Annotated in this window: 50 protein-coding genes and 1 tRNA gene (2 of these 51 only partly in view); 15 read left to right on the top strand and 36 right to left on the bottom strand. The window is 52.7% G+C overall.

Going from position 1 to position 57,671, the window contains the following annotated elements:
- Nucleotides 1–3,851, bottom strand: the 5' portion of a protein-coding gene (gene purL, locus GALF_RS02650) for a phosphoribosylformylglycinamidine synthase (protein WP_013292510.1). It extends 4 nt beyond the left edge of the window; the window shows 3,851 of its 3,855 coding nt (coding positions 1–3,851); it begins with the start codon at nucleotides 3,849–3,851; the stop codon falls past the left edge of the window.
- 79 nt (nucleotides 3,852–3,930) lie between these two features.
- Between purL and GALF_RS02645 the strand changes: the two genes are divergently transcribed.
- Nucleotides 3,931–4,767 carry an NAD(P)H-hydrate dehydratase gene (locus GALF_RS02645; RefSeq protein WP_013292509.1) on the top strand — a complete coding sequence of 279 codons (837 nt, stop codon included), beginning with the start codon at nucleotides 3,931–3,933 and terminating at the stop codon, nucleotides 4,765–4,767.
- A 14-nt stretch (nucleotides 4,768–4,781) separates the two neighbouring features.
- Nucleotides 4,782–5,537: a fused MFS/spermidine synthase gene (locus GALF_RS02640; protein ID WP_013292508.1), complete on the top strand. Its 756-nt coding sequence runs from the start codon at nucleotides 4,782–4,784 to the stop codon at nucleotides 5,535–5,537.
- Between the two features lie 474 nt (nucleotides 5,538–6,011).
- Here the strand turns inward: GALF_RS02640 and GALF_RS02635 are convergent, their stop codons facing one another.
- The 3 genes from GALF_RS02635 to GALF_RS02625 are packed head-to-tail and all read right to left on the bottom strand — an operon-like array spanning nucleotide 6,012 to nucleotide 8,949.
- Entirely contained in the window at nucleotides 6,012–6,887 is an 876-nt protein-coding gene (locus GALF_RS02635; protein ID WP_013292507.1) for a response regulator, read from the bottom strand.
- A 22-nt stretch (nucleotides 6,888–6,909) separates the two neighbouring features.
- Nucleotides 6,910–7,809 carry a response regulator gene (locus GALF_RS02630; RefSeq protein ID WP_013292506.1) on the bottom strand — a complete coding sequence of 300 codons (900 nt, stop codon included), beginning with the start codon at nucleotides 7,807–7,809 and terminating at the stop codon, nucleotides 6,910–6,912.
- Nucleotides 7,810–7,824: 15 nt separating this feature from the next.
- Nucleotides 7,825–8,949, bottom strand: a complete 1,125-nt coding sequence (locus GALF_RS02625) for a response regulator transcription factor (protein ID WP_013292505.1) — start codon at nucleotides 8,947–8,949, stop codon at nucleotides 7,825–7,827.
- Nucleotides 8,950–9,119: 170 nt separating this feature from the next.
- On the opposite strand from GALF_RS02625, the gene GALF_RS14770 reads away from it, so the two are divergent.
- Nucleotides 9,120–9,725 carry a response regulator gene (locus GALF_RS14770; protein ID WP_013292504.1) on the top strand — a complete coding sequence of 202 codons (606 nt, stop codon included), beginning with the start codon at nucleotides 9,120–9,122 and terminating at the stop codon, nucleotides 9,723–9,725.
- A gap of 47 nt (nucleotides 9,726–9,772) precedes the next feature.
- Here GALF_RS14770 and GALF_RS02615 read toward each other — a convergent pair whose 3' ends face one another.
- Nucleotides 9,773–10,297, bottom strand: coding sequence for a cytochrome b (locus tag GALF_RS02615; protein WP_013292503.1), 525 nt, complete (start codon nucleotides 10,295–10,297; stop codon nucleotides 9,773–9,775).
- A gap of 281 nt (nucleotides 10,298–10,578) precedes the next feature.
- Between GALF_RS02615 and GALF_RS02610 the strand changes: the two genes are divergently transcribed.
- The 5 genes from GALF_RS02610 (at nucleotide 10,579) to GALF_RS02590 (ending at nucleotide 15,590) form a co-directional block, all read left to right on the top strand.
- Nucleotides 10,579–11,499 (top strand): branched-chain amino acid transaminase, encoded by a 921-nt coding sequence (locus GALF_RS02610; RefSeq protein WP_013292502.1) that lies wholly within the window; start codon nucleotides 10,579–10,581, stop codon nucleotides 11,497–11,499.
- An 11-nt stretch (nucleotides 11,500–11,510) separates the two neighbouring features.
- The gene (locus tag GALF_RS15200) at nucleotides 11,511–11,705 is read left to right on the top strand and encodes a zinc-finger domain-containing protein (RefSeq protein ID WP_013292501.1); all 195 of its coding nucleotides are present in this window, start codon (nucleotides 11,511–11,513) and stop codon (nucleotides 11,703–11,705) included.
- A 43-nt stretch (nucleotides 11,706–11,748) separates the two neighbouring features.
- A complete protein-coding gene (gene waaF, locus GALF_RS02600) occupies nucleotides 11,749–12,756 on the top strand; it encodes a lipopolysaccharide heptosyltransferase II (RefSeq protein ID WP_013292500.1) in 1,008 nt (335 codons plus the stop codon).
- 77 nt (nucleotides 12,757–12,833) lie between these two features.
- Nucleotides 12,834–14,183 (top strand): diguanylate cyclase domain-containing protein, encoded by a 1,350-nt coding sequence (locus tag GALF_RS02595; RefSeq protein WP_013292499.1) that lies wholly within the window; start codon nucleotides 12,834–12,836, stop codon nucleotides 14,181–14,183.
- Between the two features lie 30 nt (nucleotides 14,184–14,213).
- Entirely contained in the window at nucleotides 14,214–15,590 is a 1,377-nt protein-coding gene (locus GALF_RS02590) for a phosphomannomutase/phosphoglucomutase (RefSeq protein WP_013292498.1), read from the top strand.
- Between the two features lie 223 nt (nucleotides 15,591–15,813).
- Here the strand turns inward: GALF_RS02590 and alaS are convergent, their stop codons facing one another.
- The 23 genes from alaS to GALF_RS02475 all read right to left on the bottom strand — a co-directional run bounded on the left by alaS (nucleotide 15,814) and on the right by GALF_RS02475 (nucleotide 41,745).
- Complete coding sequence (gene alaS / locus GALF_RS02585) at nucleotides 15,814–18,435, bottom strand: alanine--tRNA ligase (protein ID WP_013292497.1); 2,622 nt, start codon at nucleotides 18,433–18,435, stop codon at nucleotides 15,814–15,816.
- Between the two features lie 202 nt (nucleotides 18,436–18,637).
- Nucleotides 18,638–19,117: a recombination regulator RecX gene (gene recX / locus GALF_RS02580; protein ID WP_013292496.1), complete on the bottom strand. Its 480-nt coding sequence runs from the start codon at nucleotides 19,115–19,117 to the stop codon at nucleotides 18,638–18,640.
- Complete coding sequence (gene recA, locus GALF_RS02575; RefSeq protein ID WP_013292495.1) at nucleotides 19,101–20,177, bottom strand: recombinase RecA; 1,077 nt, start codon at nucleotides 20,175–20,177, stop codon at nucleotides 19,101–19,103. Before recA ends, recX begins: the two co-directional genes overlap by 17 nt.
- A gap of 80 nt (nucleotides 20,178–20,257) precedes the next feature.
- On the bottom strand, nucleotides 20,258–20,749 hold the full coding sequence (pncC, locus tag GALF_RS02570) for a nicotinamide-nucleotide amidase (protein WP_013292494.1): 492 nt from the start codon (nucleotides 20,747–20,749) through the stop codon (nucleotides 20,258–20,260).
- Nucleotides 20,749–21,924, bottom strand: coding sequence for an O-succinylhomoserine sulfhydrylase (locus GALF_RS02565; protein ID WP_013292493.1), 1,176 nt, complete (start codon nucleotides 21,922–21,924; stop codon nucleotides 20,749–20,751). Before GALF_RS02565 ends, pncC begins: the two co-directional genes overlap by 1 nt.
- Before the next feature lie 56 nt (nucleotides 21,925–21,980).
- Complete coding sequence (gene purF / locus GALF_RS02560; RefSeq protein WP_013292492.1) at nucleotides 21,981–23,507, bottom strand: amidophosphoribosyltransferase; 1,527 nt, start codon at nucleotides 23,505–23,507, stop codon at nucleotides 21,981–21,983.
- 12 nt (nucleotides 23,508–23,519) lie between these two features.
- Nucleotides 23,520–24,014, bottom strand: a complete 495-nt coding sequence (locus GALF_RS02555; protein ID WP_013292491.1) for a CvpA family protein — start codon at nucleotides 24,012–24,014, stop codon at nucleotides 23,520–23,522.
- A complete protein-coding gene (locus GALF_RS02550) occupies nucleotides 24,011–24,694 on the bottom strand; it encodes an SPOR domain-containing protein (protein WP_013292490.1) in 684 nt (227 codons plus the stop codon). The genes GALF_RS02555 and GALF_RS02550 overlap by 4 nt, the downstream gene beginning before the upstream one ends.
- A gap of 58 nt (nucleotides 24,695–24,752) precedes the next feature.
- Nucleotides 24,753–26,021 carry a bifunctional tetrahydrofolate synthase/dihydrofolate synthase gene (gene folC / locus GALF_RS02545; protein ID WP_013292489.1) on the bottom strand — a complete coding sequence of 423 codons (1,269 nt, stop codon included), beginning with the start codon at nucleotides 26,019–26,021 and terminating at the stop codon, nucleotides 24,753–24,755.
- A 12-nt stretch (nucleotides 26,022–26,033) separates the two neighbouring features.
- Nucleotides 26,034–26,915 (bottom strand): acetyl-CoA carboxylase, carboxyltransferase subunit beta, encoded by an 882-nt coding sequence (gene accD, locus GALF_RS02540; RefSeq protein ID WP_013292488.1) that lies wholly within the window; start codon nucleotides 26,913–26,915, stop codon nucleotides 26,034–26,036.
- Nucleotides 26,916–26,925: 10 nt separating this feature from the next.
- Nucleotides 26,926–27,726: a tryptophan synthase subunit alpha gene (trpA, locus tag GALF_RS02535; RefSeq protein ID WP_013292487.1), complete on the bottom strand. Its 801-nt coding sequence runs from the start codon at nucleotides 27,724–27,726 to the stop codon at nucleotides 26,926–26,928.
- The gene (gene trpB / locus GALF_RS02530; RefSeq protein WP_013292486.1) at nucleotides 27,723–28,919 is read right to left on the bottom strand and encodes a tryptophan synthase subunit beta; all 1,197 of its coding nucleotides are present in this window, start codon (nucleotides 28,917–28,919) and stop codon (nucleotides 27,723–27,725) included. Before trpB ends, trpA begins: the two co-directional genes overlap by 4 nt.
- Complete coding sequence (locus GALF_RS02525; RefSeq protein ID WP_013292485.1) at nucleotides 28,903–29,544, bottom strand: phosphoribosylanthranilate isomerase; 642 nt, start codon at nucleotides 29,542–29,544, stop codon at nucleotides 28,903–28,905. Before GALF_RS02525 ends, trpB begins: the two co-directional genes overlap by 17 nt.
- Nucleotides 29,541–30,308 carry a tRNA pseudouridine(38-40) synthase TruA gene (gene truA, locus GALF_RS02520; RefSeq protein ID WP_013292484.1) on the bottom strand — a complete coding sequence of 256 codons (768 nt, stop codon included), beginning with the start codon at nucleotides 30,306–30,308 and terminating at the stop codon, nucleotides 29,541–29,543. Before truA ends, GALF_RS02525 begins: the two co-directional genes overlap by 4 nt.
- Nucleotides 30,305–30,871, bottom strand: a complete 567-nt coding sequence (locus GALF_RS14765; protein WP_150102555.1) for a hypothetical protein — start codon at nucleotides 30,869–30,871, stop codon at nucleotides 30,305–30,307. Before GALF_RS14765 ends, truA begins: the two co-directional genes overlap by 4 nt.
- Nucleotides 30,872–30,984: 113 nt before the next feature.
- Entirely contained in the window at nucleotides 30,985–33,504 is a 2,520-nt protein-coding gene (locus tag GALF_RS02510; RefSeq protein WP_041937941.1) for a FimV/HubP family polar landmark protein, read from the bottom strand.
- 186 nt (nucleotides 33,505–33,690) lie between these two features.
- Nucleotides 33,691–34,713 (bottom strand): aspartate-semialdehyde dehydrogenase, encoded by a 1,023-nt coding sequence (locus tag GALF_RS02505; protein ID WP_013292481.1) that lies wholly within the window; start codon nucleotides 34,711–34,713, stop codon nucleotides 33,691–33,693.
- A 53-nt stretch (nucleotides 34,714–34,766) separates the two neighbouring features.
- A complete protein-coding gene (gene leuB, locus GALF_RS02500) occupies nucleotides 34,767–35,831 on the bottom strand; it encodes a 3-isopropylmalate dehydrogenase (RefSeq protein WP_013292480.1) in 1,065 nt (354 codons plus the stop codon).
- Between the two features lie 123 nt (nucleotides 35,832–35,954).
- Complete coding sequence (gene leuD, locus GALF_RS02495; protein WP_013292479.1) at nucleotides 35,955–36,587, bottom strand: 3-isopropylmalate dehydratase small subunit; 633 nt, start codon at nucleotides 36,585–36,587, stop codon at nucleotides 35,955–35,957.
- The gene (locus tag GALF_RS02490) at nucleotides 36,588–36,704 is read right to left on the bottom strand and encodes an entericidin A/B family lipoprotein (RefSeq protein ID WP_013292478.1); all 117 of its coding nucleotides are present in this window, start codon (nucleotides 36,702–36,704) and stop codon (nucleotides 36,588–36,590) included.
- 10 nt (nucleotides 36,705–36,714) lie between these two features.
- Nucleotides 36,715–38,115 carry a 3-isopropylmalate dehydratase large subunit gene (leuC, locus tag GALF_RS02485; RefSeq protein WP_013292477.1) on the bottom strand — a complete coding sequence of 467 codons (1,401 nt, stop codon included), beginning with the start codon at nucleotides 38,113–38,115 and terminating at the stop codon, nucleotides 36,715–36,717.
- Between the two features lie 241 nt (nucleotides 38,116–38,356).
- Nucleotides 38,357–40,486: a cellulose biosynthesis protein BcsG gene (bcsG, locus tag GALF_RS02480; protein WP_013292476.1), complete on the bottom strand. Its 2,130-nt coding sequence runs from the start codon at nucleotides 40,484–40,486 to the stop codon at nucleotides 38,357–38,359.
- 95 nt (nucleotides 40,487–40,581) lie between these two features.
- Nucleotides 40,582–41,745, bottom strand: coding sequence for an MFS transporter (locus GALF_RS02475; RefSeq protein WP_013292475.1), 1,164 nt, complete (start codon nucleotides 41,743–41,745; stop codon nucleotides 40,582–40,584).
- A gap of 311 nt (nucleotides 41,746–42,056) precedes the next feature.
- On the opposite strand from GALF_RS02475, the gene GALF_RS02470 reads away from it, so the two are divergent.
- The 7 genes from GALF_RS02470 (at nucleotide 42,057) to GALF_RS02440 (ending at nucleotide 52,205) form a co-directional block, all read left to right on the top strand.
- Nucleotides 42,057–42,767, top strand: coding sequence for an alginate O-acetyltransferase AlgF (locus GALF_RS02470; RefSeq protein WP_190274092.1), 711 nt, complete (start codon nucleotides 42,057–42,059; stop codon nucleotides 42,765–42,767).
- A 7-nt stretch (nucleotides 42,768–42,774) separates the two neighbouring features.
- Nucleotides 42,775–44,193 (top strand): alginate O-acetyltransferase AlgX-related protein, encoded by a 1,419-nt coding sequence (locus GALF_RS02465; protein WP_013292473.1) that lies wholly within the window; start codon nucleotides 42,775–42,777, stop codon nucleotides 44,191–44,193.
- 153 nt (nucleotides 44,194–44,346) lie between these two features.
- Nucleotides 44,347–45,063, top strand: a complete 717-nt coding sequence (locus tag GALF_RS02460) for an SGNH/GDSL hydrolase family protein (protein ID WP_013292472.1) — start codon at nucleotides 44,347–44,349, stop codon at nucleotides 45,061–45,063.
- A 351-nt stretch (nucleotides 45,064–45,414) separates the two neighbouring features.
- On the top strand, nucleotides 45,415–46,569 hold the full coding sequence (gene bcsZ / locus GALF_RS02455) for a cellulose synthase complex periplasmic endoglucanase BcsZ (RefSeq protein WP_013292471.1): 1,155 nt from the start codon (nucleotides 45,415–45,417) through the stop codon (nucleotides 46,567–46,569).
- The gene (locus tag GALF_RS02450) at nucleotides 46,560–50,270 is read left to right on the top strand and encodes a cellulose biosynthesis protein BcsC (RefSeq protein WP_013292470.1); all 3,711 of its coding nucleotides are present in this window, start codon (nucleotides 46,560–46,562) and stop codon (nucleotides 50,268–50,270) included. The genes bcsZ and GALF_RS02450 overlap by 10 nt, the downstream gene beginning before the upstream one ends.
- Nucleotides 50,271–50,333: 63 nt before the next feature.
- Complete coding sequence (locus GALF_RS02445) at nucleotides 50,334–51,563, top strand: MBOAT family O-acyltransferase (RefSeq protein WP_013292469.1); 1,230 nt, start codon at nucleotides 50,334–50,336, stop codon at nucleotides 51,561–51,563.
- Nucleotides 51,564–51,635: 72 nt separating this feature from the next.
- Nucleotides 51,636–52,205 carry an SGNH/GDSL hydrolase family protein gene (locus GALF_RS02440; RefSeq protein ID WP_150102554.1) on the top strand — a complete coding sequence of 190 codons (570 nt, stop codon included), beginning with the start codon at nucleotides 51,636–51,638 and terminating at the stop codon, nucleotides 52,203–52,205.
- A 159-nt stretch (nucleotides 52,206–52,364) separates the two neighbouring features.
- Here the strand turns inward: GALF_RS02440 and GALF_RS02435 are convergent, their stop codons facing one another.
- From GALF_RS02435 to GALF_RS02400, 8 genes are all read right to left on the bottom strand, one after another.
- Entirely contained in the window at nucleotides 52,365–53,054 is a 690-nt protein-coding gene (locus GALF_RS02435) for an SGNH/GDSL hydrolase family protein (RefSeq protein ID WP_013292467.1), read from the bottom strand.
- A 103-nt stretch (nucleotides 53,055–53,157) separates the two neighbouring features.
- Entirely contained in the window at nucleotides 53,158–53,736 is a 579-nt protein-coding gene (gene pth / locus GALF_RS02430; protein WP_013292466.1) for an aminoacyl-tRNA hydrolase, read from the bottom strand.
- A 77-nt stretch (nucleotides 53,737–53,813) separates the two neighbouring features.
- Entirely contained in the window at nucleotides 53,814–54,422 is a 609-nt protein-coding gene (locus GALF_RS02425; RefSeq protein WP_013292465.1) for a 50S ribosomal protein L25/general stress protein Ctc, read from the bottom strand.
- Between the two features lie 99 nt (nucleotides 54,423–54,521).
- Nucleotides 54,522–55,472 (bottom strand): ribose-phosphate diphosphokinase, encoded by a 951-nt coding sequence (locus tag GALF_RS02420; RefSeq protein WP_013292464.1) that lies wholly within the window; start codon nucleotides 55,470–55,472, stop codon nucleotides 54,522–54,524.
- Nucleotides 55,473–55,523: 51 nt separating this feature from the next.
- Nucleotides 55,524–55,598, bottom strand: a tRNA-Gln gene (locus tag GALF_RS02415).
- A 9-nt stretch (nucleotides 55,599–55,607) separates the two neighbouring features.
- The gene (ispE, locus tag GALF_RS02410; RefSeq protein ID WP_013292463.1) at nucleotides 55,608–56,441 is read right to left on the bottom strand and encodes a 4-(cytidine 5'-diphospho)-2-C-methyl-D-erythritol kinase; all 834 of its coding nucleotides are present in this window, start codon (nucleotides 56,439–56,441) and stop codon (nucleotides 55,608–55,610) included.
- A complete protein-coding gene (gene lolB / locus GALF_RS02405; protein WP_083777065.1) occupies nucleotides 56,438–56,989 on the bottom strand; it encodes a lipoprotein insertase outer membrane protein LolB in 552 nt (183 codons plus the stop codon). The genes ispE and lolB overlap by 4 nt, the downstream gene beginning before the upstream one ends.
- Nucleotides 56,986–57,671, bottom strand: the end of a protein-coding gene (locus tag GALF_RS02400) for a tetratricopeptide repeat protein (RefSeq protein WP_050752427.1). 1,042 nt of this gene lie beyond the right edge of the window; 686 of the gene's 1,728 nt are visible here — the last part of the coding sequence; its start codon lies off the right edge, out of view; its stop codon occupies nucleotides 56,986–56,988. The genes lolB and GALF_RS02400 overlap by 4 nt, the downstream gene beginning before the upstream one ends.

Below are 57,671 nucleotides of genomic sequence, written 5' to 3'. Positions count from 1 at the left end.
CCGACCCAACGTCTGGCGTTCTGGAACATCTTCAGCCAAGCGCCGTTTTCCTGCCAATCGTCTGGATACCATGAGTTTTGCACGGCACGGAATACCCGTTCAGGATGGGGCATCATGATCGAGAAACGTCCGTCCGCTGTGGTCAATCCGGTAATTCCCTGCGGCGAGCCGTTGGGATTCAAAGGATAGGTTTCAGTCGCAACGCCGCGATTATCTACATAACGCAGCGTCACCTGCGCGGCATTCATTTTTGCCTCGCTGCCAAAATCGGCATACCCTTCGCCGTGTGCAACCACGATAGGCATGCGACTGCCGGCCATGCCATCGAAGAAGATCGACGGGGATTCCTGCACTTCCACCATCACGAAACGCGCCTCGAACTGCTCGGACTGATTGCGGGAAAAATGCGCCCAGTTTTGCGCCCCTGGGATAATTTCATGCAGATTGCTCATCATCTGGCAACCGTTGCAGACGCCCAGCGCCAGCGTATCGTTCCGGTTAAAAAACGCCTCAAACTCATCGCGCGCGCGGCTGTTTAACAGGATGGATTTCGCCCAGCCCTCACCCGCACCCAACACATCGCCATAAGAGAAGCCGCCGCAAGCCGCAACGCCCTTAAAGTCGCTCAAATTCACGCGACCGCTGATGATATCGCTCATGTGTACATCGACAGACGCAAAGCCTGCGCGGTCGAATGCTGCCGCCATTTCCACCTGACCGTTCACCCCCTGCTCACGCAGGATGGCCATTTTAGGACGGCTCTTCAAGATTGCCGGTGCAGATTCGAGATCAAAGGTCAGCTTCGCATGCAACCCGGGATTAGCCGCATCCAGCAGCCCGTCAAATTCCGCCTGCGCGCAGTCCGGATTGTCGCGCAGCTTCTGCATCTGATAAGTCAGTTCGGACCAGATACGCTGCAGGTTAACCCGCGTATCGGAAAACAGCGTATCGCGACCGCGCGACACTAGAATCTGGCCGCTCTGGTTTGTGGTTGCAACCGGATACGCCGCAAGACCAGCACCGCGCACAGATTGCAGAACACCGGCCAACTCGCTGTTTTTAACCTGAACGACTGCGCCCAACTCTTCGTTGAACAGCGCGCTCAAGGTATCGCCCGGCAATTCGTCCAGCTGGATAGCAAGACCCAGATGCGATGCAAACGACATTTCGCACAAACTGACAAACGCACCGCCATCCGAGCGATCATGATAGGCAAGCAGTTTTCCGGCCGAGTTAAGCGATTGAATTAATTCGAAGAATGACTTCAAGCGAGCTGCGGAATCCACATCGGGTGCGATGCTGCCCACCTGTTTATAGACTTGTGCCAGGGCCGAGCCGCCCATGCGGTTCTGACCATTTCCCAGATCGATCAGCAGCAGCGTGCTATCGGCGTCTTCTGCCAGTTGCGGCGTCAGGGTGTCGCGCGTATCGGTACAGGGCGCGAACGCAGTCACGATCAGCGACAACGGTGACGTCACGGATTTATTCTCGTCGCCGTCAGTCCAAGTGGACTTCATCGACATGGAATCCTTACCGACCGGAATGCCGATCCCCAGCGCCGGACACAGTTCCATCCCCACCGCATGAACGGTATCAAACAGCGCAGCGTCTTCGCCGTGGTGTCCTGCGGCCGCCATCCAGTTAGCCGACAACTTGATGTCGCCTATCTTAGCAATGCGTGCTGCCGCGATGTTAGTCAGCGCCTCGCCTACCGCCATCCGCCCCGAGGCGGCTGCATTCACAAGTGCCAGCGGCGTGCGTTCGCCCAAGGCATAGGCTTCACCCAGATGGGTATTAAAACCCATCAAGGTCACGGCCACATCCGCTACCGGCACCTGCCACGGGCCGACCATTTGATCGCGCGCGGTCATGCCGCCCACGGTACGGTCGCCGATACTGATCAGGAAAGTCTTGTTGGCCACGGCAGGCAAACGCAATACGCGCTCGATAGATTCTTTTAAATCCAGCGATGAGGTATCGAAAGCCGCCAGTTTTGGCGTTTCACGCACCACATTACGCGTCATCTTGGGCGGTTTGCCGAGCAACACCGATAAGGACATATTGACCGGATCGTTGTTAAATTCGGTGTCGTGCACGATCAACTGATCGTCTTCCACCGCCACACCCACGACCGCAAACGGACAACGTTCACGTTCACAGAAAGCGCGGAACTCGGCAAGACGTTCAGGTGCTATCGCCAGCACATAGCGCTCTTGCGACTCATTGCACCAGATCTGTCTTGGCGACATGCCGGTTTCATCCAGCGGAATCTTACGCAATTCAAACGTTGCACCGCGACCGCCGCCATGCACCAGTTCAGGCAGCGCATTGGACATTCCGCCCGCACCCACGTCGTGTATCGACAGAATCGGATTGTTCTCGCCCAGCTGCCAGCAACGATCAATCACCTCTTGCGCCCGGCGCTGCATCTCAGGATTGCCGCGCTGCACCGAATCGAAATCCAGATTTTCCGCATTGCTGCCGGTATCCATACTGGATGCCGCACCGCCGCCTAAGCCGATCAGCATGCCCGGCCCGCCCAGATGCACCACCAAAGCGCCTACCGGCAGGTCGTGTTTATGCGTGTGAATCGCAGAAATACTGCCCACGCCGCCTGCCAGCATGATGGGCTTGTGATAGCCACGCATCTCGCCGTCCACCTGCTCTTCGAAGGTACGAAAATAACCGGTCAGATTAGGTCGGCCGAATTCGTTGTTAAACGCAGCACCGCCCAACGGGCCCTCCAGCATGATCTGCAAGGCGGTGACGATACGCGACGGTTTGCCGTAATCGGCTTCCCAGGGCTGCTCAAAACCCGGAATATTCAAATTTGACACAGAGAATCCGGTCAGTCCGGCTTTAGGCCGCGAACCGATACCGGTCGCACCCTCGTCGCGAATCTCGCCGCCCGATCCGGTCGCAGCCCCTGCAAAGGGCGCAATCGCGGTCGGATGGTTATGCGTTTCCACCTTCATCAAGGTGTGCGTCAGCTCCTCAGAAAATTCATACGCACCGCCCTCGCGCGGATAAAAACGCGCAACAGATGCGCCTTCGATCACGGATGAATTGTCGGAATACGCAACCACAGTACCTGCCGGGCTGACCTTATGCGTGTTGCGTATCATGCCGAACAGCGACATATCTTGCACCACACCGTCGATGACCCAGTCGGCATTGAAAATCTTATGTCGGCAATGCTCGGAATTGGCCTGAGCGAACATCATCAGTTCAACGTCGGTCGGATTGCGATTGAGCTTTTTGAAATTTTCCACCAGATAGTCGATTTCATCGACAGACAGCGCCAGCCCCATCTCGCGGTTGGCCGCAGCCAATGCCTCAGCGCCACCCTGTAAAATATCCACGCTCGCCAGCGGTTGAGGCTCACCGTGCCTGAATATTTTTTCTGCCGCATCCTCCACCGATGCCAGCACCGATTCGGTCATGCGATCATGCAACAGCGGCAACGCAAGGGCTTTTTGAGCATCGGTGAGTTGCGCGCCGTTTTTTGCCGACAGATAATAAATCACGCCGCGCTCGATCCGTACCACGCCCGTCAGGCCGCAATGCTGTGCGATGTCGGTAGCCTTGGTCGACCAGGGCGAGATCGTGCCCAGACGCGGCACGACCAGTACAGGTGCGCCTTCAGGCACTTGTTCCTGTCCTGTCAGCCCCAGCACTTTATCCAGCACAGCCGCTTGCGCAGCATCGAGTGCGGCGCCTTGCAGGGCGCTGAAATAACAGTGGCGCGTATCGGCAACCACGACATCGGGCGCTGCCGTAATTAGGGCGGCACGCAATTTTTCCAAACGAAAGGCGGACAAGGCAGAACTGCCGACAGAGACTTTAAACATAGCGGTGGCGGTGAGAATAAAATTCGGGACGCGATTATACTATGCACTGCCGCTTACCTGAGCATTTAACGAACACAGCATGAATCCACAACACATTGATGAAAAACGGCTCGTAAAACGACTGCCGGCACGACCTTTGGACAGCCACAAGGGTTTATTCGGGAAGGTTGTGGTCATCGGTGGCGCCTCCGGCATGGCTGGCGCAGCTCTGCTGACGGCACGGGCGGCGCTAAAATCAGGTGCCGGCAGCGTGCATGTCGTCCTGCTGGCCGGCAATCCGCCCGCCGTTGATTTTTTACAACCGGAACTCATGCTGCATGATGCAGAATCCCCCCTGCCCCCCGCTACCGTAAGGGTTATCGGTTGCGGCATGGGCTGCGATGCGGTCGCACGAAACCTTTTGCAAGACTCGCTGCAAAGCCAGATCGCGCTGGTGCTCGATGCCGATGCGCTGAATTTAATCGCGTTGCATGCCGAATTGCGCGAATTACTTGCGCAGCGCAGTGCCCCCAGCGTGCTAACCCCGCACCCCGGGGAAGCCGCCCGACTGTTAGCCTGCAGCACGGCAGATATCCAGAGCAACCGCATGGCTTCCGTGCAGGAACTGGCTAAAATTTTCGCCTGCACCGTGCTTTTAAAAGGGGCCGGCAGCCTGTGTGCAACACAAGATGGCGTGTTCATCAATACAACCGGCAATCCGGGCATGAGCGGCCCCGGTATGGGCGATGTGCTCTCAGGCATCATCGCCGCCTTCATCGCCCAAGGGCTGAACACCGACGACGCGACATTACTGGCGGTATCCCTACACGGCGCTGCGGGCGATGCATTAGCAAAACAGCGCATTGCAATCGGCATGACCGCCTCAGAACTTACCGACCAGACGCGCCGACTGCTCAATCAGTGGCGTTCAATTTAATCACATCACTCACTATGACTACCCCTATCGACATCTCCGAAAAAGACGGCATCCGTTATCTGCACTTTGGTTCAAGCTGGGTACAAGGCGCCATGCGCATCAATCGTCCGTGGAATCTGGAACTGGAATACACCCAAGAAATGATGGCCTCTCTGCTGCTGCGCAACGAAGCTCGCTGGCCGCGCAAAATTCTACTGATCGGCCTGGGTGCCGCTTCCTTAACGAAATTCCTGTATCGCTATCGCCCCGATGCGCACCTGACCATCGTGGAAATAGAACCTGACGTTGTCGCCACCGCACGGCATTTTTTCAAGCTGCCGGAAGATGACAAGCGTATCCACATGATCATCGGCGATGGCGCGGAATTTGTGCTCGGCACCAACAAAAAATTCGACCTGATTCTGGTCGATGGCTTCAACGAACACGCGCACCCGGGTCAACTCAACAGTCTGCCGTTTTATCAGGCCTGCAGGAGCTGCCTGTCGGATCAGGGGGTCATGGCGGTCAATCTCTTGGGACTGTGTAAAGGCGTGCTGGGCGGCTTCGCACACATCCTTACCGCCTTCAATGAACGCGCGCTGTTATTCCCGTCCTGCCCGAGCGGCAACACCATCGCCTTCGCGACAGAAGGCGAACTGATCAATATCGATCTGGAGGATTTAAAAACGGCAGCGATCGCCTTGAAAGAAGATAGCGGACTGAATCTGCTGCCGACGCTGTCCCGGCTCGAAAAGGCCAAGATATGCAAAGATAACACCTTGACTATATAGAAAACATACAAGGTACACTGCTGCATGCAACTGCCAAACAGCGCATGCAAATTCAACGGCTGGTAGTAAAAGTCTACTGATAAGGCCACAAAACAGGCAGCCTGATAAAAACCCTTACCAAATAACAGGTTACCTTATCAACCCACACAGGCGTCCACAATGTTATCCACATAATATGTGGGTAACTATTAACGATTGATTTCGAATCAGGCACTTTAAGCGGCCGGCACCCAATCCTTCACCAGAAATCGTCCATCAACGCAAAAATTCTCCGCTGACAATTCGTAACAAGTTGATTAATAATCAAATATTTTTAACTAAAAAATTAAGCACACCGTTAAAAATCCTTTCCTGCCAACAGCTTAGCTACCCAATCCACACAACCACCCACAACCTTATCCACAGTTTTTGTGGGTAACTATTCAATCTCCTTCGCCACGAAGCTTAGCCGTCGCGTTAAATCAGACACCCCGACTACGATTGCAGCACCGCCTTGATATTACACTCGGCCGCAGCAAAGGCCACACTCACCTCACCGGGCATCGCCACACCATCCTCCATTGCCTGACACAACTCGCCCAAGCGCAGCGCCCCAACCGTACGCGCAGCGGACTTCAGCGCATGAGCCGCATGAACTGCCAACTCGCGATCCTCCCCGACATTGAGCATTTCATCTATGCGCATGCGCCCCTTGACCAGAAACTTTTCGAGCAAACGCCGACGCAGATCCGGCTTATCACCAATTAACCTGCTCAATGTTCCACCATCCCATACCGGATAATCAGCAACCCTTACAGGCAGTGGCATCCATTTGATCAACATGCGGCCTAACTCATCCAGAAGCAACGGTTTCGACAGATAGTCGTCCATACCCTGCGCAATACAGCGTTCAGACACGCCTTGCATGGCGTCCGCCGTCACAGCGATGATAGGCAATCGGATACCGGCAGGCTCTTCACGACGAATCGCAGCGGTCAGTTCAAAACCGTCCGTATTGGGCATATGACAATCAGTAAGCAACAGGGCATAACGTTCGCTGCGCCACATTGCGAGCGCAGTTGCACCGTCACAAGCCGCTTCAGTCACATAACCCAACAGTTCGAGCTGCGCTTGCAGCATATCAAGATTAATTTCATCGTCTTCCGCGATTAAAATCAGATGCCTTCCCGCCAGTGCAACCGGCACACATTCAGAATTTTTGAGATTTTTAAAATCAGGTTCATCCCCCCTTATATTAGAAGGATGAGCCGATATCCGAACATCAGACTCAGCGGAAGTCTGTATGCAAATAGCCTGTGCCAGATTTACATCATCAGCCTGATGCAACTTGAAAAAAGGAGGCTTCATCATCGGGTTAATTTTCTCATTCAGATTAACTGCTACGCTGGCTGCCTGCAAAAAACACGCTGGCAACCACACAATTACCGCACCCTAAATATTCAAGTCGATCGAAACTGGTCGCCTTCGATAGGGCAATTCCACGCCCGTTCAAGTCAAATATGCGCTCATCACTAAATTCCAGATAGGATTGCCAGTTAAACCCGGCTCCCTGATCCGTGATGGTCACAACAACGGCCGTGTCGGTTTTGGCTAGCGCTACCTGCACCCGGCGTGCCGCGTAGGGGGCTCGCGAAAGTCGGGCATCAATTTCCTCGCACCAGCAGTCTTCGCGCAACAGGTGATTTTTCTCAGCATAGGTAATACCGAGATTGCCGTGTTCGACCGCATTAACCAGCAATTCAGAATACCCCCTCAAAGTACGCCCGGGATCACCGCTCGCCTTCGCTAACTGTAACGCGAGCACGCGGGCTTCACTGAGCGTGCGGTAACTAAAATTCTGCTGATCCGTTTGATTGTCTTTTTGATCCATCAGCGCATACAACTCGCGGCCAGCACGGGATTCTTCCAGCGCAGTTTTAACAACCAGATTTAGCACATCTTCGCTGACAGGCTTGCTTAAATAATAACTGGCACCCGTCGCAAGGCCCTCTAAGAAATCCTGCTGAGCATCTTCAGCCGTGAGCATAATGACAGGCAATTTTTCGAATCGGGAATCCGACCGCATTCGCTGCAACAAACCCATCCCGTCAAGCCGAGGCATGTTCCTATCAAGCAGAATCAGATCATACAATGCCGGATTTTCATCTACTTTCTCCCAGGCGACTAAACCATCTTTGGCCGTATCGACCGTAAAATCGAACCTGGCCAGCACATCCCCAGTCAAAGACAGCAGGAATTCATCGTCATCCACAATGAGTATATTTGCAATCAATCGCCGCCTCACAGATTAATTGCGCGCCTTATCAAGTTGCTCAAGGATGCACTCCATATGCTCATCAATTTCCAACCCTTCGTCGTACAGCGCTTTTGCCTGCAAGATCGCGGTCTCGAGCATGCTAGCCAATTCTTCCTCCTGCGACTGAGTAATTCCTATCGTTAACATCGCCTGATCGAATTTCTTTTGCAGCTCCAGAAATATCCTGCTGCTTCTAATCTCCTGATTGCGATGGCGTTGATCAATGCGCTGCAGTGCCTGATGTGTACGTTCCAGCAACATTTTATTAGCGGCATGCTGCCTAACAACTTCAGCGCTGCTCTCAATAGAGTCGACCCGCGCATTAGCACCTTCCGCCAACCAGGCTAGATTGTCCTTCATGCGTCCATGTCGCTCAGGATCATCGCGAGAGTTGCTCTTCACGATAATGGTAATGTGCTCATAACTGCATGACGTACGGGAACCGAACTCAAACAGTCGCGCCTGAAGCGACATATTAGTCAACACCGACTCCTCCAGCGGCGAACAAGGTCCGTTAGACGACAGGGCAACAGAACCCTGCCGCCCGTGAATTTTAACGCTAGCCTCAAAACCGTAAGCACACAGCGTATTCAAGACTTCGCGGCACAGGCTCTCATAATCCGGACAGCTAAAACTATTGCGCATAAATTGCAGTACCGCCCCCATCTCCGCAGAACTCGACATCGCCGTCATCGCCGTGGAAAAAGCACTTGAAAGATCCGTCTTAAGACGCTGACGCGCAGTACGATGGGCCAGCGCCAGTTTAATTTTTGAGCGCAACTCATCAACTGATACCGGCTTAGTCAGATAATCATCGCCACCTGCCTCGTAGCCTGCCAAACGGTCTTCATCGCTGAGCCTGCCCGAGAGAAAAATAATCGGCAACTCGCCTATCGCATGATCTTCACGCAAGGTGCGACAAACTTCGTAGCCTGACATTCCTGGCATCTCGACGTCGAGCAACAACAAACAAGGTTCTGCCTTAACAATTGTCTCCAACGCCGCGGCACCACTCTCAACATGCCGTATATCGTATTCTGAAGCCAACATTTCCACCGTCACAAGTGCTGAAAATTCATCATCATCAATTAGGAGTATGTAAGGTTTGTCGTTCATGATTAATCCTTTATGTGACACATTAGAACCTCCAGATGGACGCTCAGTAATTTAACGCCCAAATTAACCCCAATAATAAAAGTTCTTTTCACCTATGCCTATTAGCCATATGGCTACTAGTTCGCAAATTTATATGGCAAAATAAGGCGTGATGACAATGCGTAAAATGTATGACTATTTTTGAAACGATGCGTCCGCACTTTGAATCGCTCACCCAGCGCCAAAGAGAGATCGCCCGTCTGCTGGTGAGCGGCATGACTAATCTCGAAGTTGCCGGGCAACTTTGCATATCAGTCCACACCATCAAGGCGCACCGCGCCGAAATCATGAGCCGGATGCAGGTGAATTCATTTGCCGAACTGGTTAATCAGTTCAACAGACTCACACCACCGCTGCCGCTCACGACCCCGTTACATGTCATCGTGGTTGAAGATGACGAGTGGTACCGGGATTATTTAACAGACAATCTGAACGAACGCGGCTACAGCAGCATCGGCGTCGTCGATGGGGAAGGTCTGCGCGCAGCCTGGGCTCAAAAGCCAGCCGATGTCGTCATTTTGGATATCGAACTCGGACAGGGCAAGGAAAATGGACTGGCGCTTGCCACGCGCATCCTGTCCAATTGTCCGTGCGGCATCATCATGGTGACCGCCAAGGGCGCGCAGGATGAACGGCTCGAAGGCTTAAGCACCGGAGCGGATGCCTATTTCGCTAAACCGGTCAACATCGACGAACTGTCCATTACCATCACCAACTTAGCTCGCAGACTGCGTTAATAAAAAAGGACACCGAAGTGTCCTTTTTTATTAACGTGCAATACGGGCTACTTGCGACGCGGCAACATGCGTTCCATCAACCCGTCTTTCGCGATGAACTGATGCTTGATCGCACCCAGCACATGCACAATCGCCAACAAAATCAGCGTTGTGACCAGCACTTCATGTACCTCATGTGCAAAGACATGCTCATAACCACCATCCACAGGCAACAGACTCGCATCGCCAGACAACAGGGCTTTACCCGCATCGCTGCTGGCAATCGTGATCATGCCGCTTACCGGCAACAGGAACAGCACGGTATACAGCGTATGGTGGATACCTTTGGCCAGTTTATCCATCGCCGTATCGCCCATGGCAGGCGGCGTGCCGTCCTGACGGCGAAAAAGTAGACGCAGAACGGTCAGCAGCAACACCGAACCACCCACGATACCGTGAACCAGATACCCCGCGATGGTGGCCTGACTTTCATCTGTCGCTTCTGCTAACTCTTCCCCCAAAAACCACGCAGCGACAAGCAATGCCAGCGTCAGCCAGTGTACGAGTATCATGCGATTACTATATTGCGTCATACCATTCCCCCTTAAATTTGACAGAACCTCTCTGACTAATACCTAAGCAGATAAGTTCCCTGTTTGTGACCGGTGCGAAATTTACCTTAAATGAACACTGCGAACAACTACGAGTTAACTTTAGCCCCCCACCGAAAGGAACAGCCGTTTAATCAAAGATACGCTTCCGCCCGCGTATAACCGAAAAAACAGTTTTCCGTCCGGCTTCGCAGGCATGCAAAAAGTCCGCGAGGCTGCTAGAATCCAACCTTTGCAACCGACCCATCTTAAGGAATACGAATATGTCCATGTCCGACCGCGACGGTTTTATCTGGCACGACGGCAAACTTGTGCCCTGGCGCGATGCTACCACCCATGTACTGACCCATACCCTGCACTACGGCATGGGGGTATTCGAAGGGGTACGCGCCTATAAGGCTGCGGAAGGCACGGCGATTTTCAGACTGCGCGAGCATACCGAACGCCTGTTCAATTCGGCACATATCTTTCAGATGAAGATGCCGTATGACAAAGAAACAATCATGGAAGCACACCGCGAAGTCGTGCGCTCCAACAAACTCGAATCCTGCTATATCCGTCCGATTTGCTTCTATGGATCCGAAGCGATGGGCATTGCTGCAACCACCCTATCCACTCACGTGGCCATTGCCGCCTGGCCGTGGGGCGCCTATCTGGGTGACGAAGGCATGCAAAAGGGTATACGTGTCAAGACATCCAGTTTCACCCGTCACCATGTCAACGTCAACATGTGCCGCGCAAAGTCGGTGACAACCTACGCCAATTCGATTCTCGCGCATCAGGAAGTCGCCAACGACGGTTACGACGAAGCGCTGTTACTGGATGTGGACGGCTATGTGGCTGAAGGCGCGGGCGAAAACCTGTTCATCGTGAAAAAGGGCCGCCTCTATACGCCGGATTTAACGTCCTGCTTAGAAGGAATTACCCGCGACTCCGTCATCACGCTGGCCAAAGAAATGGGCATCGAAGTGATTGAAAAGCGTATCACGCGCGATGAAATTTATTGTGCAGAAGAAGCCTTCTTTACCGGCACGGCAGCGGAAGTGACCCCGATCCGCGAACTGGATCAACGCCAGATTGGTGCGGGTTCACGCGGCCCGATTACCACTTTGCTGCAGCAGGCATTCTTCGATTGCGTGGCAGGAAGACACCCGAACCATACCGACTGGCTGGACTACGTTTAAGGAGAAATAGCGTGAGCACAATCACCCATCGTCAAATCGACGTCACCGCGCACGACCTGCCACTGACCTGCCCGATGCCCTCTGCCAAGCTGTGGAACGCGCATCCCAGAGTGGCGTTGGCACTCGATGGTGAGGGCGAGGCGCACTGCCCGTATTGCGGCACCCTGTATAAGTTTAAAGGCGAACGCCCCAAGTCTCACCACTAGCAGGTTCTGCCGTGCAATCGGCAACACTCGGGAATACATCAGCATGCATAAAATTTTAGTCATCGGGCCCAGCTGGGTAGGCGATTGCATGCTGATGCAGCCGATGCTGATGCGACTGAAACAACGCCATCCGGGGTGCCTGATCGATGTACTGGCCCCGGCCTGGACGGCGGGATTACTGCACGCGTTACCCGAAGTCAATCAGGCCATCGTCAATCCCTTCGGTCACGGCGCGTTAAATATCAAAGAACGCTACCGGCTGGGCGTTGAGCTGCGAGCCGGCCAATACGATCAGGCTATCGTACTACCTAATTCGCTCAAATCCGCACTGATACCTTTTTTCGCCAACATTCCGCTACGCACCGGTTTCGTTGGTGAGCTGCGCTACGGCCTGCTCAACGATGCCCGTCCACTCAACAAACACCATCTGCCGCTAATGGTAGAGCGTTTCGCCGAACTGGCTGAAGATCGCTTCGGCATCATACCGCGCCCGCTGGCGAATCCGAAGTTGAGCGTATCCGCAGCACAGCGCGATACCACTCTCACTAAGCTCGGTCTCACGCTCGAAAAACCCGTTGCTGTATTTTGTCCTGGGGCAGAATACGGCCCCGCCAAACGCTGGCCGATCGCTTATTTTGCCGAAATCGCCCAGCGCCTGCACGCGCAAGGGTATGCAGTCTGGTTAGTCGGCTCGAATAAAGATCGTGAAGTGGCAGAAAAAATAGTCGCCCTCGGCAACCCTGACACCCGCAATCTTTGTGGCAGCACCGATTTGAGCGATGCCATCGCGCTGCTCTCGGTGGCAACACTCGTGATCAGCAACGACTCCGGCCTGATGCATCTAGCCGCCGCGCTCGATCGGACACTGATCGCCCTGTTTGGCTCGAGCAGCCCGGAGTTCACCCCGCCGCTGTCCAATTCCGCGCAAGTCGTCAAACTGGACATCAAATGCAGCCCTTGTTTTAAGCGCGAATGTCCGCTGGGGCATTTCAACTGCATGAATCACCTCACCCCCGATCTAGTGTGGCAAAAAATACATCCTGTGCTGTAAGCTAAACCTGTCAGTTGGCCCTGACCTGAAGATACGACAACCCCATTTGTAACTCATCACAGTAATGAAAGTTGAGCATGAGTGACAACTCCGTCTTGAGTGTAAAAATTCTCGCCGTTGAAGACGATACCGGTGACTATGGATTGATACGGGTCTACCTGCGCATGGCAGGTTATATCCAGAATATCGTTCCTGATCCGGTGACCTGGGTGACGACCTTAGCACAGGCTGAACAGCAGGTCGTGCTCGACCGGCCCGATATCATCCTGCTCGATCTGAGTCTGCCCGATTCATTCGGCATCAGCACGGTTAAACGCATGCGCATGCTGTTGCCCACCGTGCCTATCATCGTACTGTCCGGTAATAACGACAACGATATTGCGCTTGCCGCCTTAGAAGAAGGGGCACAGGACTATGTCATTAAGGGACAATACGAACACAATGCCCTCGGCAAGGCCATTTCACACGCACTGATACGCGCAAAACTGGAAGCCAAACTGATTGAAAGTGAATTTCGCTGGAAATTCGCCATTGAAGGTTCAGGGGACGGCCTGTGGGATTGGGACGTCGCACAAAACATCGTATTCTATTCCGAACGCTGGAAACAGATGCTAGGCTACGCCGAAAACGAAGTTGGCAACGGTCTGGATGAATGGGAGATGCGTATCCACCCCGATGACAAAGCTGGCACCCTCGCATCCGTTCAAGCCTATCTCACAGGAAAATCCTCCAGCTATCTGAGCGAGCACCGCGTACTCAGTAAAGATGGCGATTATAAATGGATACTGGATCGCGGCATGGTAGTCGCACGTGACGCGGAGGGGCATCCGATACGACTGATCGGCACGCACACCGACATTACCGAACGCAAACGAATGGAAGATCAGGTCAGACAATTGGCCTTCTACGACCCGCTGACCCAGCTTCCCAACCGTCGTCTGCTCAATGACAGACTCAGCCGGGCCATGTCGGCCGGAAAACGCAGCGGCGGCTATGGCGCGTTAATGTTCCTCGACTTGGATAATTTCAAGCCCATCAACGACACCCATGATCACATACTGACAATAGAAGCCGCAAACCGTTTGCGGGCCTGTGTGCGGGAAATAGATACGGTGGCCCGTTTCTGTGGCGATGAGTTTGTCGTCATGCTCAGCGAACTGGATACGAACGAACAGGCCTCGACTATCGAAGCGACCCGCGTTGCGGAAAAAATTCTCGCCTGCCTGTCCACACCGTATCAGTTGACCGTCAAACACGAGGGGCAGCCTGACACAGAGGTAGAATATCATTGCACGACCAGTATCGGTCTGGTTCTTTTTCTAGGCCATGAAATCTGCCAAGATGACATCATCATCTGCGCCAATGCGGCGATGTATCAGGCTAGGCATGCAGGACGAAATACCATTCGCTTTTACCAAGCGGAATAACCGGCAACGATAACAACGAGCACCAAGTCGATGAACACTATACAGCGAGAAATTTTTAAAGCCTATGACATCCGCGGCATCGTCGGGAAGACACTAACCTCCTGCGTCGTTGAAGCCATAGGACACGCCATCGGTTCTGAAGCTATTGCACGCAATCAGCACACCATCGTGATTGGCCGCGACGGCCGCCTGTCCGGCCCGCAACTGAGTCAAGCACTTGCACGCGGCATCCAAAAAAGTGGCATTGACGTCATCGACATCGGCTGTGTGACAACGCCGATGGCCTATTTCGCCGCTTTCCATCTAAACACCGATTGTTGCGTGGTGCTGACCGGCAGCCACAACCCGCCCGACTACAACGGTTTAAAAATCGTACTGGCTGGCGAGACGTTATTCGGTGAGGCGATACAGGCGTTGCGCTGCCGCATCGAACAAAACGATTTAACAGCAGGCTGCGGCAGTTACAGCCTGCAAGACATCAGCGCTGCTTATCTCAGCCGCATCGCCTGTGACGTTAAACCGGCGCGACCGATGAAGCTTACCGTCGACTGCGGCAACGGTGTGGCGGGGGCGTATGCCGCCGAGCTTTACCGCCAACTGGGCTGCGAGGTCGTGGAACTGTATTGCGAAGTGGATGGCCATTTCCCCAACCACCATCCCGATCCGTCTATACCCGAAAATCTGCAAGACCTCATTGCTGCCGTCAAATCCAACGGCAGCGAACTGGGGCTTGCATTCGACGGCGATGGCGATCGCCTGGGCGTAGTCACACGGACCGGTGACATCATCTATCCAGATCGTCAGCTGATGTTGTTTGCCGCCGATATGTTAAGCCGCAATCAGGGCGCGACCGTCATCTTCGATATCAAATCGACCCGCCATCTGTTCGACTGGGTAAGATCGCACGGCGGCGTGCCTATCATCTGGAAAACCGGCCATTCGCTAATCAAGGCGAAGATGCGTGAAACCGGCGCCCAGCTTGCGGGTGAAATGACCGGTCACCTGTTCTTTCAAGAACGCTGGTATGGCTTCGATGACGGACTCTATGCGGGCGCACGACTTTTGGAAATCTTAAGCAATGGCGCAGATCCTTCCGCTGTCCTTAACGCGCTGCCCGATTCATGCAGCACGCCTGAACTGCACATCAAGACGCGGGAAGGTGAAAATCATGCACTGCTGGCTGAACTAAATAAAAACGCCCGTTTCACCGATGCGCTGGAGATCATCACGATAGACGGGCTGCGCGTCGAGTATAAAGACGGCTTCGGCTTAGCGAGAGCCTCCAATACCACACCCGCCATCGTGTTGCGCTTCGAGGCCGAAACAGAATCCGCACTGCTGCGCATTCAGCACGAATTCCGCCGCCTGCTTATTCAGGCCGCGCCCAATCTAAAATTGCCGTTCTAAATAAAAGAGGCATCCGGTTAAGGATGCCTCTTTTAAATTTCAGATGCGACAAGTTTACAGCTTGCTACGCACCCAGTCAGGTACAGACGCCAAGGCCGCCGCAAGATGCTCCGGTTGCGTGCCACCTGCTTGCGCCATTCCGGTGCGGCTGCGACACGTTACTGATGAAGCATCGCTTCATCAGCCGTTTGCGGGAGCAGCCAGCGAGGCCGGACTCGCCAATCTATAACTTGTTGCGAACCCAGTCCGTGACAGAAGCCAGCGCAGCGGCTAGATGCTCCGGTTGCGTGCCACCCGCCTGCGCCATGTCCGGCCTGCCGCCGCCTTTACCGCCGACTTTCTGTGCTGCCATATTCACCAGTTCGCCGGCTTTCACCTTGGCCGTCTGATCTGCCGTGACACCCGCAATCAACGCGACCTTACCGTCAGTCACCGACGCCAGCAAAATGACAGCCGATTTGAGCTTATCCTTCAACTTGTCCAGTGTCTCGCGCAAGATCGCCGCATCCGCCCCCGGCAATAAGGCGGCCAGTACTTTGACGCCGTTAATATCCTGTGCCTGAGCCACCAGTTCGTCACCCTGAGCCGAGGCCAGCTTGGATTTGAGCGCAGTCAATTCTTTTTCAAGCGACTTCTGGTGATCGAGCAATTGCGCAATACGGCCTGCAGCCTCATGAGGCTGCGCCTTCACCGCATCCGCAACCGCGCGCAACTGGCGCTGCTGCATCTGGATCAGATCGAGTGCCCCCTCACCGGTGACCGCCTCAATACGACGAACCCCTGCCGCAACACCGCTTTCACTGACAATCTTGAACAGCCCGATATCCCCCGTACGTGCAACGTGCGTACCGCCGCACAGCTCAATCGAGCTACCGATATTCAGCACACGCACTTCATCGCCGTATTTCTCGCCGAACAGCATCATCGCGCCGGTCTGCTGCGCATCTTCTATCCCCATTACGCGTGACTGGCTCGCCGCATTGGAGAGTATCTCCGCATTGACGATGAACTCGACCCTTAAAACTTCGCTATCCGTCACCGGCTGGCTGTGCACAAAGTCGAAGCGCGTTTTATCCGCATCGACTTGCGACCCCTTCTGCTGCACATGAGCGCCCAGCACCTCCCTTAATGCTTTATGCATCAGATGGGTCACCGAGTGATTACGCTCCGTCGCACGGCGCGCCGCCATGTTCACGCGCGCCTGAACGCCATTACCGACCAGCAGTTTTCCTGTTTTTAACACACCGTGGTGACCGAACACCGCAGCCTGAATTTTTTGCGTATCTTCCACCGCGAAGATGCCGTGCGAACCGCGCAACTCGCCCGAGTCGCCCGTCTGACCGCCTGACTCGGCGTAGAAAGGGGTGTTATCCAGCACGACGACACCGGTGTCGCCCTCATTGAGTTCGCCAACCGACACACCGTCTTTATACAGCGCCAGTACGCAGCCTGCATGTTCGAGGGTCTCATAACCATGAAACAGCGTCGCAGGCCCTTCATATTCAAGATTAGCCGCCATCTTGAATTTGCCAGCCGCACGCGCCTGTTGTTTTTGCTGCGCCATTGCGGCATCGAAGGCGGCGACATCGACGGTCACGCCGTGTTCGCGGCATACGTCTGCGGTCAAATCGACTGGAAAACCGAAGGTATCATGCAGTTTGAAAGCCGTTTCCCCGTTAAAGACGGTGTTGCCGGCCTGTTTCATCGCAAGTAAATCAGCTTCTAAGATCGCCATGCCGTTTTCGATGGTGGCAAAGAAGCGCTCTTCTTCCAGTTTCAATACGCCCTTCACGCGATCCTGAGCCGCAGTAAGTTCAGGATAGGCCACCCCCATTTGTGCAACCAGATCCGGCACCAGCTTGTAGAAAAATGCCTCGCGCGCGCCCAGCTTATAGCCGTGACGAATCGCCCGACGGATGATACGGCGCAGCACGAAACCGCGACCTTCATTGCCGGGAATCACGCCGTCTGCAATCAGGAACGAACAGGCACGGATGTGATCGGCCAGCACTTTCAGGGAAGGCGAATCCATATCGCTGCAATTCGTCTCACGCGCTGCAGCATTGATCAGTGCCTGAAACAGGTCAATTTCATAGTTAGCATGCACATGCTGCAACACCGCCGAAATACGTTCCAGCCCCATACCGGTATCGACCGACGGTTTAGGCAGCGGATGCATCACGCCCGCCTCATCGCGATTGAACTGCATAAAGACGTTATTCCAGATTTCGATGAAACGGTCACCATCTTCTTCCGGTGTACCGGGCAGCCCGCCAGAAATATGTTCGCCGTGATCGTAGAAAATCTCGGTACAAGGGCCGCAAGGGCCGGTATCGCCCATCATCCAGAAATTATCCGATGCGTAGCGCGCGCCTTTGTTGTCGCCGATACGAATGACGCGGGAAGCTTCGAGCCCCATCTCTTTGGTCCAGATATCGTAAGCCTCGTCGTCCTCGGCATACACCGTGACGTAAAGACGCTCTTTAGGCAGTTTGAATACCTCGGTGAGCAATTCCCACGCAAAAGAAATCGCATCGCGCTTGAAATAATCGCCGAAGCTAAAATTGCCCAGCATTTCGAAAAAAGTATGGTGTCGTGCGGTATAGCCGACGTTTTCCAAGTCGTTGTGCTTACCGCCTGCTCTGACGCATTTCTGGCTGGATGCCGCGCGCACATAGGGACGCTTATCAAAGCCTAAAAATACGTCTTTAAACTGGTTCATTCCCGCGTTGGTGAACAACAGGGTAGGATCATCATGCGGCACCAGCGAGCTGGAGGCGACGATCGCATGGCCTTTTGAGGCGAAAAAGTCTAAAAACTGCTGGCGGATTTCACTGCTTTTCATAATTTTCATCCATCACTGATCGTAGCTGGCATGCGCGCACACCGGACAAGGTGCGCATCATACCATCCGGCACGCTTTTCGAGCCACTGGGAAAAGTAGGTCTTAACGATCGAAGCTGTTTTCTACACCTGACGCTGTAGAGGCTCTGCTGAACTTGGGTGGTTGAAAAGAAAACGATCACCATGAATAACGACGGTCATGATCAATTCTCTTCGTCAGTCGCTTGCAATACCTTGAAAATGACATCAAAACCGAAACCGCGCGATTGCAAGAAGCGCATCTGTTTTGCTTTTTCCTTTGCATCATGAGGCAGTATGCCGAATTTTCGCTGCCAGACATCGCGGGCCGTATCAAGCTCTGACTCCTTCAAGACAGGCAACGCCTCTGCGATCAGCTCTTCACTCAAGCCCTTCTGATGCATTTCATGGGTAATACGATGAGTACCGAAACGAGGACGTCTGGCATGCAGAATCTGCGTGGCAGCGCGCTCGTCGGATAAGTAGCCGGAGTCTACCAAGCCATCTAAGACAGATTCTAGATCAACGGGTTGCACTTGCTCAAAATCATCTTCGACCTGTGCGTAGGGTCGAAGTTTTGCCGCCAGTTCGGCACGGGTGTACTCGCGACGCGCCAGATATTGCAAGGCGCGCCCGCGTAAACTAATTTCAGGCCTTTTCTTCACCTGCCAGTGCCAATTTTTCAGCCGCTTTGGCTTTGGCGGCCGCCTTCGGGGACTCGCCGGCTTCGATTAGCGCAACGCCGACAAGGGTGCGAATCTTGTTTTCAATTTCGAACGCCATTTCCGAACGCGTACGCAAAAATTCACGCACATTGTCTTTGCCCTGACCGATTTTCTCGCCGTTGTAGCTGTACCACGAACCGGATTTTTCGATCAGCTTGTGCAATACGCCCAGATCAATAATTTCGCCTTCGCGGGATGTCCCTTCACCGTACAGGATATCGAACAAGGCTTCCTTGAATGGCGGTGCCACCTTGTTCTTGACGACTTTTACACGCGTCTCGTTACCGATGACCTCATCGCCCTTCTTGATCGCACCGATGCGGCGAATATCCAGACGTACCGACGCATAAAATTTCAGCGCATTGCCGCCGGTGGTCGTTTCAGGATTGCCGAACATCACGCCGATCTTCATACGCAACTGGTTGATAAAGATCACCAGCGTGTTGGAGCGTTTGATATTAGCCGTCAGCTTACGCAGCGCTTGCGACATCAATCGTGCATGCAACCCCATCTGCGAGTCACCCATTTCGCCTTCGATTTCAGCCTTTGGGGTTAACGCTGCAACCGAGTCGATGACCACCACATCCACAGAAGCTGAACGCACCAGCATGTCGGTAATTTCCAGCGCCTGCTCGCCATTGTCCGGCTGCGAAATCAACAGATCTTCAACCTTAACACCGAGCTTTTGAGCGTATTGCGGATCGAGTGCGTGTTCCGCATCGATAAATGCCGCCGTGCCGCCCAGCTTTTGCATTTCTGCGATAACTTGCAAGGCTAGCGTCGTTTTACCCGAGGACTCAGGACCGTAGATTTCGATCACGCGGCCGCGCGGCAAGCCGCCCACACCCAGCGCAATATCCAATCCCAATGAACCGGTCGATACCACCTGTATATCCTGCGCAACTTCGTTTTCACCCAGACGCATGATCGAGCCTTTGCCGAACTGCTTTTCGATCTGACTTAAAGCCGCCATCAACGCCTTGCTTTTATTCTCATCCATGGTGTATCCCTTCAAAATTAGTTCGCAGATTATGGCACATCAATTCGCTTCTGAACAGAACGATCGTTCTTTTTATGATTTTATGCCGTCTCGGTACGTTGATTCAGCATATCGATCACCCCTTGCAGGGCGATACGCACCGCTTGTGCGCGGACTTCGCTGCGGTTACCTGCGAGTTGATACCGCTGCGTCTGCATTACTGAATTTTTTATTCCCCATGCAAACCACACGGTACCGACCGGTTTGTCAGGCGTACCGCCATCAGGCCCCGCGATACCGCTGACGGCTAAGGCCAGCTGCGCAGCACTGTACCGCAGCGCTCCTGCAACCATCTCGCGCACCACTGCGTCAGATACGGCACCGTATTGTTCAAGCGTAGCGGCTTCAACGCCGAGCATCTGCTGCTTGGATAAATTTGAATAGGTCACAAATCCGCGCTCGAACCAAGCCGAGCTGCCGGCGATTTCGGTGATCGCCTGAGCGACACCGCCGCCAGTACAGGATTCAGCTGTCGCCAGCATCACACCATGCGATTTAAGCAATCCGCCGACCTGAGCGGCTAACACATCCATCAGACGTTTAAGCCGCGCGCCAGATCGTTTTGGATGTCGACGATCGCCTCTAATCCCACCGCGATGCGTATCAGTCCATCTGATATACCCGCAGCGGCACGCGCCTCAGGACTAATGCGGGCATGGGTCGTACTGGCCGAATGACAGATGGTGGTACGGGTATCGCCCAGATTGGCGGTAATCGACAGCAGTTTGGTATTGTCGATCACGCGCCATGCCGCCTCCTTGCCTCCCGCGACCTCGAAGGCGACGATGCCGCCGCCTGTTTTCTGCTGGCGCATCGCTAATTCATGCTGAGGATGCGAAGGCAGTCCGGGATAAAAAACCCGCGACACATTGGGCTGCGCTTCGAGCCAGCTTGCCAGCTGCAAGGCGGATGCCGAATGCGCATCCATACGAATCTTGAGTGTTTCCATGCCCTTTAAGAAAACCCAGGCGTTAAACGCACTCATGGTCGGACCCGTTGTGCGCAAAAATCCGTACACCCCTTCCATGTTCTTGCGACTGCCCAGCACCGCGCCGCCCAGCACACGCCCCTGTCCGTCCAGATATTTAGTCGCTGAATGAATCACAACATCAGCGCCCAGCTCAAGCGGGCGCTGCAAGATCGGTGTACAGAAACAATTATCCACCGCCAGCAGCGCGCCGCAGCCCTTGGCCACTTGTGAAATCGCTTTGATATCGGAAATTTCCGTCAGCGGATTGGACGGCGTTTCGAGAAAGAACAACCGGGTATTCGGACGCACCGCTGCCTGCCATTCGGTCACATCGGTTGCCGAAACATAGGTCGTCTCGACGCCGAATTTTTTGATGACGTTGTTAAACAGATTGACGGTCGAGCCGAACAGGCTTCGTGAGGCGACGATGTGATCGCCGGCCTTCAACAGGCCCATCACACACGCAAGGATCGCAGACATACCAGAGGCTGTGGCAACGCACTGTTCTGCTCCCTCCAGCGCTGCCAGCCGTTCTTCGAACATGGTGACCGTCGGATTCGTGAAGCGCGCGTAAATATTGCCCGGCTCCTCGCCGATGAAACGCGCGGCGGCCTGAGCCGCGCTGTCGAATACGAAGCTGGACGTTAAAAACATTGCCTCGGAATGCTCACCAAACTGGCTGCGCACGGTTCCGGCTCTGATGGCCAGCGTTTCAGGCTGATAGTTTTCTTCGTTCATATTGTCCCTACACGGTTTTTTGTTTTAACCACTTCCCACTTACGACTTGCCGCTCATCACATCGATGAAGCACTCATCGCCAGCTCCAGCTCCATCTGATCGTCGTCCGCCGATTTATTGGCTTTGCCAGCCGAACGTCCTCGCTCGACTTTATCAAGATAAGCCGGGGTAATATCTCCCGTAATATAAATACCGTCAAAACAGGAGGCTTCAAACTCGGCGATAGCCGGATTGGCCTTGCGCACCGAGGATTTCAAATCTTCCAGATCCTGATAGATTAACGCATCGGCGCCGATCTCACGGCAGATTTCCTCATCGGTACGGCCCGTTGCAATCAGCTCCGCGCGACTGGGCATATCGATACCATAGACGTTAGGGTAGCGTACCGGTGGCGCAGCGGATGCGAAATACACCTTCAGCGCACCGGCATCGCGCGCCATCTGAACAATCTCGCGACTGGTTGTGCCGCGCACGATGGAATCGTCCACCAGCAACACATTCTTGCCCTTGAACTCCAGACCGATCGCGTTAAGCTTCTGGCGCACCGACTTCTTGCGCATCGCCTGTCCCGGCATGATAAAGGTACGGCCGATATAGCGATTCTTGACAAATCCTTCGCGGAACAGAATATTCAGGCGGTTCGCCAGTTGCAGCGCGCTAGGACGGCTCGAATCGGGAATCGGGATGACCACGTCGATTTTGACATCCGGCCAGATACGCGCCAGTTTATCCGCCAGATATTCCCCCATGTACAGGCGCGACTCATGCACTGAAATGCCGTCGATGACCGAATCCGGACGCGAAAAATACACGTATTCAAAAATACACGGGCTTAACTGTGCATTATCACTGCACTGACGCGTGTATAGACGACCCTGGAAGTCGACAAACACAGCCTCACCGGGTGCGACATCGCGCAGAAATTTAAAACCCAGCGTATCGAGCGCAACGCTCTCCGATGCGATCAAATACTCATTACCTTCGGGCGTCTCATTGACACCGATCACCAGCGGGCGAATGCCGTAAATATCGCGAAACGCCAGCAAACCATAGCCTGCGATGATGGCAACCACCGCATAGGCACCTCGACAACGTTGATGCACACCCGACACAGCGGCAAAAATACTGTCCGCATCCAGACGCAATCCCTTGGATTTTGACTGCAACTCATGTGCCAACACGTTGAGCAGCACTTCGGAGTCTGAATTGGTGTTGACGTGACGCAAATCCTGTACAAAAAGCTGCTTCTTCAACTCTTCGGCGTTAGTCAGATTTCCATTGTGTCCCAATACAATACCAAATGGGGAATTCACATAAAACGGCTGCGCCTCGTTGTGATCTACCGCAGAACCGGCTGTCGGGTATCGGACATGTGCAATGCCGGTATTTCCCTGCAGCGCCCGCATATTGCGGGTGCGGAACACATCGCGTACCAGTCCATTGCCCTTATGCAAATGGATCGTATCGCCATCCATCGTTGCAATACCGGCAGCATCCTGACCACGATGCTGCAAAACTTGCAAACCATCATACAAAAGCTGATTGGCAGGCGAATACGAAACCACTCCGAGAATGCCACACATGTTGAGTTCCTTTTAATTTCTATTTCTGTAATGGATGCGCGCGGCAATATCATCCGGCAACACCGCTTTGGAAAGCAGGGCTGCATCTTCTGCCCACTTGCTGAATTTTGCATCAAGCCAAAAACGTTGTTCGGGCAGGCTGGAGGTGCCCGCCAGCCACACCAGTATCAGTATCACCAGCATTCCGCGCAACAATCCGAACAAACTGCCCAGCAAACTATCGATCAGCCCCAGACCGACCGCCTTGATGAGCTTGGTAAATATCCACACCAGCATCGCCCATACGATCAGCACGGCAATAAACACCAGCGCATAGGCCAAGGCGACACGCGCTTCGTCTTGGCTGACCGGCAGCATGGGTGCCACGACACCGGAAAACTGGCGACTGATCAGATAGGCGAGCGGCCACCCCAGCAGGGATAATACTTCGTACACCAGACCGCGCCACAATCCCAGCGACAGCGAGACCAGCATAATTCCTATCACTGCATAATCAAAACCCGTCATTTAACGGCCGTTATCGCCGGATGCAAGTCGTGCTTTTCCAGCATTTTGCGCACTTCGTCCGCCTTACTGCGATCGACATACGGCCCTACCCGCACCCGTGTCGTACCTGCAATGACTTCTGTGTAGGCCTTAAATCCCCACCCCTTCAACTTGTCGGCTTCCTGTGCCGCCTTCTCAGCATTTGAAAAAGCGCCCACCTGAACCACATAACTGCCAGCCAGTTTTTCACTTGGCTTTTCAATGGTCTTTTCACTCGGCTTGTCACTTACCGGTTTTTTTTCGATTTTCTTGTCCTCTACAGGCCGGGTTTCAACAGACTTAGCCTCACGCACTTCAGCCTCTTTGATCGCGACCACTGGCGTCTCAACAACAGGCTTATCCTTTACTTCAGCGACCGTTATTTTTCCCGATGCTGCAGGAAGCGTCTCTGAGGCCCCCGCGACCGCTGATTCAATCTGCACGGGCGCTTCAATCACTTCCGACAACGTAACGCCCGGCACAAACTCCCCCGCTTTATCTGCTGCGGGGATGCGCAGTTCGATATCCTGACCGGTTATTTTCGGTTCACTGTCCAGCACCATCGGCAAAATCACCACAACCGCAAGCGTGAGCGCAATCGCACCGATCAGGCGACGACGCGCCCGGCTTTTAATATTCTGATCCTCAGGTTGCTTTGCCATTGATTGAAACCTTTAATTACATCAAACCTGCTCACACAGGCATTCCAAATATTTCCGCTCAAACTACGCGCAGTTTTTTTGCGGCCATCGCATCCGCTACCGTGTAGAACGATCCGAAGGCCGCGATTCTATCATTTTCACCCGCCGCATTACAGGCATGCAGGAGCGCATCGGCAATACTGGCAAATTCCAGCACCTCAGCTGTCACCCCCGCCTCGGCCAGTACCTGCGCCAGTATTGCTGAGCTGGCACCGCGCGGCACTGCGAGCCCCGCAACCAGCCAGGTATCAATGCAGGGCTTTAACGCCGCCACGACACCGGCGATATCCTTGTCTTTTAGCATCCCGAACACCGCATAAGTGTGCGGACAGGGTGGCATACTTTGCAGATTGTGTGCCAGCGAATGCGCCGCATGCGGGTTGTGTGCCACATCCAGTATCAGCTGCGGCTTGCCCGGCACGAACTGAAAACGCCCGGCCAGTTGCACTTCTGTCAAACCGCGACGTATCGCCGCCATACTCACAGGCAACCTATCTTGCAACGCATCGAGGGCGGCTAACACGGCACTGGCATTATTTAACTGAAACGCACCGCGCAAGGCAGGATGGGGCAAGGCGCTGCGCGCGCACGTCAGGCTTCGATAATCCCATTGCCCCTGATGCAATTTAAAACCGAAGTCCACACCCGCACACCAGAGCACGGCGCCAATGGCCTCTGCATGATCGGCAATCGCCCGGGGCAATTCGCTGTCGGCAAAGATGGCCACGCGATCGGGGCGAAAAATCCCCGCCTTTTCATAAGCGATCGCCTCGCGCGTCTCGCCCAGATAATCCGTGTGATCAATATCCACCGATGTCACGATCGCACAATCGGCATCGAACACATTGACCGAATCCAGACGCCCGCCCAAGCCCACTTCGAGTATGGCGACCTCAACCTTATGATCGATGAATAATTGCATTGCGGCCAGCGTGCCGAATTCAAAATAGGTGAGCGGGATATCGCCACGTACCTGTTCAATCTTCTCGAAAGAAGCGCAAAGTTCATCGTCCGATGCCGCGTGCTTTCCGATTCGCACACGTTCGTTGTAATGCATCAGGTGCGGCGAGGTATAACAGCCGACCTGATAGCCTGCCGCATACAGAACCGATTCGAGCATCGCACAAACCGACCCCTTGCCATTTGTCCCGCCCACCATGATGACCGGAAAATCAGGCGCGAGCTGCAGCCGCTGCCGGACCTCACCGACACGCTCTAATCCCAGCGCAATCGTATTGGGATGCAGCGATTCAAGATAGGTGAGCCAATCGGCTAAATTTTCAGGCATAGGGTAGATCAATCAGGCCGCGTCCAACTCCACAACAGCCGGCTGACGGGTCAGCAGCGTGATCAAAGTCGCCAGTTGATTGCGCATTTCACGCCTGTCGATGATCATGTCAACCGCACCGTGCTCGAGCAGGAATTCAGCACGCTGAAATCCCTCCGGCAGCGTTTCGCGCACCGTCTGCTGAATCACGCGCGCGCCCGCAAAGCCGATCAGTGCGCCGGGTTCAGCGATCACCACATCGCCCATGAAAGCGAAACTGGCGGATACACCACCCATCGTCGGGTCGGTCAGCACAGAGATGAACGGCAGCTTTTCTTCGGACAACTGCGTCAGCGCGGCACAGGTTTTTGCCATCTGCATCAAGGAGAGCAAGCCTTCCTGCATGCGCGCGCCACCGCTGGCAGCGAAGCAGACAAACGGACATTTTTGCTCCAGTGCCACTTGCACGCCGCGTACAAAACGCTCGCCCACCACTGAGCCCATCGATCCACCCATAAAGGCGAATTCAAAACAAGCCACCACGACCGGCACGTCCCTGATACAGCCTTGCATCACGACCAGCGCATCATCCTCATCCGTGCTTTTCTTGGAGGCGATCAGTCGCTCGGAATACTTGCGACTGTCCTTAAATTTGAGCGTATCGACCGGCAAGACTTCAGCGCCAATTTCAAAGCGCCCTTCGCCGTCGAGCAGCCAATCCAGTCGCGTGCGCGCGCTTGCGCGGTGATGGTAACTACATTTGGGACAGACACCCAGATTCTTTTCCAGATCAGAGTGATACAGCACGGTCTCACAGGAGGGACATTTGCTCCATAAACCTTCGGGAACATTTTTTTTGGCATCGCCTTCACGGCGGTTGATTTTCGGCGGTAATAATTTTTGAAACCAGCTCATGCTATCTCCTTTAGGCCTGATCTACAGCCAGCCTTAATTCTTTAATCAATGCACTTACGTTATCGACCACGTTCGCTTCATTCGAATCTTCAATAACTTGAACAATACGACTTCCCACCACCACCCCGTCACACAGACTGGCGACCGCTTTGGCCGTCGCTGCATCGCGTATACCAAAACCTACCCCGATTGGTAGTTTGATGTGCTGACGCAACAGGGGTAATTTTTGTTCGATGGCCGACAGATCAATGCTGCCTGATCCTGTGACCCCCTTGAGCGACACATAATACACATAACCGCGCGCAAGCTTTGCGACCTGCTTGATGCGCGCCTCTTCAGTGGTCGGCGCCAGCAAAAAGATGGGATCAATGCCGTGACGCTGCAAATGTTCGAAGGCTTCACTGCTCTCTTCAGGCGGAAAATCGACCGTCAGCACGCCGTCCACACCGACATCAGCGCAGCGTTGTGCAAATTTCGCCCAGCCCATCGCCTCGATCGGATTGCCGTAGCCCATCAATACGACAGGCGTTGCATCATTGGTACGGCGAAATTCAGCGACCAGATCCAGCACACCACGCAGCGACATACCCTGTTTGAGCGCGCGCTCTGAAGCACGCTGAATGGTCGGGCCATCTGCCATCGGATCTGAAAACGGCACACCCAGTTCGATCACATCAGCACCGGATGATACCAACGCATGCATCAAGGGAACGGTCACAGACGGACTCGGGTCGCCTGCCGTAAAAAATGGGATCAGCGCGCGGCGCTGCTGTTGTTTGAGTTTCTCGAACGCGGCCTGTATGCGACTCATAGTGTGATCCCCGACAACCGGGCGACGGTATTAATATCCTTGTCGCCCCGACCGGACAGATTAACCAGCAAAACCTTGTCCGTGCTCATGCCGGGCGCAATCTTCGCCGCATGCGCTAAGGCGTGACTCGATTCGAGCGCAGGAATAATTCCTTCGAAACGGCACAGGTCGTGAAAAGCGGCCATCGCCTCATCATCATTGATGGCAACATATTGAGCGCGTCCGATGTCTTTCAGCCAGCAGTGCTCAGGCCCGACGCCGGGGTAATCCAGACCTGCTGAAATCGAATGCGTTTCTTTGATCTGACCATTTTCATCCTGTATCAAATTCACCTTATTGCCATGCAGCACGCCCACAGGACTATTCGCTGTCAGCGGTGCCGCATGCATGCCGCTTTCAACCCCGTGACCGCCGGCTTCCACGCCGATAATCTGCACATCAGGCACGTCGATATATGGATAAAACAGACCAATGGCATTCGATCCGCCGCCGACGCAGGCAATCACCGCATCGGGTTGACGGCCGATCATCTCGGGCATCTGAATTTTGGCTTCATTGCCGATGACGCACTGAAAGTCGCGCACCATCATCGGATAGGGATGCGGGCCCGCTGCCGTTCCGAAAATATAAAAAGTGCTCTCGACATTCGTGACCCAGTCGCGAATCGCTTCATTGCATGCATCTTTGAGCGTTCTGGAACCACTGGTGACGGGCACGACGGTCGCGCCCAGCAGCTTCATGCGATACACATTAGGCGACTGGCGCTGAATATCCTCAGCGCCCATGTAAACGATACACTCCATGCCGTAACGCGCGGCAACGGTAGCCGTTGCGACGCCATGCATCCCGGCGCCGGTCTCGGCGATCACGCGCTTCTTTCCCATGCGACGGGCAAGCAGCGCCTGACCGATCGCGTTATTGATCTTGTGCGCACCAGTATGATTCAAGTCTTCACGCTTGAGATAAATTTGCGCCCCGCCCAAGCGGTCAGACCAGTTTTTCGCGTGATAAATCGGACTGGGACGCCCGACATAGTGTTTGAGTTCATAGGCGAATTCAGCCTTAAATTCAGGATCATCGCGGTAGCGCAAATACTGCACGCGCAATTCCTCTACGGCGGGAATCAGTGTCTCCGCCATATATATGCCGCCGAACTGCCCGAAATGGCCAGTAATATCAGGATAATCGTACATTCTTAACCTCTTGCATGAAACGGGCGATTTTCGCCGCGTCTTTTACACCCTTTAGGGTGCTAATTCCGTTGTCAGCCTCTACCCCGCTCGATACATCGACGGCGTAAGGCTGCACTTGTTGAATTCCGGCCGCGACATTTTCTACATTTAATCCGCCGGACAAAATCAGCGGCAGCGAAATCTGCCCGGGGATCAACGTCCAGTCAAACACCGCGCCTGTACCGCCTGGAATGCCCTCGACGTGTGCATCGAGCAACAATCCCTGCGCCTGATGAAAATCCGCCGCGCATTGTAACAAATCCACGCCCGGCTTGACGCGAATTGCCTTCAGATACGGCTTATTGAACTGAACGCAGTACTCGGGCGTTTCATCACCGTGAAATTGCAACACATCCAGCGGCACGCGTTCCATCACCTCACGCACGTCGTCTGCGCTGGCATTCACAAACAGGCCGACGACGGTCACAAAAGGCGGCAATACGGCAAGCAAATGAGCCGCCAGATCGCAACTGACAAACCGGGGGCTCTTGCTGTAAAACACCAAGCCTATGGCATCTGCACCACAGGCTGCCACTGCCAGCAAGTCCTCGCGCCGCGTGATACCGCAAATTTTTACTCGTATCACATCATCTCCTGTTGGGGTAAGCACCACGTCGGGTCGTATTGTATGCGGCGCAAGTATAAGCCATCCGGTGAAAAAGTCGGTGCGGCCAGATGACGTGTCCTTGATGCCAGTAAATCAGCCATCCATGCCGGCGGATATTTCCCTTTACCGACATAAACCAGACAACCCACAATATTTCTCACCATATGATGTAAAAAGGCATTCGCTTCCAAATCGAACACCAGCACATCACCATTCAAATAAATATCGATTTTATTCATGCACTTGACAGGAGATTTCGCCTGACACTCTGCAGCACGAAATGCACTAAAATCATGCTCGCCCAGCAAATACCCTGCCGCCTCCCGCATCAGGGCAATATCCAGCGGCAGGTGAAACCAGCCCGCCTTGCCCGCATGAATCGCTGAGCGCACCGGCTTATTAATAAGCAGATAGCGGTAACTGCGCCCCTGCGCTGAAAATCTGGCATGAAATTCATCCGGTACCGGATGCGCCCAGCGCACCACAACACTGGGCGGCAGCATGGCGTTAACGCCGCGCACCCATGCGCTCAGAGGACGATTGGCATCTGTCTCAAAATGCACGACTTGTTCGAGCGCATGCACGCCGGTATCGGTACGCCCTGCGGCATTCACGGTAACAGGCGCATCGGCAATATGACTCAATGCCGACTGCAACGTATCCTGCACGGTCCGCCCGCCGGGCTGACTCTGCCAACCGCAATAAGGCTTTCCATCGTATTCCACACCCAGCGCAATTCTCATCTCACAACCTGCCATAACAATATTACCATCGCCACCAGCAACAATTTATCCAACCATGAGAAGCCATGAAGCGTGAGTTCCATCGTCCTGTTTTCAGCGGCCTGCTGCCCATTTTGAGCCGCCAGGCTGCGCAAACTGTCCTGCCATGAACTCCCGCGCAACATACCCGCCTCTGCATAGTGCAGCGTGAGTGCCAAGCGCACCGCAAGACGCTCACGCGACAGACCGAAACAACTCAAGGGCGCAAACAAACAGTACAATCCGGACATTAACGCCTGCCGGTGCAATCGATCCAGCAGTATCGCAAGCCCCGCCAGTGCGGCGATCAGCCGCATCAACTGCAATCCGCCATCGGCCAAGCCTTCAACACTGGGGCTCAAATCGCCAAGCACCTGAGATACAGGCGTGCCGATCGTGGTGTAACCATAAATGAGACACAGCGAGAACATGATCCAGCGCGTGCGTGACAACAGCTGGACTAACTTATGCCGTGACACCATAAAGGCAAGCATGAGTATGCATGCACCGGCAACCAGCAAACGATCAGGCGATATAAATTGCATGATCATCAGTAACACACACCAAATCAGAATTTGCGTGGCCGGATGCAAGCGCATTGTCACTCCAAATAAAAACGGCAGCTCGCTGCGAGCTGCCGTCGATTTAAACAACAAGATTAACCTAACTGCTTGATCAGCAGTTCCGCCTCATGCTGCTGTGCGGTATCGCCTTCGCGCATGACTTCGTCGAGAATTTCCCGTGAACCCACCTCGTCGCCCATTTCCTGATAGGCCCGGGCCAAATCCAGTTTGGTTGCGACTTCATGCCATTGCTCGCTCTTCGGTGCTTCGCTGACTTCAACGACTGGCACAGCAACATCGTCCATATCCAGACTGATATCAGACAAATTAATCGCCGGTGCAGAAGGCGTAGCCATATCCTTAACATCGTCGAGCGGAAAATCAAGGGTAAATTCCATGCCATCGTCTTCCGGCGCGGAAGCAATAGATGCCACCGCTTCAGCACTGACCGAATTTGATGACGTTACATCAAAGATAAGATCATCTAGGCTAGGCAGTGACTCTTCTTCCGGCACTTCAGACACCGACGAATTTGTTGCAATGTCAAAATCCAGCACATCCGGTATCGCGGCGCTCGTCGAAGTCACATCAAAATCGACTTCAGGGGTTGGCACCGGGTGTGTTGAAGTCACATCAAAGTCCAGCGTCTCGGCTGAGATAGGCTGCTCAGCTTCTGGTTCAGCTTCTGGTGCTAGTTCAGATTCCAGTTCTGACTCTACCAAATCGGATATCGCCACGACCGGTTCCTCAACAGGCTCCATATCACGCGCTTCAACTTCAAACGCATCCATCAATTGCGTGGCCGTACCGACATCCTCAATAGGCGCATCAGCGAGCTGCATCGCAAGTATCCCTGCCTGCTCGATGGCATCCCGATCACCCGTTTTTTCCAGCAACCCGGATATTTCGGCAAACGCCGCCGCATTTTGATGCTTAGCGTAAATCCCCAAGAGCTTCAAGTGAATCTCATGATTATCGGGTGAATGCTGCAGCGCGTCTTTCAAGACTTCTTCCGCCTGCTCGTCCCGTCCAAAGTTGAGGAACAAATCAGCTTCGCTGATCGGATCCACCTCATCCGAGGAAGGCACAATCTCATCAGCACCCGTCGTTGTAAAATCGCCCGTGTCTGGGGACGGCATAACTGGCACCGTCAGCAGCCCGGTTGACGCACCCGCATTATCTTCTGCAGGCTTGCCTGCTTTTCCACTCTGCTGCTTGCGGCGCTTAATCGCAATCCCACCTGCCAAAGCCAGCAATGCAGCCGCCCCCAAACCTAGCAAGGTGGCATTTTCCTGCAGCCTATCCATCAATGAGGGGCCTTCAACTTCAACCGGAGCACTCGCGGCCACAACTTCACTGGCAACTGCGCTCGCTGCGGCGACTTCACTGACGGCGGCGACGGCACTTTCCGGTGCAACTTCAGCCACTTCGCTCGCGGCAGCTTGAGAGGCGGCACCGGCAATCAACGCCGCCGCTTCCGCTTTGAGCTGGGCGAGTCGCTGCATATCTTTCATATTCGCTTCCAGCAATGCGGCACGGGCTTGTTCCTCTTTGTCAGCCTGTGCTTTCGCAATTGCTTCTTCAGCGGCCGCATTGCGTTTATCCTGTGCAGCACGCGCTGCCTCTGCGCGCTTATTCCCCGGCATTTCGCCTTTAGATAAACGCAATACTTCTTTGGCGGATTCCGTCGCTAACGGTGTTTTATCCAGCGCAGGCGCAGAAATTTTTCCGGTGGCAACTTGCTTATTGCTCTCCGAACGAGGCGTTGTTAACGCTGCGCCCGCAAGTTTCTGGCGATAGCTGTTCCAATCAGCCGACTGCGCATGAATTTCCCTGACCGCCTCAGACTGCACAAGATGAGCGACTTCATCGCGATCCGGCATACGTAATATTTTTCCGGTTTTAATCCGGTTCATATTTTTGCCATCGAACTGGTCTGCATTCGCACGGTACAAGGCCACTAACATCCGCTCAAGGCTGATATCGGCTGGCTTGACTTCAGAGGCAATTTTGTTAAGCGTATCACCGGACTTAACCGTAATTTCATCGGATGATGAGCGGGAAGCCCTGACCGCCGGCCGGCTAACTGTTTTCTCCACTGGCACGGCAACCGGAACGGCTTCTTCCGGTTTTACAGGTGCCGCTTCTAGCGGCGTCGACTCAACGACAGCCGCTGGCAGCGGCTCTACCGCAGCTGCTTTAGGTTGTGCAACGACATAGCCTGGCGGATCAAGCAAGAAGGTATATTCGCGCATCAACCTGCCGGATGACCATGACAGCTCGACCAGCAAACTGACAAAGGGATCGTTGATTTCGCGATTGCTGTTTAGCTTAAGGTAGGGATCGCCATTGGCCCGACTCCCCACTTCAAAACTGTATTTCACCCCGAATGGATACTCGAGACCCGCTCCCTTATAGGCATCGGGGGAAGCCAGTCGCGCCACCAGACTCGGCTTATCGGCGCCGCTCACAGCGACCAGCTCGATTTCCGCTTTCAGCGGCTGCCCCAAGGCAGACACCACATTAATGCCACCCAACCCTACCGCATAACTCAATACGCTAAGGGACAATCCGGCTGTCATTCCGAGCAGTTGCACCATCAACTTGCGAGGCATATTTGTACACTTCACCTCACCTCCCGATGAGACAGCAAGAGGTGAGTCGGGTCGTTTTAGCGGTGTTTTTTGCACGGCATTGCCTCGCTTGTTTATTGAGCAGCTAATTGGGTGATCATAACAAGATCTTGCCCACTGACAAAAGTCAAATCCAGATATTCGGCAACTAATTCAGATACACGGCGACTATTTTAAATAGTCGGCGATAAGAATTTCAGCGATTTGCACACTGTTGAGTGCAGCGCCCTTACGCACATTATCGCTCACCACCCACATATCCAAGCCCATCGGATGCGATAAATCCTCGCGGATACGCCCGACATAGGTCGCATCCGTACCCGCGGCATCAACCGCTGTCGGCCAGCCGCCTGGTACATGCTCATCCATCACAACGACGCCCGGCGCTTTTTCGAGCAAAGCGCGTGCCTCAGATGCCGTGATCTTCTTTTTGGTTTCAATGTGCAGCGCTTCGGAATGTCCGTAGAAAACCGGCACGCGCACCGCCGTCGGATTGACCATGATGGTATCGTCTTCCATGATCTTCTGGGTTTCCCAGACCATCTTCATTTCTTCCTTGGTGTAGCCGTTTTCCATGAACACATCAATCTGCGGCAACACATTGAAAGCGATGCGCTTAGGATAAACTTCCACTTCAACGTCTTGCGAACTGAACAGCGCGCGCGTCTGATTCGCCAACTCCTCAATCGCTTCCTTACCGGTACCGGACACGGCCTGATAGGTTGCCACGTTGATGCGAGAAATTCCTACCGCATCCTTGATGGGTTTCAATGCCACCAGCATCTGAATGGTCGAGCAATTCGGATTGGCGATGATGCCGCGATTGGTGTATTGCGCGATGGCGTGCGGATTGACTTCAGGCACCACCAATGGAATATCGCGGTCATAGCGAAAATGCGCCGTATTGTCGATGACGACACACCCGGCAGCTGCCGCGATCGGTGCATATTTTTCAGAGACACTACCACCGGCGGAAAACAAGCCGATTTGCGCAAGCGAGAAATCAAAGCCCTCGACATCCAGTACAGTCAATTCTTCGCCGCGAAAGGAAATTTCGGTGCCTGCGGATCGGCTGGATGCCAACAGGTACAAATTGCGCACCGGGAACTTGCGCTCTTCCAGTATCGCCAGCATTGCTTCGCCTACCGCGCCGGTCGCACCCAAAATACATACGTCGTATTGCTTGCTCATGTTTCTCATTCCTTAAAATCAAATTGTGTAAAGCCAGCAACTAAAACCGCGTGCTACAACGCCGCTACCACCGCATCACCCATCGCCGTGCAGCCGACTTTCTGCATACCCGCTTCGAAGATGTCGCCGGTGCGCAAGCCTTGCTGCAATACGCTGCGTACAGCGCCTTCGATGCGCTGCGCGACATCTTCACGTGCAAACGTATAGCGCATCATCATAGCAACCGACAAAATGGTCGCCAGCGGATTAGCGATATCCTGCCCCGCAATGTCGGGGGCAGAGCCATGACACGGCTCATACAACCCCTTGTTGTTTTCATCCAGCGATGCGGACGGCAACATGCCGATGGAGCCCGTCAACATAGATGCCTCGTCGGACAGAATGTCGCCGAAAATATTGCCGGTCAGAATCACGTCGAACTGTTTGGGCGCACGCACCAGTTGCATCGCCGCATTGTCGACATACATGTGCGATAACACCACTTCAGGATAGTCACGCGCCACATCGGTAACGATCTCGCGCCAAAACATACTGGTATCCAGCACATTGGCCTTGTCTACCGAACACAGTTTGTAACTGCGCTTCATTGCGCTCTTAAAGCCGACATGCGCCACGCGGCGAATTTCGGATTCGGAGTAATGCATGGTGTCAAAGCCCTGACGCTCGCCGCTTTCCAGCGTACGAATGCCGCGCGGCTGACCAAAGTAAATATCGCCCGTCAGCTCGCGCAAAATCAGGATATCCAAACCCGATACCAGCTCTGGCTTCAGACTGGACGCATTCACAAGTTCAGGATAAACCATCGCAGGACGAAGATTAGCAAACAGATTCAATGATTTGCGAATTCTAAGCAAGCCCTGCTCAGGGCGCATAGCACGAGGCAAGGCGTCGTACTGATAGCCACCTACCGCACCCAGTAACACCGCGTCGGATGCCTTGACCAGATTCTCGGTCGCCGCAGGAAACGGATCACCCGCCGCATCGTACCCTGCGCCGCCCAGATGCGCGTATTCGGTTTCGATGTGCAACCCATCGCTCTTCAATGCATCCAACACTTTAGCGGCTTGCGCTACGATCTCAGGTCCTATGCCGTCACCCGGCAAAACTGCTATTTTCATTTTATATCCTAATCAATTCTTAAAAACAGGAAGCGGGGAGTGGGGAGTGGGACGGCACTGTGTGCCTCAGTGGCGAGTGGCAAGTCAAAACCACAATCCCACTTCCTACCCCCACTTGCTATTTCACAACCAGGGCTGTGCCGCGCGGTGTTTCGCTTCAAACGCGGAAATCTCATCCATGTGCTGCAACGTCAGGCCAATGTCGTCAAGTCCATTGAGCAGACAATGTTTGCGGAATGCATCAACGATGAACGGATACACCGTGCCATCGGGCAACGTAATGGTTTGCGCCTCAAGATCGATCGCAAGCTTAAAGTTCGCCGTGGCCGCTTCGGCCTTAAACAAGGCATCAACCGTATTGGCATCAAGTTTGATCGGCAGCAGGCCGTTCTTGAAGCAATTGTTGAAAAAGATATCAGCAAAGCTCGGTGCAATAATCACCCTGAAACCATAATCTTCCAGCGCCCAGGGTGCATGTTCGCGGGAGGAACCACAACCAAAATTCTCGCGGGTCAGCAAAACTTGCGCGCCCTGATAACGCGGCTGGTTGAGGACAAATTCCGTGTTAAGCGGACGTGTTGAATTATCCATGCCCGGCTCGCCGTGGTCCAGATAACGCCATTCGTCGAACGCATTCGGGCCGAAACCGGAACGCTTGATGGATTTCAAAAACTGCTTAGGGATAATCGCATCGGTATCGACGTTAGCGCGATCCAGCGGCACGACCAGCCCGTTGAGTTGTGTAAACTTTTCCATTTATTTTGCTGCCTTTTCAATTTTCTCGCCGCCTCTTTTGAGGTCTTTGCCGATACCTTCTACGGTATTACACCCCACCAAAACAAACACGGCCAACAACAATGCAATCGTTTTCATCACCGCTCCTTTAAATTTTGCTGACGTCGATAAAATGTCCGGCGATTGCTGCTGCCGCGGCCATCTCGGGGCTGACCAGATGAGTGCGGCCGCCCTGACCTTGCCGGCCTTCAAAATTACGATTGGACGTCGAGGCGCAACGCTCACCTGCGGCCAGTTTGTCATCATTCATCGCCAAGCACATCGAACAGCCCGGATCGCGCCACTCGAAACCGGCCTCGATAAAAATCTTGTCCAGCCCTTCCTGCTCGGCCTGCAATTTAACCAGACCGGAACCGGGAACAACCATTGCCAGCATGACATTCGCGGCAACTTTTTTACCGCGGGCCACAGCGGCGGCCGCACGCATGTCTTCAATGCGTCCGTTGGTACAAGAACCGATGAACACTTTATCGATCTTGATTTCAGTGATCGGCGTGTTGGCCTTTAAGCCCATGTAAACCAGCGCGCGCTCCGCGCCTTCACGCTTGTCCTGACTCATCTGCGCAGGATCAGGCACACAACCATCGATGGAAACCACCATTTCAGGCGAGGTGCCCCAGGTCACTTGCGGTTTGATTTGTGCCGCATCAAGCAAGAACGTTGCATCGAATACCGCGCCCTCATCGCTGTGCAGATTGCGCCAACTGGCAACCGCCTGCTCCCACATTGCACCTTGCGGCGCAAAGGGACGCCCCTTGAGATACGCGAAAGTCGTGTCATCCGCAGCAATCATGCCGGCGCGTGCACCCGCTTCGATCGCCATATTGCACAAAGTCATACGGCCTTCCATGCTCAGGCTGCGCACCGTGCTGCCGGTAAATTCAATCGCAAAACCTGTGCCGCCCGCCGTACCGATCAAGCCGATTACCGCCAGCGCAATATCCTTAGCCGTCACGCCATGGCCCAACACGCCTTCAACGCGCACTTCCATGGATTTTGATTTTTTAGCCACCAGACACTGAGTCGCCATCACGTGTTCGACTTCGGATGTGCCGATGCCGTGCGCCAGCGCGCCAAAAGCACCGTGAGTACTGGTATGAGAATCACCGCAAACGACCGTCATACCCGGCAGGGTTGCGCCTTGCTCAGGCCCCATCACGTGGACGACGCCCTGACGAATGTCGCCCATCTTAAATTCAGTGATGCCGAACTCGGCGCAATTTGCGTCCAGTGTTTCGACTTGAATACGCGACACAGGGTCTGTGATGCCGGCAGCGCGGTTAGTGGTCGGCACATTGTGATCAGGCACCGCGAGCAGTGACGCAATACGCCACGGGCGACGTTTTGCCAGCCTCAGCCCCTCAAAAGCCTGCGGGCTGGTCACTTCATGAACCAGTTGGCGGTCGACGTAGATCAACGCCGTACCGTCCGCATCCTGCCGAACTACGTGAGAATTCCAGAGTTTGTCGTAAAGGGTTTCTGCGCTCATTTTATTTCGCCTGACTGATACACGGTTTTATAGAGCGCGCGATTATGACACAACACAGGCTATTTGACAGCTTATGCGCTTATCGACAACGCAAAAACAGACCGGCAACGGCACTTTTCACATCGATACAGCAGATCAAAATCAACCGCGCTCGATCGCATGACTAGACCCAGCGTCCATCAGCAGCACTGACTTTTACGCCCTTTAATCCCGCAAACTAAACGCACTTACTTTCACCGTGCTAGCGCCCGGACTCAAGGGTATTAAATTCCGTGTAAGCATCCCACTGGCTCGCACCGCGGCTCAAATAATACTGACCTTGCGATTCGGCAACCGTGACCGTTTCATTTTGTGAAACAAACCGGGTATGGGGGTAATTTTGCACATAGTCGGCAGATCTAAAACGGCCATTCGCAAATGGCGACTGCTCCAGTGTGCGTTCAATGATATGCGAAATAGCCAGATAGCTGGTTGGCTGATCAATCGTTAGCGCATCGCCTTCGCGCTGCACGCCGCCACCGACCATCTTGATACCTACCGGCACGAGCGAGATTGATGGCGTTGGAATTTCACGCAAACCGGCTATCTGTCGCTTATCACCGCGTATAGCCGCTCCGTGTTCGGGCACCATCACCACCACCGCACGCCGCCCCGACGTTTCCAGCTTCTGCAGAAAACGGTCGGTTTCATCCAGAAATTTGTTCAAACGGTTTTTATAGTTAACCAGCGTATCCGATGAGGCATCAGCGCCCGATACGTGATTGCCATCATGCATACTGACCGTGTTGTAATACATTGCAACACGGGAACTGGCGGATGTCTGTCTCGTTTGCAGCCAGCGATCCAGCACAGAAAAGTCGTCATAGACAGGAGACCTATCAAAGGCGTGCTGAGCAACCTCAAGCCCCTCTAGCGACATCGGAGGTGCGTTTAGACGACCGTGTTTTTTCAACTGCCCCAGAAAATCATCAAATTTTCCATCGTGATTGAGCACCAGATTAGGTTCAAAACCACTCAATTGCAGACTGTTCATCAAATAGCATTTATCGGCCACCGTCGTATACATGACCCCATGCTCTGTCTGACCGCACTTGGCTCGCATGAAATGAATGGCCGCAGGCCCGCTATAAGATGCCGCTGAATTAAACTTCTTCATCAAAATATCGAAACGCTGCCATAGCGGGTGATCTTCAAGCCCGACAGCGCGCACATCGTCCCAGGACAGCGAACAGACATGAATAAAAATCACATCGAATGGCACTGCATCTGTTTGTGGCGTGACAAATAGAATCGAACGCTGCGCTTCTTTGAGAAAGAAATCTTGCAGCACTTTGTTCATATCAAGATCCACGTTTAAAATAGCCTTATCAGCACTGAGCCGTGCCGCATTCTGCCACCCCCATAACATCAGCATACCCAGCACAATAAACACCCCCACCCTGATGCGGCGCGAGACGATCCAATAAGCTATCGATAGGGCTAACAACAAACCCGTGGTCTGCCAGCTGAAAAAACGCCCGGACAATTCCACCACATAAGCCCAGCTAAAGTCAGAGAGTTGCGATGCTTGCGTGATCAAACGCCTGATATCGGGCAACCATGAATCATAGTAGAGCAGCGCCAACGCCAGCAGCGTTGCGAATATGGCTCTGAGCCGGTATAAAAGGCGAGACGAAACCGGCAACAGCAGCAACGCCGCAAACAGCAGGTTTTCCATCGGATGAAAAGTAATCGTACCAAGACCGAACAGCGCTAGCTTGGCCGCGAAGTAATACCCCCAGAGCCCCAATGAAATATGTGCATAAGCGATTTTTTCCAGCGGATCTGCCACACGGCGCAAGTTAACGACCAGCCGCCCTAGCAAGCGAGGCACGAAATATCGCCAACGCCCCTTGTCTAATCGCGTATTCGCAATCGACTCAGACGATGACTGACTACGACGCTGGCGGGGGCCGGTGCGCCTGTCACCGATCGGTCGTTTGATCCCATAGGTTGGCACAGTACCCCGCGCTTTAGCAGCCTTCGCCACCCCCGGCTTGAGCTGTTGCCCGAGCTTGGCCAGATAGGCTGACCACGCGGGCAATGATACAGCGGGCACGTCAGTCTGCATGAGCGCGCGGCGTTGCTCAGCGCTCATGCGCCGGTCGCCGCGCGGATTGCGGATGCGATGCTGAGGTGCCGGTTTTAATTCTGACGCCTCGGTGGCTGGCACACGAACAGACTCACCGCTCCAAATATTCGTGCTAGCCGTTTTTTTAACCTGCTCGCCCAACCTGTCCAGATAACCTGACCAATAGGGCAACTCATGACCGACACCTCGAGAGGCGTCATTATTATTTGAGACGTTGGGCTTGGGAGTTGCGCGATTCAATTAAAATACCTCGGCACGAAGCAGGTTATGCGGTTATTTAAAGTCAGCATGTCTTAGGCATCTTAGCCGAAGGATACATGAAACCGCCCCTTTAGCTAATGAGCAGCCTGCAAAAAACGTCCGGATGAACTCCATCCGACCAGAATCAGCCCTAGCAAAGCCATCAAAGCACTACAGGTGTACAACATATTCGCGCCATAATATTGCCATACCGGCCCGCTGATCAAGCCGCCCAGCATCCCCCCTGCCCCGTAAGTTAAGCTGCCAAACATCGCCTGCCCGCGCGATTGATGCTTGCCCTGAAACAGCTCATGGATTAAACCCACCGACGCGGCATGATAAGCACCGAACGTTGCCGCATGCAGCACCTGAGCGATGAGCAACAGCAGCAAGAAATCGACGCACCACCCTATCATCATGAAGCGAACGACCGCCAGTGCGAAGCTGGCAATCAAAATGCGCATAAACCCGTATCGGTGCGCTAAGCGCGGCATCAAGATAAAAACGCCGATTTCACAGATGACGCCGAGCGCCCACAGACCGCCTACCGCACTTTTCGCGTAACCATGCTCGACCAGATAGATTGAAAAAAACGTGTAATAAGGGCCGTGTGCGGCCGACATTAAAAAACAGGCGCCAAACAGCAGCATCACGGACGGTCGCAAGAAAATCTTTAGAATGGGCTGCTGATCGGTGTGGTGAGGCACAACCTGCGTTTCGGGCAACTGCCGGGAAAACAACAAAATACCTAATTCACAGATTAACCCTGCCCACAACAACCATGAGATCGCGATGTAATCAAATGCGTAGCCCAATCCCACCACCGAGCCGATAAATCCAACCGACCCCCAGGAGCGCAACCGTCCATAGCGAGCAGTCTGTTTCCCCAGATAGCTTAAGGTGGTGGCCTCGACCAGCGGCATCGAGGCGCTCCAAAAGAAGCTCATCAAGGCCAGCACCAGCAGCATCCCCCAGAAACTGGTTGTCACAAATACGCCGAGATAAAATATCGCGCTCAGACTGGCGGCGACTTGCACCACCAGTAATCGCTTGCCCGTATGATCGGCCAGCCACCCCCATAAACTGGGCGCGAGCATCCGCATCACCGGCTGCACCGACATTAAAATACCGATTTCAACCGCACTAAAACGGATGGATTGCAGATACAAACTCCAATAGGGTGCGAACATCCCGATGAAGGCGTAATAAAAGAAGTAGAAACCGGCAATGCGCCAGTAATAATTTTTGACTTGGGTCACGGGTTGCGTGGGGGATAATCGGATCGTTGCGAATTCCAAGGAAACACCGATTTATTCATCTGCCAGCACATTCGTATATCCAACCTACTTATTTAATAGGGTTTTCAGCTGAGCAGGAACAACAACGTCGAATCAGTCAGTATCTCAAAAATCGAAAGACAGTGTAAATTTCGAATCTGTGATCAGTAATGTGCGACACAGCGTCACGGGTTGAGCTTGCACGATCAAATGCAAACGCTGTATATTGTGGCACTAGGTTTCGTCCGGCGTCAATCTTTGATTGCACCACCCTCCTTTGTCTGTATACGCTTATGCTTTTTATTGACTATATAAAACGGAATTGCTCCCCGCTGCTGGCAATTGTGATGTGCTGCTGCCTGTTCGGAAAAGTTAACGCAAATGAGGCCTTGCTCTACGATCTTGAGCCACCAGCTGATTCAACCTATGTGCGGATTATCCACACCAGCGCTCACCGAGCAGTCGACGTGCACATTGACGGGCGCATGCGGATGGCAAATTTGCATTCCGGCACGCCAAGCACCTATATTATATTGCCACCCGGGAAACATGAATTGACGATTCGCGCCGCGGGCAAGTCACAGATACTCGCGACCTCACCATTAAACATTGAAGGAGGGCAATCTATGACGATCGCCTACGAGGCTTTAAGAACCAACGTAAAACCGTTGGTATTTAACGACAAACTCAATGAAAACCACCTGAAGGCCATGCTGTCTGTTTACAATCTGGACAGCAAGAATGGCACATTCGACATCCTCACGGCGGACGGAAAGACAGCCGTGTTTTCCGGCATTGCCGCTGGAAAAAACATGATGTTATCGGTGAACCCAGTTTCCGTTAACCTTATCCTGACGAAGACGGGCAATAAGGTTGCGCGTGCGAAAATCCCAGTCTCAATGATGGCGGGTGCCACCTATAGCATCCTGCTGCTACCCGGAGAAGGTGGCGACCCTTTGATTTACATCGGTCAGAACAAAACAGAACGTTACACAACCCAGTGAGGAATTTATGATCAAGCATTTAATTGGGAGCAATTTAAGCAAGTGTTTCTTGTATTCAATGGCGATGCTGATCACTTATAATGTTCCGTGTGCTAGCGCTGCTGAAGCCCCCGAGCAGATGGTCCTCGTTGGTCGCGATGGATGGCTGTATTTTAGCCATGAGATGACCAAAGCTGCCGTCGAAAAGCCCGGGATTGCGACTTCGCTAGAAATCATTGGCAAATTCAATCGTGTTCTGAAGCGCAAGGGGGTCACACTGACCATCGCCATGGTCCCGTTGAAGGTTAGAATCTACCCGGAGCATTTGCCGACAGGCATGACTCTGTCGAATGATACCATCACTAATTATGACCGCGCGCTGTCGATACTGAAAGCCGATGGAGTCGATGTGATCGACTTGAATAGTGCGTTTTTGAGGCATAAACCGAAGAACAGCAGCGACCTCCCCCTGTACTATCCTTTGGATACACACTGGTCTCCTACCGGCGCGCTGCTCGCAGCAGAAACCATTGCGGCAGCGATTGAAAACACCCCTTCCCTAAAAGAGAAAATCAATGCGATTCCGCCAACGAAATATAAATTCACCTGGCTGGAAGCGAGCGAAACACCCCAAGTAGCCGCCAGCACTTTCGATCTAGTCAAGCATTTACCGAAAGCATCGCAAAATTTCCCGTTGCGGAATGATCGTCAGTTCAGAGTTTCCAAGCAGAGTTCAAGCGAAAGCAGTTTATTAGGTGAGGTGAACAAACCCGACATTACCCTGATGGGAAGCAGTTATAGCGGAGCCTGGACCAAGTTTCCGGCAGGACTGCGATATACGCTGCAACGCAACATTCTTGACATCTCTGTCGAGGCGCCTCATGGTTCATGGTATGGCATGGAACTGTATTTACGCAACGAAGCTTTTCAAACGCACAGACCCAAGCTCCTCATATGGGAAATGCCTGAGCGCGACCTGATTGCGCCACCGGATTATCAGTATCGTGAAGCGCGCTATCAAAGCGACAATGATGAGTGGTTGTTGCGTGTAGGCGCGCAGACAGAAACCACTTGCATACCTTCAGCTACGGTAGCCAAGCTTGAAAAAAGCAGTAATGCGGCGGGGAACAGTACAGCGCTGACGAACAGTACTTCCAATGATTTTGTGCAAATAAATCTGAACCGTTCACTCGATAAGCTAGACTATCTGGCTGCCAATGTCAGTACCACGGGTTCAGGCAATCTCAAGTTAGAAGCAGTAGGAAATGGAGCAAGCCGTCACTTCAATGCAGTGGTAACAAACGATGGAGCGCCGCATGCTGTTAAATTTCCTTTGACAGTAGGCGGTCAGAACGTTACTAAGGTACGTATTTTCCCCGGCAAGGCCAAAGGATTTGCAATGGATTCGTTAGTTGTATGCCGACAATCGTTTGACCCGACAAAATAGTGGCCACAGAGAACGCTTAATGTATTCTTACCCGTCAGGAGTGATGATTTATTCGATAAATAGGGGAATGCCTTTCAATCAAGAAGGATCTCCAATTTCTAAGACAATGACGAGTAAATCAAAACTTCCTTTTAGATCTATGCGGAGATTTCCATGTCAAAGTTAATTATCAGTGTTGCACTGATCGCGCTCAGCGCCAATACCTGCGCTGCCGAGGAACGCCCACTCAGCGGACTCAATATTCTTGTGCTGGGCGAAAGCCATATGTCCATCAGCAATTATCTTATTTCCAATCTTCCTAACGAACTCGTCGAAAAAGGCGCAAAAGTATTTTCCTATGGCGCATGCGGGGCATCAGCAGGCGACTGGCTCAAAACAAAGTCCGTCCCCTGTAGCGCAAGCCGCGTAGATGTGGGCACTATTAGAGAACGCCCTAGCGATGTAGCAACCACTCAGCCCATCAGCAACTTAATTACCAAGCACCAACCCAACCTTATCCTGCTCATAATGGGCGATACGATGGCCAGTTATGACTCCAATACCATACCAAAAAGCTGGGTCTGGCAGACTGTTTCAGCCCTGACCCATGAAATAAAAGCTCAGGGAATGCGCTGCGTCTGGGTAGGCCCTCCCTGGGGGGAAGACGGTGGCAAATACAAAAAAACCAATGCGCGCGTCAGAGAGTTTTCAGACTATCTATCCACGATCGTCGCCCCTTGCACCTACATCGACTCGCTGTCCTTCGCCAAAATGGGCGAATGGAAAACTTTCGACGGTGAGCATTTCGACAAGTGGGGTTATGAAAGCTGGTCCAAAAGCATCACCAACGCACTCATAACGCCTGAAATGCTGAAAACGTTAAAGCAATAACGCACACAATTTGGTAACTTAAAACGCTTACCCGATCAGCACAAGTTACCGCTGATATTTTCAGGGAATAGATCAAATTCAATGTACGCTATTTTTTTAAAGTCGCCCACTCACTTTTAATTTCATCGCATCACCTGCCAATATTTCCATCCAAATTAGGCAAAAAATGCAGCAAAATACAGCTCGATTGCAAATTCTATGCACGTTGCGTAATATTGCCTGGTAATCGGGGCGGTACAATGCTATTCGTGCATGAGTAATTTAAAGCCAAAAATAGGGCATATCGACATCTCGCAACGTAAACGATGCAATTAATATTGCAATATCTTTCAACCTCAAGGCGCACTTTGAATGTCAAATAGTTCAATATATCTCTGCGGCGCACTGCGGTTTGCGGCATTCTTATTGATCTTCACTCTGACCTCTTACGCACACGCGGCAACGTGTGATACATCATGGCCGGAATGGGATGCCTTCAAGAAAAACCTGATCAACGAAAATGGTCGCGTTGTCGACGGCAGCGCAAAAGATTCGCACACGACCTCAGAAGGACAATCCTATGCGCTGTTTTTTTCGCTGGTAGCTAATGACAAAACCACTTTCGAGAAGCTTGTGAACTGGACGGAAAAAAATCTTTCCAAAGAAGACATCATCACGCATTTACCCTCCTGGATACTGGGCAAAAAGGAAGACGACAGCTACGGCGTACTGGATACTAATTCTGCCTCCGACTCCGACCTGTGGATAGCCTATACACTAGGTGAAGCTGGCAGACTATGGGAGAACCGCCGCTACGTCGCGCTCTCTTCTCTGCTGGCCAACCGTATACTCAAAAATGAGACACTCGACATACCAGGGCTGGGTACCGTTTTATTGCCCGGCGCCGTCGGATTCACCCCGACGACCACCAGCGTACGGTTAAATCCAAGCTACGCGCCTCTGCAACTGATACACTGGTTTAACACTCACAGCAACGATCCCCGCTGGGCCTCGTTGCTGAGCTCATCGAAAGAGTTGATCGTAAAATCGTCGATCAAAGGCTACGCACCCGACTGGACGATTTACCAATACAACAAGGGATTTCAGCCCGACACGGGCAATGAGAGAGCGGGACTGGGTTCGTACGACGCAATCCGTGTCTATCTTTGGGCCGGGATGCTGAACAAAGACAGCCCTGAGTATAAAAACATAATGGCCGCCTTAAAACCGATGGCAAAACTGGTCGAAAAAATGGGTGTCCCACCCGAATTTGTCCATGTAGATTCAGGAGATGTCCATGGTCAGGGATCAAGCGGATTTTCAGCCGCCATGGTGCCATTTCTGATGGCCGAAGGCTATGACAAGGCCGCAGAACAACAACTCATGCGCATTGATGCGCAACCCATTGCAAAAGATAGTTATTACGATCAAGTATTAATCTTGTTTGCGCTCGGCTGGCAAAAAGACTTATACCGGTTTGATTCAAAAGGAAACCTAGCCCCAAGATGGAAGTCAAAATGCCAATAAACTTACACGCGCTCTCTATGCTTCTTGTCCTGTCCGGACTAATCTCTCAGCCTGTCTTAGCCGCCGAATCGTCTACCGATACATTGTTGCGCGGTGCAAAAAAATGGGTAGAAAAGGACCGCGCTGACATCGCCAAAACCATGTTAAAAAAGGCGATACTGCTAGACCCGAACTCTCAGGAAGCCCTATACATGATGGGCCGCATCGAGCTTAAAGACGGAAAATCTGATGAAGCCACAAAATACCTGCATAAACTAAAGCAGACAGCACCGGGCGGCAAACGCACGCAAGAACTGAACGATGCGATCTACGGCAAGGTAGCACCTACCCTGAAAGCGCCAACGGCCTCCTTTGTCAAACCCGCACCCTCCCTGCAAGCGCCTACCACCTCCTTCATCAAACCAGCCAAGCCCGTCACAAAGCTCAAGGTTGCAACGACAAAAGAAGCTCAAAGCAAACAAGTTAAACAAATCAAGAAATCAAAACAAACCGAACCGGAACTCTCACCTAAAGTAGACAAAATAGATGCTGATGAGGCGGCTGTCCGCCTCGCCAACGACCCTGATATCATCGCGCGCACCGATGCACTGGATGCACTGGCAGATGGCAACATCGATCAGGCCGAAACCTCATTGCTGGATATTATCAAACGCAGACCCAATGACCCTGAAGTCATTGGCGGATTGGGTCTAGTACATCAAAAACGCGGCAATTTTATTGAATCTGAAAAATATTTTATACAGGCCGTAGCAGCGGCTCAGGGTGAAGAAAGCGAAGCGGGCCGATGGGAGAGTCTGATCGGAACGGCAAGATTCTCACAGTACATGACCAATGCAAAAGCGTTGCTGAATGAAAATAAACTGCCTGAAGCGGAGGCTGCGATTGAGCAAGCCATCGCCCTCAAACCGGGCGATCCCGACACCCTTGCCGTTCGAGGCAACATTAAAACCGAAGAAAATAACTTCCCTGAAGCCGAGCGATTGTACCGCGAAGCATTAAAAATTGAAGGATACAATTCATTTGCAACAAGGGGATTAGCAAATTTACTCGTACGCATGGGTCGTAGTGAAGAAGCGCTTAGTTTTATTGAACAGGTCCTGAATGACTACCCCAATGAATGGCGCAAGAGCCCCTACAGTCAAGCCAGCCTGCTACGCGAAGCAGGTAATTTATACATCGCGGCCCACCAACCCAGCTACGCGGTAAAAGCCTTTGAACAAGCTGTCAGTGTAGATCCGAAAAATCCCTGGGTGCGCTTCTCGCTAGCCAAGCACTATATCAGCCTGGATCTGATCCCCTTGGCACGCGGCGTCATACAAGAAGGCGTCAATTTATCACCTGACGATCCCGCCATGCACCAAGTGCAAGCGCTGGTACTGCTCAGCTTAGACGACTACAAGGGTGCCTTGGACTCGCTCAACCAGATTCCTGAAAATCAACTCACACAGGATCTGCGTGAAACGAAAAATAGCGCGCTGATAAAATATTACTCGCAGCAAGCCAACGAAAAGATTGCGCAAGGCAACCGCAAAGAAGCCATGCACATCATGTCGGTCGCTCAGACACTGGCGCAGGGTGATTATTCTGCGACCGAACAAGTAGCGGAAGCCTGGTTCAGGCTGGATCAGCAAAAACTGGGATTGGCCGCCATGCGAGCGCTCCCGCAACCTGCCCCCTTACAGACTCAGGTACGCTTCGCCTCCTTACTCAATCGCGCAAAACAGGATCAGGATCTTGAAGCGTATCTGCCTACGCTGCGCATTCCGGAGGGCAACGATGACACCAGCAAAAAATATCGTGCCAGTATTCAGGAAATCGAGTTTGCGATGGCCGGACGACATTACGATAAACTGATCAAAGCTGGCAAGACCGTGCAGGCTCAGCAGTTCGCCGACACCATCATGAATGCTAATCAACTGAGCACTTCGGACTATTTCAGATTTCACCGCAGCTATTTTTCCAAAGCACAATTGCCTGAAAACGCCATCGCGATGCTTAATCAGGAAAAGGAGCAATCTCCAGATGACATGAATATCCGCTACGAGCTAGCCCATGCTTACTCACAGGACAAGCAGAGCAGCAACTCGCAAAGAGAAATACAGGAACTGCTGGCGATGACGAAAAGCGACGATATCGACATGCGCCTGCGCATTGCCGGCTTGCAGCAAAGCGTCGGGGACAGCAACGGTGCCAGACTAACCGTGCGCGACTTAACCACCCGCTTCCCGAACAACACCGACGTATTGTTCCAGGCGGGGAATATCGCACGCTCGAGCGGTAAATATAATCAGGCGATGCGTTATTACCAGAAATCCAAAGCCCAATCTTTGCAGCCTCAAGCCACAAATGACACCGTTATAGTCTCAGAACAAGGCCCCTTGCTCAACCTGCTGCCAAAATCACAGGATAAACGTGCAACCAAACCCATCGCACTGGTCAGCAACAAAGAGAGCGACAGCATTTACCGCTCAGCGCTAGCAGGAGATACCAACAAAGCAAAACCGCAAACGGCTGGCTTGAGCGCCGTCGATGAAGCAATGAACAGCATTGCGGCACAGCGCAGCGCAAAAATTGAAGCGGGGCTCGACATTCAGTCCAAAACGGCGGGCAACGGCACCTCGACCTACAACTCAATCGAAGTTCCCATGCTTGCACGCTTCCCGATAGGATATGAAGCGCATGGCACAGTTCAGGTCGATAAGGTCAGCATCGATGCGGGTTCTCTGCCGGCAACTTTCAATGATGCCGCCTTATTCGGAAAAATTCACATAACTCAGACACCGCTTGCCGCACCACTCGCGCAAACGGCATCGGGCACCTCTATCGGCTTAGGTTATGAGCAATCCGGTGTCAAAGCCGATATCGGCCTCGTAGGCCAGGGCTTCCCGGTCAGAAATGTAGTGGGCGGTATACGCACCGGCGGCGATTTTGGGGGCTTGAGTTATTCACTCTCGCTGTCACGCAGACCTTACACAGGATCGCTACTCTCCTATGCAGGCGCGAAAGACCCGATTTCAGGCATAACTTGGGGCGGCGTGACCAATACAGGCTTATCACTGTATATGTCGACAACGCTGGGCGACTTTAACGTGTCGGGGATGGGATCCTACGGGCTACTGCGCGGACAAAATGTGCTGAATAACAGCCGATTGTACTTGCGTGCGGCGATCGACACAGACATCTACACCACCGATGACTCGGTTCTCAATATTGGTCTGAGCGCCAGTTACACGAGCTTTGCCAAAAACCAGGCCTTTTACACCTTTGGGCACGGTGGCTACTATAGCCCGCAAAGCAGCCTAAGTTTCAGTTTGCCCGTTGAACTCAGTGGTCGAGCAGACTTGCTGTCCTACCAAGTCAGAGCCAGCGTATCGTATTCACGCACCCGAGAAGATGCCGCGGTCTTTTATCCCACCGATGCTGCCTTGCAAGCACAGGCTGCGCTAGGCCCTAATTTCCCGCCTGGCAACAGCCAGGCAATCTATCAAGGGGGGACAGGCGGCGGCTTCGGTTATGGCTTGCTTGCCGCTACAGAATACAGGTTAACGCCTAACTTCGCGCTGGGGGGGCGTTTTACGATGGATCGTTCAGCTTACTATGCACCTAATAACCTGTTTTTCTACGGTCGATATATGTTCAATCCTGAAACAGGTGCTGTCAAAATGCGCCCTGAATTCGTAACGCCGTACGCTCAATATTAAACTGGCCAGCCCCCGTTTAATTTAATTACACAGATTCGAACAAAAAAAAACAAAAAAACAAATATGTTACGTAAGCCTGAATTCCAACCCCTGCTGTTCTGTGCCGTTTCATATGCCACAGTTATTACACTTAAAGGCTGGAATACGGGCATCTTTACGTTGATGGTGGGGATTTCAGCATTAATTTTTGTCGAATTATTCACTATCTCGTCAAAATTACGAAAATTTATCGCCTATTGCATTTTTTTTGTCACCCCATTTTTAACTGTGGTCGGACAAGTCGGCGTTTTGACTGGCTTGGGGAGAAGTTCTGTTTCTCTAGAGTGGCAAGGTATCGCTTTTGCGACATCAGGCATTGCCTTTCAAATTTTTCAAGGAAAACTTGGTTTTAACCACTTGTTTGGCAGTATTTTGCAGCCATTAAGATTGATTTCAGGGCCGCTGGCAATTTCCATTAAACCTTTCAATCAATTAAATGTTACGCGAATACGAATATATTTGGGATGGATTATTTTAGGCGGCTTTTTTTATGGTGTGCTCGCCTCAGGAATAGCATCGTTGCTTGTTTTTAAGCAATCCACTGAATCTTTCGATATTTTACTTTTTTCAATCATTTTTGAAATGTACGTGTACTTTAATTTTTGCGGCATTTCATTGATTGTATTAGGTGTTTTAAACCTAGTGGGGGTACGTACTGCATTAAACTTTAATGCCCCGTTTAGCGCTAATAATCTAATCGGATACTGGCAACGTTGGCATATTAGTTTTGCCCATGTGTTAAAAAATCTTTTTTTTAAACCATGCCGAAATCTAATCGGCACCTCTCTTTCTGTCATTGTCGTTTTTTTGGCCTCATCAATGTGGCATGGTGTAACACTGAATTTTTTAATTTGGGGAATGTTTCATGCCATCGGTTGGTTGCTGACATACCATCTTTCATATTTAAAATGGGATAGAGTAAAACAGTTATTGAATATTTTTTTGATGACTGTGTTTATTTTAGTTGGGCGTATTATTTTTTCTGAGGACAACACAAATTTACTGTTTATCAAGCTGGGTAATTTATCTAATTTCAAGTGGAATACAGATGCACTTGCGCTTAATATAAGTCTCGATATTCAAACTTGGTTAACAATATCAGCTTGTGTCGCTGTCATATTGCTAGAAATTTTTGCATCAAACAAAATGTTCCAATACAAAATTCTACGTAAAAACTGGGTGCTCCTATTTTTACTTTCTTTAACCGTTGTATATGGTTCAAACGGACTCGGTAGTGCTTACGGAAATCGATAACACATTATGCTGTTAAATGGCTTAGGTATTTTGATTGTAGGGGGTAGCCACATAGTTTATCCGGGTACTCTCGTGACTTCTTTGAATAATGACTTATTGGATAAGGGTGCTCAAGTTCATTCTCTTGGTGTATGTGGAATCACGCCTTCACAGTTAACCAAAACATCCAAAGGGGCTTGTGGAGCTGCGGAACGCGTTGGTGCAGGACCACTAAACATGAAATTGGGCAGCAAAGCAGAAACTATTCCAATTGCAAAACTCATTGAAACTGAAAAGCCAGGATTAGTGATTATTGTGATGGGCGACACATTAGCCGATTATCGCAACACGGCTGGAATGTCTACGCCGTGGGTCAATTCTGAAATTGAGCAGGTAACAAAAGAGATCAACCGCACCAAGGTAAGATGCGTTTGGGTCGGTCCATCATGGGGTCAGGAAGGGCATTCCGGAGGTAAAACCTATGCCAGAGTACAGCAAGTCTCAAACTTATTATCGCAAAGAGTCTCACCTTGCACCTATATTGATTCACTAAAAATGTCGCAGAAGGGCGAGTGGTCAACTTTAGATGGCATACACTACCGTGATCAATACTACAAAATATGGGCTGATAAAATCGTCGACGAGTTAGATAAAATAAAATAAACAATCACTGGCTAAAGTTCGGTGTGTTTGCAATGCGTTCTAAAAGTTATGAACCGCGACTGATTTAGAAACATCGGTCGCGGCAGAGACTCCAGTTACCTGACGTAACTACTGCGCCCCAAAAATTGGCGGCGAAGCTGAAAAATTTTCGCTTAAACCTTAATGTTTGATTTTCTGCAAAATATCTGATGAAACGATCACTTTGGTGATCGCATTACCCCATGCCTGATAGCCTTCACTCTGAAAATGCTGACCGTCAAAATGTCCAGGTTTATTGGGTACCGGAATAGGAGCCCACTCACCTGGCTTCGACATTGCAAGCGAACTCACATAAATGCAGGGAGACACATTATCGGCCAAAAAATCAGAGACTTCCTTGACGCGCGCATAATTTTTCCCGTTATCCCCGCCTTCAGTCCCCCATGCAGGTCCCACCCAGATACAGCTTGCACCACTTGCTTTGATGCCATCAGTCAACGTTTTAACTTCATCCCGCACCCAGGATTTTGGGAGCGAGGCAGCCTTATAACTTGCCATCGTATCCCCGTTGACCACCACAATTAAATCAGGATGGTGTAAATTTACCAAGTCAGGCAGCGGCTTGGTAAATCCAGCCACACCCGCACGGACTCTCAAAGGTCCATTGTCCAGCCTGAATGCACTGCCGCAAGGCGGCTGAATCGATTTCATCCACGCACCCGATGGCGTACCGCACGCACCATAGGTATACACCTTGGCCCCCTGCTGCATTAAACCATCGTGCAAAGTACTAATCAGATAACCATCGCTGGCGAGATGACTGTCGCCGATAACCAGAACGGTAAGACCTGCAAGTAGTAAGCTGCTCATATACGCTATCCTTTAAATTTTCATTGTCCAAGCGAATGAAGTTTAAGTGCAGAAATTCTACTTGTCCAGAACTTAAGCAACTTCATTGTTCACCTCGCGAAAATTATTTTCGGCTATGCAATTTGAGCATAGCGGCCTCCATTTTCCCGTCGAGCACGGAAGGCAAAACCTGCATAGACTGATGCTGAGCTTCGAGCATCAGTTCGCGCTCGGCCTCGCGCGGATGACCCAGCACAAAATCTGAGACCTGGGCGCGATCGCCCGGATGACCTATCCCTAAGCGCAGGCGCCAGAATTCCCGTCCACCCAGTTGCGCAATGATGTCCTTGAGTCCGTTGTGTCCGCCATGGCTGCCACCCAGCTTCAGGCGCGCGATACCGGGCTGCAAATCAAGCTCATCGTGTACCACCAGAATCTGAGCCGGTGCAATTTTATAAAATTGCGCCAACGCCCCCACGGAACGTCCCGATAGATTCATAAAAGTCTGCGGTTTGAGCAGAATAAGTTCGCGACCTAATACTAGTCCACGTGCCGAGAGGCCATGAAATTTGGCCTCACTTTTAAAATTGAGCTCCGCCTCCTCAGCCAGCTCATCTACCCACCAGAATCCCACATTGTGACGGGTAGCTTCATATTCACGGCCGGGATTTCCCAAACCGACAATCAAACGTATTGGATCCATTTAATCTGGCCTCACAATTTAAACCCGAAAAAAAACCCGCCTTGCCGGAGCAATGGCGGGTTTCTGAGCAACCAGCTTTACTTGGCAGCTTCAGCTTCTGCAGCAGCTTCAACTGAACCGCGAGGCACGTGTACCGTCGCAACAACAGCTTCAGCAGCATGTTCGCCGTGAGCGCACAGTTCAACGCCGCGTGGCAGCTTCAATTCGCCCAAATGTACGGAGTGACCCAATTGCATACCGCCCAGATCAACTTCGATAAAGGCTGGCAGATCAGCTGGCAGACATGAAATTTCAGCTTCGATCATCACGTGGCTGATCTTGCCGCCACCTGTTTTAACAGCCGGTGCGATGTCCTGATTGATGAAATGCAAAGGCACTTTGATATGAATTTTCTTAGACAAATCAACGCGCTGGAAATCCAGATGCTGAACTTGCTGACGGAAAGGATGGTTTACGAAAGCGCGCAATTGCACCGCTTCTTCCTTGCCATCCAGATTCATCGTCAATACAGATGCGTGGAATGATTCAGCACGCAGCTTGTAGTACAGTTCGTTGTGATTCATTTCGATCATCACAGCTTCGCCTGAACCGTAAACTACGCCAGGTACGGAACCGGCTTTACGCAGACGGCGGCTCGCACCCGTACCTTGCGTTTTGCGTGTTGTTGCGTTGAATGTTGTTGTCATTTTTACTTCTCCAGATAGAGAACCGACCGCGACCAGTCGATTCAAACAAACGGCAACCAACATGGTTGCCGCTAAAACTTAAATTCAGTAAAACTGTCGTTATTCTGTGAACAGCGAACTGACCGACTCTTCATTATTGATACGGCGTATGGTTTCCGCCATCAACTCGGCCGTACTCAACTGACGGATACGACCGCAATTTTTCGCCGCTTCCGACAAAGGAATCGTGTCAGTGACCACCAGTTCATCGATCGCAGAATTTTCAATGCGCTCGATCGCAGGTCCCGACAATACGGCATGCGTACAGTAAGCCAACACGCGCACCGCCCCTTTTTCCTTCAAGGCTTTTGCAGCTTCACACAAGGTGTTTGCAGTATCCACCAGATCGTCCATGATCAAACAGGTGCGGCCATTGACTTCACCGATAATGTTCATCACCTTGGCCACGTTGTGGCGCGGACGACGCTTGTCGATGATCGCGAGATCTGCATCCAGCTGTTTGGCTAGCGCACGCGCACGCACCACACCACCGACGTCAGGTGACACGACGATCAGGTTGGGGTAATTCTGACGCCATACATCGGCTAACAGGATCGGACTCGCGTAGATATTGTCGACCGGAATATCAAAGAAACCCTGAATCTGGTCGGCATGCAAATCCATGGTCAGCACGCGATCGATACCGGCGCTGGTCAGCATGTCGGCAACCAGTTTCGCGGTAATGGCGACACGGGCCGAACGCGGACGTCTGTCCTGACGTGCATAGCCGAAATACGGCATCGCAGCGGTGATGCGACCTGCGGAAGCGCGCTTCAACGCATCGGCCATCACCATGATTTCCATCAGATTATCATTGGTCGGTGCGCAGGACGATTGCAGGATAAAGACATCCTTGCCGCGCACATTCTCCAGGAGTTCGACCATCACTTCGCCGTCGGAGAAACGATCGACTGTCGCACGTCCCAGCGTGATCCCCAATTGCTGCACCACCGCTTCGGCAAGCTTAGGATTGGCATTACCGGTGAACACCATCAAGCTATCGTAGGACACGTGAACCCCTTAAAGAATAAAAACCAAAAGGGCACTTGCGTGCCCTGATTGTGGCTGAGGAGGTAGGGATCGAACCTACGAATGACGGGATCAAAACCCGTTGCCTTACCACTTGGCGACTCCCCAATTACCTAGTTAAAGCACCCAATCCTGCAACGGATGCTTCATTAAACCTTTTACTGCTACGCCGCGCATGGTTTGCGGCAATTTCTGCAAAACCGCTTCGGCCTGCGCTTGATCCGGGAATTCGGCAAAAACACATGCACCTGAACCCGTCATCATCGCACTGCCATATTTACCCAAGGTTTCAATGTAACTTGCAACTTCCGGATAGAGACGACACACTACCGATTGCAGGTCATTTCGCAAGGGCTGCGTTCTGAGGGCGCGAATTATTATCGAAACTGAGTCCCGTGTCAATTCCGGATGTGAAAATATTTTTGCTGTGGGCACATGAACCGGCGGAAAAAGCACGACATACCAGGCTTCCGGCAGCTCATAGGCCTGTAATTTTTCGCCTACGCCTTCGGCAAAGGCATTCTCACCAAACAAAAACACCGGCACATCAGCGCCCAATTCCAGCCCCAATTCCATCAGTTGATCTCGCGTCAAACCCAATGACCACAAGCGATTGAGTGCAATGAGTGTGGTTGCGGCATCCGAACTTCCACCTCCTAAACCACCACCCATCGGGATGCATTTTTCAAGCGTAATATCAGCACCCAGCGTACATCCGGTATTTTTTTGCAGCAAACGCGCCGCGCGCACACATAAATCCTGCTCTTCGGGCACCGCTTCAATAAAATTAGTGCGATGAACCACGCCATCGGTACGCAATTCAAAATGCAAGGTATCGGACAAATCGATAAAACGGAACAACGTTTGCAATAAATGCATCCCGTCCGCCCGTCGTCCGGTAACGTGCAAAAACAAATTCAACTTAGCAGGCGCAGGACAGGTGAGCTTCATTTAGGATTCCATTCGCATTCATCAATCAACAGGATCAGCTCCAGATTGGCACGGGAGAGTTTCATACGAACGGGCAGACTATCCGCTTTGTCGCCCGAATACGCCATATAGCGCACCTCCCACCCGTCCTGACGCAGCACCGTGAGCCGCCCCAGCGTATCCCGCTCCAGCATCTCATCCCCCGGCACCGTGAGGCCGAGCACCCAATGGTGCAGGTGATCCAGTTGCAGCCGCCAACCCAGCACCTGCTGCATCAGCGACTCGACATCAGTATCGCTGTAGTGCTTATCGCCATTATCGAGCGTCGCATGCGCGTCATCGCGGTAAATGCGCGCCGCCGTCTGCCCCAGAGGTGTGAGCAGCAATATTTCATCGCTTGTATCCTGATGCGTCCAGCGCAGACCAGCTGAATCGCGTGCACCGTTATGCTTCACCGAGATGCGTCCATTCATCGCGAACGGCACCGCCTCAGGTTGCACCGGGCGCGACAACGGGGGCATCGTAGCGCACCCTGTCAGCAGCAACGCCATCAGCCAGTAGCGTATCAAGGCATGTACCGTTTCATCACCGCCTGGAGCGGCGCATTATCAGGATGCGCCTTTAAGCTGTCCTGCCAGACTTTTGCCGCCTCAGCCCTGTCGCCGCGTATCCACAGCACTTCGCCCAGATGCGCGGCAATTTCAGGATCCGGATTACCGGCAAAAGCCCGCTGCAGCATGGCCACGCTCTCATCCAACTTACCGCTGCGGTAATACCCCCAGCCGACGCTGTCCATAATGGCAAAATCGTCGGGCGTCAGTTGCAGCGCACGTTCAACCAGCGCCAGCGCCTCTTTGATGCGCACATTGCGTTCGAGCAGACTGTAGCCTAACGCGTTATAGGCGTGCGCATGATCCGGTTTCAGCTTAATCAAACGACGCAGATATTTCTCGGAGACGTCGAATTTACCCAATTTATCGGCCAGCATCGCGGCTTCATACAATAGGTCAGGCTGGTCGGGCAGCTTGACCATTCCCTGCTCGAGCACCCTGTATGCCTCAGTAGATCTCTTCGCCTCGCTGAGCAACTGCGCCTCTATCACCAGAACCTGCACACGCTGCGCCGGGGTTACGGCCTGCGCCTGCTGCAACTGCGCTCTGGCATCATCGAGCCGCCCTTGCTTATTGAGCAGATACACCATCCTTAATTGTGCGGTAAGCTGATATTCACCCTGAGTCACCCCGCGATAAT

The organism is Gallionella capsiferriformans ES-2, from assembly GCF_000145255.1.
Lineage (GTDB): Bacteria > Pseudomonadota > Gammaproteobacteria > Burkholderiales > Gallionellaceae > Gallionella > Gallionella capsiferriformans.
This window is presented reverse-complemented; position numbering and strand designations above follow the sequence as displayed.

What these genes read in the sequence shown, in the direction of transcription:
- GALF_RS02645 (WP_013292509.1), top strand. Translation starts at nt 3,931, where the DNA reads ATGAATCCACAACACATTGATGAAAAACGGCTCGTAAAACGACTGCCG.
- GALF_RS02640 (WP_013292508.1), top strand. Translation starts at nt 4,782, where the DNA reads ATGACTACCCCTATCGACATCTCCGAAAAAGACGGCATCCGTTATCTG.
- GALF_RS02635 (WP_013292507.1), bottom strand. Translation starts at nt 6,887, where the DNA reads ATGATGAAGCCTCCTTTTTTCAAGTTGCATCAGGCTGATGATGTAAAT.
- GALF_RS02625 (WP_013292505.1), bottom strand. Translation starts at nt 8,949, where the DNA reads ATGAACGACAAACCTTACATACTCCTAATTGATGATGATGAATTTTCA.
- GALF_RS14770 (WP_013292504.1), top strand. Translation starts at nt 9,120, where the DNA reads ATGACTATTTTTGAAACGATGCGTCCGCACTTTGAATCGCTCACCCAG.
- GALF_RS02615 (WP_013292503.1), bottom strand. Translation starts at nt 10,297, where the DNA reads ATGACGCAATATAGTAATCGCATGATACTCGTACACTGGCTGACGCTG.
- GALF_RS02610 (WP_013292502.1), top strand. Translation starts at nt 10,579, where the DNA reads ATGTCCATGTCCGACCGCGACGGTTTTATCTGGCACGACGGCAAACTT.
- waaF (WP_013292500.1), top strand. Translation starts at nt 11,749, where the DNA reads ATGCATAAAATTTTAGTCATCGGGCCCAGCTGGGTAGGCGATTGCATG.
- GALF_RS02595 (WP_013292499.1), top strand. Translation starts at nt 12,834, where the DNA reads ATGAGTGACAACTCCGTCTTGAGTGTAAAAATTCTCGCCGTTGAAGAC.
- GALF_RS02590 (WP_013292498.1), top strand. Translation starts at nt 14,214, where the DNA reads ATGAACACTATACAGCGAGAAATTTTTAAAGCCTATGACATCCGCGGC.
- alaS (WP_013292497.1), bottom strand. Translation starts at nt 18,435, where the DNA reads ATGAAAAGCAGTGAAATCCGCCAGCAGTTTTTAGACTTTTTCGCCTCA.
- recA (WP_013292495.1), bottom strand. Translation starts at nt 20,177, where the DNA reads ATGGATGAGAATAAAAGCAAGGCGTTGATGGCGGCTTTAAGTCAGATC.
- pncC (WP_013292494.1), bottom strand. Translation starts at nt 20,749, where the DNA reads ATGGATGTGTTAGCCGCTCAGGTCGGCGGATTGCTTAAATCGCATGGT.
- GALF_RS02565 (WP_013292493.1), bottom strand. Translation starts at nt 21,924, where the DNA reads ATGAACGAAGAAAACTATCAGCCTGAAACGCTGGCCATCAGAGCCGGA.
- purF (WP_013292492.1), bottom strand. Translation starts at nt 23,507, where the DNA reads ATGTGTGGCATTCTCGGAGTGGTTTCGTATTCGCCTGCCAATCAGCTT.
- GALF_RS02555 (WP_013292491.1), bottom strand. Translation starts at nt 24,014, where the DNA reads ATGACGGGTTTTGATTATGCAGTGATAGGAATTATGCTGGTCTCGCTG.
- GALF_RS02550 (WP_013292490.1), bottom strand. Translation starts at nt 24,694, where the DNA reads ATGGCAAAGCAACCTGAGGATCAGAATATTAAAAGCCGGGCGCGTCGT.
- folC (WP_013292489.1), bottom strand. Translation starts at nt 26,021, where the DNA reads ATGCCTGAAAATTTAGCCGATTGGCTCACCTATCTTGAATCGCTGCAT.
- accD (WP_013292488.1), bottom strand. Translation starts at nt 26,915, where the DNA reads ATGAGCTGGTTTCAAAAATTATTACCGCCGAAAATCAACCGCCGTGAA.
- trpA (WP_013292487.1), bottom strand. Translation starts at nt 27,726, where the DNA reads ATGAGTCGCATACAGGCCGCGTTCGAGAAACTCAAACAACAGCAGCGC.
- trpB (WP_013292486.1), bottom strand. Translation starts at nt 28,919, where the DNA reads ATGTACGATTATCCTGATATTACTGGCCATTTCGGGCAGTTCGGCGGC.
- truA (WP_013292484.1), bottom strand. Translation starts at nt 30,308, where the DNA reads ATGAGAATTGCGCTGGGTGTGGAATACGATGGAAAGCCTTATTGCGGT.
- GALF_RS14765 (WP_150102555.1), bottom strand. Translation starts at nt 30,871, where the DNA reads ATGCAATTTATATCGCCTGATCGTTTGCTGGTTGCCGGTGCATGCATA.
- GALF_RS02510 (WP_041937941.1), bottom strand. Translation starts at nt 33,504, where the DNA reads ATGCCTCGCAAGTTGATGGTGCAACTGCTCGGAATGACAGCCGGATTG.
- GALF_RS02505 (WP_013292481.1), bottom strand. Translation starts at nt 34,713, where the DNA reads ATGAGCAAGCAATACGACGTATGTATTTTGGGTGCGACCGGCGCGGTA.
- leuB (WP_013292480.1), bottom strand. Translation starts at nt 35,831, where the DNA reads ATGAAAATAGCAGTTTTGCCGGGTGACGGCATAGGACCTGAGATCGTA.
- leuD (WP_013292479.1), bottom strand. Translation starts at nt 36,587, where the DNA reads ATGGAAAAGTTTACACAACTCAACGGGCTGGTCGTGCCGCTGGATCGC.
- GALF_RS02490 (WP_013292478.1), bottom strand. Translation starts at nt 36,704, where the DNA reads ATGAAAACGATTGCATTGTTGTTGGCCGTGTTTGTTTTGGTGGGGTGT.
- leuC (WP_013292477.1), bottom strand. Translation starts at nt 38,115, where the DNA reads ATGAGCGCAGAAACCCTTTACGACAAACTCTGGAATTCTCACGTAGTT.
- GALF_RS02470 (WP_190274092.1), top strand. Translation starts at nt 42,057, where the DNA reads ATGCTTTTTATTGACTATATAAAACGGAATTGCTCCCCGCTGCTGGCA.
- GALF_RS02465 (WP_013292473.1), top strand. Translation starts at nt 42,775, where the DNA reads ATGATCAAGCATTTAATTGGGAGCAATTTAAGCAAGTGTTTCTTGTAT.
- GALF_RS02460 (WP_013292472.1), top strand. Translation starts at nt 44,347, where the DNA reads ATGTCAAAGTTAATTATCAGTGTTGCACTGATCGCGCTCAGCGCCAAT.
- bcsZ (WP_013292471.1), top strand. Translation starts at nt 45,415, where the DNA reads ATGTCAAATAGTTCAATATATCTCTGCGGCGCACTGCGGTTTGCGGCA.
- GALF_RS02450 (WP_013292470.1), top strand. Translation starts at nt 46,560, where the DNA reads ATGCCAATAAACTTACACGCGCTCTCTATGCTTCTTGTCCTGTCCGGA.
- GALF_RS02445 (WP_013292469.1), top strand. Translation starts at nt 50,334, where the DNA reads ATGTTACGTAAGCCTGAATTCCAACCCCTGCTGTTCTGTGCCGTTTCA.
- GALF_RS02435 (WP_013292467.1), bottom strand. Translation starts at nt 53,054, where the DNA reads ATGAGCAGCTTACTACTTGCAGGTCTTACCGTTCTGGTTATCGGCGAC.
- pth (WP_013292466.1), bottom strand. Translation starts at nt 53,736, where the DNA reads ATGGATCCAATACGTTTGATTGTCGGTTTGGGAAATCCCGGCCGTGAA.
- GALF_RS02425 (WP_013292465.1), bottom strand. Translation starts at nt 54,422, where the DNA reads ATGACAACAACATTCAACGCAACAACACGCAAAACGCAAGGTACGGGT.
- ispE (WP_013292463.1), bottom strand. Translation starts at nt 56,441, where the DNA reads ATGAAGCTCACCTGTCCTGCGCCTGCTAAGTTGAATTTGTTTTTGCAC.